Genomic DNA, 55,052 nt, shown 5'->3' with positions numbered 1-55,052 from the left:
GGCCCGCGCCGGCGTCGCGGGCGGGCGTGGCGCCCCGGGCGGGCTTGCCGTCGGCGGGGCCGCCGCGCCCGGGCTTGTCGTCAGCGGACACGGGTCACACTCCCCTCTGCGACGTCGAATCGGGCGCCGGCCAGCTCGGACGGCACGTCGTCGGGCACGGCGGCGGTGATCAGCACCTGCTCCGCGGGCGCGACGATCTCGGCCAGGCGGCGCCGGCGCTGGCCGTCGAGCTCGGCGAACACGTCGTCGAGGATCAGCACCGGGTCGCCGCCGTCGGCGCGCAGCAGGTCGTAGGCGGCCAGGCGCAGCGCCAGCGCGAACGACCACGACTCGCCGTGGCTGGCGTAGCCGCGGGCGGGCAGGTCGCCGAGGCCCAGGACGAGGTCGTCGCGGTGGGGACCGACGAGCGTCACGCCGCGTTCGAGCTCGGCCGCGCGGACCTCCAATAGCCGTTCGCGCATGCGCTCTTCAAGGGTTTTCCCCAAGTCTGTGGATAACGTCTGTGCATCGGAAGATCCCCGCTCACCGGCGACTTCGTCCTCCGCGTCGTCCCCACCTGTGGACAACGTGCCGCGATAGGCGAGGGTCGCGGGGGCGCTCGTGGGGGCGAGCGCGGCGTACGCTCCGGCCACCAGCGGGCGCAGCGCCTCCACCAGATCGAGCCGGGCCTGGAGGAGCTCAGCCCCGTGCCGCGCGAGATGGGCGTCCCAGACCTCCAGAGTGGCCGTCACGTCGCCGGCGCCCGCCGCCGCGAACCCGGAGTCGCTTTCGGTCCTCCGGGCGCTCCTGGAGCCTCTACGGGCCTGCGCGGCCGTACGCAGCAGCGCGCCCCGCTGCTTCAGCACCCGTTCGTAGTCGGCGCGCACCCCCGCGAACCGTGGGGCCCGCGCCACCAGCAGGTCGTCGAGGAAGCGGCGGCGCTCCGAGGGGTCGCCCTTGGCCAGCGCGAGGTCCTCGGGGGCGAACAGCACACTGCGCAGCAGCCCGATGACGTCGCGCGGCCGGACGGGCGAGCGGTTGAGCCGGGCGCGGTTGGCCTTGCCGGGGTTGATCTCCAGCTCGATCAACGCCCGCCGGTCGTCCCTGTGGACGGCGCAGCGCACGATCGCCCGGCTCGCCCCCTGCCGCACGAGGGGCGCGTCGGTGGCCACCCGGTGGCTGGAGTGCGTCGCGACGTAGCCGAGGGCCTCGACCAGGTTGGTCTTGCCCTGGCCGTTGGGCCCCACGAACGCCGTGACGCCCGGCTCGAGGCCGAGCTCCACGGACGCGTAGGACCGGAAGTCGGTCAGCGACAGGTGGGCGACATGCACCCCACGAAGGGTAGTGGGCCACGCCGGTCACATGGGCAACCGGCTTGCCCGCCTGTGGAAAACCCTGTGGGGAGTCCCGCGGCGTCGCCGCGCCTCACGACGACGCCGTGCCTGGGGACGTGACCGGGTCTCGGGACGTCACTGGGCCTCGCGTGGCGGGGTCACATCGGCGCCGGGCGCGTCGGCGCCCTTGCCGGTGGAGCCCTCGGCCGAGGTCACCGCGTGGCCGCCGAACTGGTTGCGCAGCGCCGCGACGACCTTCATCGCGGGGGAGTCCTCCTGCCGCGAGGCGAACCGCGCGAACAGCGCCGCGGTGATCACCGGCAGCGGCACGGCGTGGTCCACGGCCGCCTGGACCGTCCACCGGCCCTCGCCGGAGTCCTGGGCGTAGCCGCGCAGGTTCGCCAGGTTCTCGTCGTCGTCCAGGGCGCGTACCAGCAGGTCGAGCAGCCACGAGCGGATGACCGTGCCGTCGCGCCAGCTCGCGAACGAGCCGCGCACGTCCGTGACGACGTCGGACGCCTCCAGCAGCTCCCAGCCCTCGGCGAAGGCCTGCATCATGCCGTACTCGATGCCGTTGTGGACCATCTTCGCGAAGTGGCCCGCGCCGACGTCGCCCGCGTGGACGAAACCGTTCTCGCCCTCCGGCTTCAGCGTCTCGAACACGGGCATCAGGTGCTCGACGGTGGCCTTGTCGCCGCCGCACATGAGCGCGTAGCCGTTCTCCAGGCCCCAGACGCCGCCGCTGACGCCGCAGTCGACGAACCCGATGCCCTTCTCGGCCAGCTCCGCCGCGTGCTTCTGGTCGTCGACGTAGTGGGAGTTGCCGCCGTCGACGACGATGTCGCCCTCGCTGAGCAGGCGTCCGAGCTCGTCGATGGTCTGCTGGGTGGGTTTGCCCGCCGGGACCATCACCCAGACCGCGCGCGGCGCCTCGAGCCGTTCGACCAGCTCCTTCAGGCTGCCCACATCGCTGACCTCGCGGTGGTGGTCGTAACCGACGACGTCATGGCCGCCGCGCCGGAGGCGCTCGGCCATGTTGCCGCCCATCTTGCCGAGCCCGATCATGCCGATCTGCATCTTCTCTACCCCCTTGTCAGGCTTCCATCATCCCTGATGTCAGCTTCAGCCTGACAGGCGGATCGGCATGATCAGGTAACGGTAGTCCGGAGCGCCGTCGCCGTCCACAGGCTTGCCCCCGGTGAGGATGGCGGGCTTGGTGGACGTGGTCATCTGCAGCCGGGCCACGTCGGAGTCGATCGCGCCCAGCCCTTCCAGCAGGAACTGGTGGTTGAAGGCGATGTTCATCTCCTCGCCCTCGTAGTCCACGGGGAGCACCTCGACGGCCTGCGCCTCGTCGCCGCTGCCGGCCTCCAGCACGACCTCGCCGCTCCGGAACGCGAGCCGTACGGGGGTGTTGCGCTCGGCGACCAGCGCCACGCGCTTGACCGCCTCGACGAACGGGCCTGTGGACAGGTCGGCGCGCGCGGAGAACTCGGTGGGCAGCAGCGAGCGGTACTTGGGGAACTCGGGGTCGAGCAGGCGCGTGGTGGTGCGCCGGCCGCCGCTGGAGAAGCCGATCATGCCCTCGCCGGTGCCGCCGGCGGAGCTGAGCGCGATCTCCACCTCGGCGCCGGACGAGCCGAGCGCCTTGGCCGTGTCGGCGAGCGTCTTGCCGGGGATCATCGCGACGGCCGAGAAGTCGGGCTGGCCGGGCTGCCACTTCAGCTCGCGCACGGCGAGGCGGTAGCGGTCGGTCGCGGCGAGGGTGACCATGTCGCCCTCGATCTCCATGCGCACGCCGGTGAGCATGGGCAGCGTGTCGTCGCGACCGGCGGCGACGGCGACCTGCGCGACGGCCGAGGCGAACACGTCGCTGCCCACCCGCCCGGCGGCCGGCGGCATGGCCGGGAGCGACGGGTAGTCCTCCACAGGCATGGTGAGGAGTGTGAATCGCGCGCTGCCGCACGTGACGACCGCCTTGGCCCCGTCCACGACGAAGTCCACAGGCTGTGCGGGAAGCGCCCGGGTGATCTCGGCGAGGAGCTTGCCGGAGACGAGGACGACGCCCGGCTCACCGGTCTGGAGCTCGAGGGTCACCTGGGCGGAGACCTCGTAGTCGAAGCCGGAGAGTTTGAGGCGCTGCTCGTCGGTCACCTCCATGCGCATGCCGGCGAGCACGGGCACCGACGGGCGGGCGGGAAGGCTGCGCGCCGTCCACGCCACCGCCTCAGCGAGAACGTCTCGCTCGATTCGGAACATCACCGTGATCAGCCTCCTGGGTCCGTCGTTGATTTCAAGTGTCCCGCCTCCCGCACCTCCGGTCCGGGAGAACCCTTCTATGGGTCTTGAGTTCTTTGTAGGAGAGATAAGTGGTCATCACACTAGGGGGTGTGGATACTGTGGACAACCTGCGTTTCCGCTGCTCAGCCCGGCTGTTTTCATCCACTGCCCCTGTGGGTGAAGCCTGGGGGTAACTTCGCCGCCTGGGGATGACGAAACGTTGCCCACACGCTGTCCCCAGGTCATGGGGTCTTCATCCACCGGTTATCCACAAGGTTTCCACCGGTTATCCACGGGGTAAGCGACCTGTTTTGGGAGCCCCAGATTGGCTGTGCACAGGGCGTCCACAAGTCATCCCCAGGTTGTCCCCAGGTTTTCCGCAGGATGTCCCCACCTTTATCCCCAGCCCTTATGGGCGAAATTTCCGGGCATTGTGGGGCGGTTGACGGCCGTCCGCGCGCGTTTCCCCTGGTCCACAGTGTTATCCACAGGGTGTGCATAACCGCTCAGGGCCCACTGGTGGTCTGTTTGATGCGCATTGTCAGCTCGTTGACCTGGTTGTACATCGACCTGCGCTCCGCGATGAGCGAGCGGATCTTGCGCTCCGCGTGCATCACGGTCGTGTGGTCACGGCCGCCGAACTGCTGGCCGATCTTCGGCAGTGACAGCTCCGTCAGCTCGCGGGCGAGGTACATCGCGATCTGCCGGGCGTTGACCAGAGCCCGGCTGCGCGAGCTGCCGCACAGGTCGTCGATGCTGATGCCGAAGTACTCCGCGGTCTTGGCCATGATCGTCGCGATCGTGATCTCCGGGCCGGACTCCGAGGTGATCAGATCCTTCAGGACCACCTCGGCGAGCTGCAGGTCGACGCCCTGCCGGTTGAGGCTGGCGAACGCGGTCACCCTGATGAGGGCGCCCTCCAGCTCACGGATGTTGGTGGAGATGCGGCTCGCGATGTACTCGAGGACCTCGGGTGGCGCGGCCAGACCCTCCTGGATCGCCTTCTTGCGCAGGATCGCGATGCGGGTCTCCAGCTCGGGCGGCTGGACGTCGGTGATCAAACCCCACTCGAACCGGTTGCGCAGCCGGTCCTCCAGCGTGATGAGCTGCTTGGGCGCCCGGTCGCTGGAGATGACGATCTGCTTGTTGGCGTTGTGGAGGGTGTTGAAGGTGTGGAAGAACTCCTCCTGCGTCTGCTCCTTGCCCTCCAGGAACTGGATGTCGTCCACGAGCAGGATGTCGATCGCGCGGTAGCGGCCGCGGAAGCCGTCGGCCTTGTGGTCGCGGATGCTGTTGATGAAGTCGTTGGTGAACTCCTCCGAGCTCACGTACCTCACCCGCGCGCCGTCGTACAGGCTCTGCGCGTAATGACCGATCGCGTGCAGGAGATGCGTCTTGCCGAGACCCGAGTCGCCGTAAATGAAGAGTGGGTTGTACGCCTTCGCGGGGGATTCGGCCACGGCCACGGCCGCGGCGTGCGCGAACCGGTTGCTGGCACCGATGACGAATGTCTCGAATGTGTACTTCTGGTTAAGTCGTGCGGGTTCGCTCGGTTTCGTGCTCTTCGCTTCCCACCGGTTCGGCGCCGGCTCCGGCGCCTTTTCCACAGGGGATGTGTACGGCTGGGCCTGTTCAAAAGTGAAGCCCTGCTGTGGATATTCGGTGGACGACTGAGCCGGCTCGGCCTGTGGAGAATAGAACTGCGGAGGCTCGGAAGCCGGGTAGAGCTGCGGTGACGGGGGTTGTGCGAAACGCAGCTGGGGATCCACACCCTGGGGATAACCACCGCCCACAGGCTGTTGATGAGACTCGGCCGCAGGCTGCTCCGGGGCCGTCGTGTCGATCATCACGGCCAGCCGCATGGCCTTGCCGAGCTCCTGGGACAGCGCCGTCGTCACCGGCTGGCGCAGCTTGCCCTCGATGAGGTCCTTGAGGAAGTCGTTGGGGACACCGAGCACGATCGTGTCGCCGGCCAGGGCGATCGGACGGACCATGGACAGCCACGTGCGCTGCTGGATGGGGACGTTCTCGTTGAGGAAGTTGCCCAGAGCCCTGGACCAGACAGCGGCGAGCTCGGCAGCGTTCATCGCGCGGCTCCCCCTCCTTCCTTCCGCGGCCCCCCGCGATTGTTCTCCACACCCGGGTGCCGGCTGTGCGACGATCGACCCCGTCCGTCCACAGCCCTTGATCCGGGCGCCGTACCCAGGATCTCCACAGGTGATCCACAGGATATCCACAGCCTCACATGGCCCCGGAGTGGCCGACAGTATCTTTGTGCACAGCCGTGTTCAAGACGTTGTCCACAGCCTAGTGGCACCTGGGTGCACATACTGTGGACGCGGCCGGGGCGGTGGAAAACCCGCATGTGGATACGTGGATAACTTCGCGGCGACGCTCTCGCGGGGACACGGGCCGGTCGTCCGGACGCCCGTCAGTTTGACCTCGGGCGCACTTGGCCCGTAACGTACGACGGTCGGCTTGCCACGCGACGGCTATTTCGCGTGCCCTCGCTTCCTCGGCAGGCCATCCATGTGTGTAAAGCGCCCCTGGGCGCACCATCAAGCCTGGAGCCCACCCGTGAGCAAGCGTACTTTCCAGCCGAACAACCGTCGTCGCGCGAAGACCCACGGCTTCCGGCTGCGGATGCGCACCCGGGCCGGCCGCGCCATCCTCGCCGCCCGCCGTCGCAAGGGTCGCGAGAAGCTGTCGGCCTGATCGCCCCGCGCCTGATAGTCCGCCCGCCGGCGATCTACGCCGGCGGGCGATAGGCGTATCCGGTCCTTTCACGTGCTGTCCCGAGAATCCCGCATGCGGCGCGGGGAGGAGTTCCAGGCGGCGATCAAGCGCGGCAAACGCGCCGGTCGCCCTGCTTTGGTGATGCATCTCGCCATTTCGGGGGATGAGACACCTCGGGTGGGATTCGTGGTGAGCAAGGCGGTCGGTGGCGCCGTCATCCGCAACAAGGTCAAGCGTCGGCTTCGACACCTGATGCGGGACCGTCTCGAGCGGCTGCCGAGAGGTAGCCTGCTTGTGGTACGCGCCAATCCACCGGCCGCGTCAGCGCGATCCGAGCAGCTAGCCGCCGAGCTCGACCTCGCGTTGGATCGACTCCTGAGGCGGCGCGAGTCCTCGATGGATGGACAGAGATGACGGAGCAGCCGCAGGAGACGCCGAGCCTCGCCGCTCGGGCACTGATCCTGCCCATCCGGTTCTATCGGGCGTTCATCGGCCCGATGCTCGGTCCGCGCTGCCGGTTCCATCCGTCGTGCAGCGCCTACGGGCTCGAGGCGATCGCCGTACACGGAGCATTGCGCGGTACCTGGCTCACTGTCCGGCGCATCGGGCGGTGCCACCCGTTTCACCCCGGAGGTATAGACCCGGTGCCCCCACGCCCGGTCCGGTCCCACGAATTGCAAGGGAGATAGCTCGGTGGAGCTGTCCTGGCTGAGCTGGCTCTATGAAGCCGTAGCCCACGTCATCATCTGGATCCATACGGGATACAGCACGTTCCTCAACCCGGACGGCGGGCTGACATGGGCGCTGACCATCATCACGCTGACCGTGTTCATGAGGATCCTGATCTTCCCCCTGTTCCTCAAGCAGATGCGCTCGTCGCGGAAGATGCAGGAGCTGGCTCCCAAGGTCGCGGAGCTTCGTAAGCGGTACAAGAACGACAAGCAGCGCATGAACCAGGAGGTCATGGCGCTGTACCAAGGGCAGGGCGCCAACCCCCTCGGCGGCTGCCTGCCCGTCGTCGCGCAGTTCCCGATCTTCATCTCGATGTTCACCGTGCTGCGGGCGATGGCCGACGGCCGTCCGGTCTACGGCATGACCCAGGAGCTCGTCGACAGCGCCCGGTCCGCGCACATCTTCGGCGCGCCGCTGCCGGCGAGCTTCTTCATGTCCAGCGCGCAGATCGAGAGCTTCGACGCGACGGTCGTCCAGACCAAGATCGTGCTCGCCATCTTCGTGGCGATCAGCTCGCTGACCACGTTCCTCACCGTCCGGCAGAGCGTCACCCGCTCCATGGCCCAGATGCCGGACAACCCCATGGCGCAGCAGCAGAAGATCCTGATGTACATCTCGCCGCTGTTCGCCTTCTTCAGCCTGAACTTCCCGCTCGGTCTGATCCTCTACTGGGTCACCACCAACCTGTGGACGCTCGGCCAGCAGCACTGGTTCTACAGCCGCCACCCCATGCCGGAGTACGACGCCAAGGGCAACGTCATCCCCGTCGAGCCCAAGCAGGGGCTGATCTCGAAGATGCGTGGCACCACTCCCGAGGAGCAGGCGCCCCCCGCACCGCCCGAGCCTAAGATCATCAGGCAGCAGCCCACCCGGCAGCCCCGCAGCAAGCGCACCGGCAGCAAGAAGTCGTGAACATGAAGGAGAGGGCGGCCATGACCGAGGCCGAGCAGGAGAAGGCTCCTGATATCAGCGCGCTCGAGCAAGAGGGCGAGATCGCGGCCGACTACGTCGAAGGCCTTCTCGACATCGCCGACATCGACGGCGACATCGACATGGACGTTGAAGGTGACCGCGCCCTCGTCTCCGTCGTCGGCGTCAAGGGCACCGAGCTCGTCGGGCCCGAGGGTGAGGTGCTGGAGGCGCTCCAGGAGCTCACCCGCCTGGCCGTCCACCGGCAGACGGGGGAGCGGTCGCGGCTCATGCTCGACATCGCCGGCTACCGCGAGCGCCGCCGCGCTGAGCTGACCAAGCTGGGCAGCGAGGTGGCCAGCCAGGTCAAGGACAAGGGCGAGCCCAAGTCGCTGCGTCCCATGACCCCGTTCGAGCGCAAGATCGTCCACGACGCTGTGGCCGCCGCGGGGCTCCGCAGCGAGTCCGAGGGCGAGGAGCCTCAGCGGTACGTGGTGGTCTTCCCCGCCTGACGCGGCCCGTGTGCATCTGTCCGGCCGCCAGCCCCGACAAGCGCGGGCTGGCGGCCGTTCGCATGTCCGCCCTTGTCGCGGTCCGCGCCCGCGAAGGTGGTTAGCCTTGACTCGACACGGATCGCGACGCGTCCGGTGCGCCATCCAGTCGGTCACCCATCCCGAGAAAGGTCCACCCACCAGTGAGCGATGAGCTGCCCGCTCCGCCCGGCATGGCACGGGACGTCTTCACCGGCGAGGCATGGGATCGGGCGAACATGTTCGCCGAGCTCCTGGCCGGGCCGGGGGTCGTGCGCGGCCTGCTCGGGCCGCGTGAGGTGCCGCGCATCTGGGACCGCCACCTGCTCAACTGCGCCGTCGTGGCCGAGGCCGTGCCTGCGGACGTCAGCCTGGTGGACATCGGCTCCGGCGCCGGACTGCCCGGGCTGGTGCTCGCGATCGTCCGCCAGGACATCCAGGTCACGCTCCTGGAGCCGTTGCTGCGCCGCACGGTCTTCCTCGAGGAGTGCGTCGAGGCGCTGAAGCTGCGCAACGTCGAGGTCCTGCGCGGCAGGGCGGAGGAGCTGGCGGGCAAGCGGGTGTTCGACGTGGCCAGCGCCCGCGCCGTCGCGCCGCTGGACCGGCTGCTCAAGTGGGCCATGCCTCTCCTGCGCGAGGGAGGCGAGCTCATCGCCATGAAGGGGGAGCGCGCCGCCGAGGAACTCGCCGAGGCCGAGCCGCAACTGCGCGCCATCGGAGCGAGGACGGCTGAGCTTGTCACGGTCGGGCGCGGTAAGGTCGAGCCGCCTGCGACACTGGTCCGGGTGGTAGCGGGTCGCGCGCCGGAAAGCGCCAGGCGGCGACGGAGGAGGTGACGCTGGTGCCAGTCGCGCCAAGTGGTCTTGGCTGGCCCGACGGTCCTCTGGCCGGAAGTCCCACAGGAGTGGGATGGCCCGAATTGGGCGTGTCGCCGCAGCGAATTCCCGACACCGGCCTACCACGGGTTGAAAGGATGGCCAACGTGACCCAGACCCCACTGAACCCCGGCGATTCCCCATTGGTACGAGAGGCGCTCAGCTCTGTGGTTTCACGTGAAACATCTGCGACTCAGGCGGCCACCCAGGCCGGGGACACCCCCGGCGGCGTTGAGAGCGCCTGGCCCCGGCCGCCCAAGTGCAGGGTGATCGCGGTTGCCAACCAGAAGGGCGGCGTGGGCAAGACGACCACGTCCGTCAACATCGCGGCGGCGCTCTCCATGAACGGCCAGCGCGTCCTGGTCGTCGACCTTGACCCTCAGGGCAACGCCTCCACGGCGCTGGCCACGGAGCACCGCGGCGACGTCCCCGACGTCTACCAGGTGCTGGTGGACGACCTGCCGATGGCCGACATCGTGAAGCAGGTGCCCGACATGCCGGGCCTCTACTGCGCCCCCGCCACCATCGACCTGGCCGGCGCGGAGATCGAGCTGGTCTCGCTGGTGGCCCGCGAGGCGCGGCTGCGCCGCGCGCTGAGCGCGTACGAGGCCGAGCTGGACTACATCATCATCGACTGCCCGCCGTCGCTCGGCCTGCTCACGGTCAACGCCCTGGTGGCCGCGGAAGAGGTCATGATCCCCATCCAGTGCGAGTACTACGCGCTGGAGGGACTCGGCCAGCTCCTGCGCAACGTCGACCTGATCAAGGCGCATCTCAACCCCACGCTGCGGCTGTCCACAATCGTCCTCACCATGTACGACGGGCGTACGCGGCTGGCCTCGCAGGTGGCGGAGGAGGTCCGGGCGCACTTCGGCGACACGGTCCTCAGCACGGTGATCCCGCGCAGCGTGCGTCTCTCCGAGGCGCCCAGCTACGGCCAGTCGGTCATGACGTACGACCCGGGTTCGAGCGGCGCGATGGCGTACATGGACGCCGCCAGAGAGATCGCGTACCGCGCCGTCGTGTAGCAGGGCTGTCCCGGCGTGGACGGGAGGCGTGCGGTGGGACGGGGGGACGGGGGGACACGCGTCGGGGGGACGCGCTCCGAGGGCGCGTCGCCGTGAGGGCGCACCATGACGCCTTGCCGTGGCGCCTTGCCATGACGCTTTCCCGGGCGCCTTGCCGTGATGTCTCGCATGACTGCTTACCAGGACGCCGCAGCGCTGGGGCGGGCTCGGCGAACACGTGTGGACGACGCGCGCACAGAAGAGGCCCGCGGAGGAAGGCGTACGCAGAGGCGACGCACACGAGGCCCCTGCGCGGAGACGACTCGCGCGGAGACGACTCGCGCGGAGACGACTCGCGCGGAGAAGACTCGGGCGCGAACAACGGACGTGGAGAACGTCTGCTGGCTGTGAGCGCGAACGGCATGAGGGAGGTCATCGTGGGCCGTGGCCGGCGCCCATCAGGTCTTCGACCTGCCATGTGCGGTGGTCGGCATGCCCGGGAGCCGGGCTGGCGGGTGTAAATCAGGCGCAACGGCGTGTGGCGAGGACACACCGGGTCGCGTCGGCACCGGTAACCTCTCCTGGAGTGACCGGATTCGGCCGGGTGGAGGAGACGCAGTGAGTCAGCAGCGGCGGGGATTGGGCAAGGGGCTCGGGGCGCTCATCCCGACCGGTCCCATCGTTGACGGTACGGGGACGGCGCCGGCCCCCGCCAACGGCGCACCCCCCGAGACCGGACCCTTGCCGATCGCCGGCGCGTACTTCAAGGAGATCCCCCTCGCGGCCATCGAGCCGAACCCGCGTCAGCCCCGTGACGTCTTCGACGAGGAGCGGCTGAAGGAGCTGGCGGACTCCATCCGGGAGGTGGGCCTGCTCCAGCCGATCGTGGTCCGCTCCGTCGGCGGGGGCGCGTACGAGCTGATCATGGGGGAGCGGCGCTGGCGTGCCAGCAAGCTCGCGGGGCTGGACCCGGTCCCGGCGATCGTACGCAACACCCAGGACGATGAGCTCCTCCGCGAGGCCCTCATCGAGAACCTCCAGCGCGAGCAGCTCAATCCGCTGGAAGAGGCGGCCGCCTACCGGCAGCTCCTGGACGACTTCCGGGCGACCCACGATCAGCTCGCCCAGAAGGTCGGCCGCTCCCGCTCCCACATCACCAACACCCTGCGCCTGCTCAACCTCCCGCCCCAAGTGCAGATCCGGGTGGCGGCGGGCACGGTGAGCGCCGGGCACGCGAAGGCCCTGCTGAGCCTCGACAGCGCGGAGGAGCAGATCCGGCTGGCCGACCGGATCGTGGCCGAGGTGCTGTCGGTACGGGCGGTCGAGGAGATCGTGGCGTTCGGTGGCGCGACGGCGGCTCCCGCCGCCAAGACGACCCGCGAGCGCCGTCCCGTCAACCGGCCCACCGCCCCCGGCCTCACCCATCTCGCCGATCGCCTCTCCGACCACTTCGAGACGAAGGTGAAGGTGGACCTCGGACGGCGCAAGGGGCGGATCGTGGTGGAGTTCGCGACGATCGACGACCTGGAGCGCATCATCGGCACCATGGCTCCGGAGGCGGTCCGAGGCATGCGGGAAGCCGAAGCCTGATCGCTGTTCCACGTGAAACCACGAGCGGTCGCTCCCGATGTTCCACGTGAAACAGTGGGCTGCGCGGCACCCTATGTTCCACGTGAAACAAGCAGGGGGATAAGCGGGTGGCGGCCTGTGTTCCACGTGAACCGGGCCCGGTCGCGTCTGGCCGGCTCTCCACGCAAGGCCGTGCTCGACCGTCCTCCAATGCCCGCCTGCACCACGGCCGGTGATACTTGTGTTCTTCCGGGGCGGCATGAGGCTCTAGGATTCACCTGAAACCGAGGCGCGACGGCCGCCATGTTCCACGTGAAACAGTCACGGGCCTCAAGGAGAGGCTCGCAAGCTCAACGGTTTCACGTGAAACATCGCCTCGCATTGAGGGCGGCGATGCTCACGATCGACGGACGGTTCCACGTGAAACATCGAGCGCCTCAGGCGCCGACCGCCTTCCGGATGTCGTCCAGGAAGTCGTCCACCTGTTCCGGGGTGGTGTCGAAGGCGGTCATCCAGCGGACGATGCCCGCGTCCTCGTCCCAGTAGTGGAAGAGGTAGCGGCTCTGCAGCGCGACGGACGCGTTCTTAGGCAGTACGACGAAGGCGGCATTCCCCTGCGCCGGGTAGGCCAGCGATACCCCAGGCAGCCCTTCGAGGCCGTCGACGAGACGGGCGGTCATCGCGTTGGCGTGTGAGGCGTTGCGCCGCCACAGCTCGTCCGTCAGGAGTGCCGAGAGCTGCGCCGAGACGAACCGCATCTTGGAGGCGAGCTGGAGCGACTGCTGCCGCAGGAACGGTACGGCGTGCGCGAGGGACGGATCCAGGACCACCACCGCCTCGGCCGCCAGTGCGCCGTTCTTGGTGCCGCCGAAACTCAGGACGTCCACGCCGGCGTCCGTCGCGATCGTCCGGAGGTCGCACTCCAGGTACGCGGCGGCGTTCGCCAGCCGGGCGCCGTCCAGGTGCAGGCGCATCCCCGAATCGTGCGCGGTCCGCGCGAGCGCGGCCAGCTCGTCGGGGGAGTAGCAGGTGCCGAGCTCGGTCACCTGTGAGACGGAGACGACGCGGGGCTGAGGCTTGTAGGTGGTGCCCAGGGCGCCGAGGTGGCTCGTGATGTGGTGCGGGCGCAGCTTGCCGTCCTCGGTGGGGACGGTGATGAGCTTGACGCCGAGGAGCCGCTCGGAGGCGCCGGTCTCGTGGGTGGCGATGTGGGCTCTCTCCGCGCAGATGACCGCGTCGTACCGGCCCAGCATGAGCGACAGTCCGACGATGTTGGCGCCGGTGCCGTTGAGCACGGCGAAGCCCTCGGCTTCGGCGCCGAACACCTCCTTGATCTGGCGTTCGAAGGCGGCGGTCCACCGGTCGCCTCCGTACGCGGGGGCGTCACCGTGGTTGGCGGCCGTCATGGCGTCGAGGACGGCCGGGTGCACGCCCGCGTGGTTGTCGCTGGCGAAGCTCTTGGGATAGATGGAATCGATCAGCACACGATCCAGGCTACTGAGGTGGGCGGAGCGCCCCCGGTCGCGGATCGAACCGCGCCACGGGGAAGGGGGCCGGCTTGGGGAAGGGCGCGAGAGATCGGGAGCGCCCTAGGCTGGGCGGCTTGGGGATGTGGAGATTCAAGGGCGACCCAGCGATCCGCTCCAGGATCAGCGCCGGACCATGGCCTAAGGGATCGGCGCAAGACCAGAGCGCGGCCCGAGGGGCCGGCTCCAGGACCGGAGTGCCGGAGCGCGGCCCGGGAGGTCGGCTTCAGGAGCGGGGCGGCAGGGCGCGGCCTGAGGAGTTCGCCTCAAGACCGGAGTGTCGGAGCGCGGCCCGGTGGGGCGGCTCCAGGACCGGGGTGCCGGAGCGCGCCTTGAGAGACTCGCTCCAAGAGCGGGAGTGCCGGAGCGCGGCCCGGTGGGCCGGCTCCAGGAACAGGCGCCAGAGCGTGACCTGAGCGATCGACGGCCAGGCGCGGGTGCCCGGGTGTGATCTCGGAGGGGCGGGTCAGCTCTGGGCGCGGGAGGCTGCCTGGCTGAGGAGGATGCGGCAGAGGTCGCCCAGATCCTGGCCCGCCGCCTCGGCCGCCATCGGCAGGAGGCTCGTCTCCGTCATGCCGGGCGCGACGTTGACCTCCAGGAAATACGGCTGTCCCGAGGCGTCCACGATGAGGTCCGTACGGGAGACGTCGCGCAGCCCGAGAGCGGTGTGGGCCGTCACGGCGGTCTCGGCGCACGCCGCCGCGATCTCGGGCGCGAGCCTGGCCGGGGCGAAGAACTCGGTGTGCCCGGCCGTGTAGCGGGCGGCGTAGTCGTAGACCCCCTCGTCCGGGACGATCTCGACCGGTGGCAGCGCCACCGGGCCGTGCCCGAGGTCGACGACCGAGACCGCCACCTCCACGCCCTCCACGTACCGCTCGATCAGCGCCGTGTCGCCGTAGGCGAAGCATCCCACCATCGCGGCGGGCAACTCCTCGGCGGTGCGTACGAACGACGCGCCGAGAGCGGAGCCGCCCTGCGCCGGCTTGACGAACAAGGGCAGACCGAGCCGCTCCACGATGCGGCCGAGCACGACCGTGGCGCCCAGGTCGTGGAACGTCTCCTTCGGCAACGTGACCGATTGCGGCGTGTGCAGCCCGACCGATCGGACGACCGCCTTGGCGGTGGGCTTGTCGAAGGCGACCCGGCACGCGTCGGGGTCGGCGCCGACGTACGGCACGCCGAGCAGCTCCAGCACCGAGCGGATCGCGCCGTCCTCACCGGCGCCACCGTGCAGGGTGACGAAGACGGCGTCCGGCGGGTCGGCGAGGATGGACGGCACGAGCGACGCGTCGGTGTCGCGGGTCTCCACGTCGATGCCCGCCGCGCGCAGCACCTCGCTCACGCGGCGGCCCGAGCGCAGGGACACCTCACGCTCGTACGAGAGGCCTCCGGCCAGCACGAGCACGTGGCCCAGATCGCTCATCACATCTCCTCCGCTGACGGCACGCTGTCCCACCGTACCGGCGCACGACGCCCCTGGTGTACGGCGGGGCGCTGGGCGAGCGCCGGGTGTCGGGCACCTCGTCCTGACGGACCCGGACATCGGGTGAGCGCCGGGTGTCGGGCACCGGTCCTGTGGACCTGGGTACGTGGCGAAGCGCCTCATGTCGGGCATCTCGTCCTGACGGGTTTGGGCATTGGGTGAGGGCCGGGTGTCGGGGGACCGCGTCCCCACGCATCGGGCGAGCGTGTGGACTCGCCGCTCCCCGTGCGTGGTGGCCGTCCATGGCCGCGGGAGGTGCAGGTGGCGGAGCGGCCAGCGGCCAGCCGCATGCGACTGCGGCGAGCGGCCGTCAGCGTGCGACTGCGGGGAGCGGCCGTCAGCACCCGTCAGCACTCGTCAGTGAGGCACGCCGGCGCGGGCACCGCCGGCAGACATGGCCGACATAGATGGCCGGCAGACACGGCCGGCCGGTGTCGTGGGACCAGTGCGGCCGGCGTCCACAGCCATGGGACGCCGGCCGCACGAGACGAGCCGCGTACGGACGCGAGAACTCAGGCCAGGTCAGGCCCAGGCGTGTCGACGCCCGCGTGACCCCGGGTGGAGCCCGTGCCGAACGTGTCGCGCAACTGGATCTCCTGCTCGATCACCCCGGCCAGCCGTCGCACGCCCTCGCGGATGCGGTCCGGCTCCGGGTAGCAGTACGACAGCCGCATGTTGCGTGCCCCGCTCCCGTCGGTGAAGAAGCCGGTGCCGGGCACGAACGCCACTCGCTCCGCCACCGCGCGCGGCAGGATCGCCTTGGAGTCGAGCCCCTCGGGCAGCGACGCCCACACGAAGAAGCCGCCGGCGGGCCGTGTCCAGGTCACCTCCGGCGGCATGAGGGCCCCCAGCGCGTCGAGCAGCGCGTCGCGTCGCTCGCGGTAGAGCTCCCTGAACGACTTGATCTGCTCGTGCCACGGCTGCGTGGCGAGGTACTGGCCCACGGCGAGCTGGGTGAACGACGAGTGCGACAGCACGGCCGACTCCATGGCCAGGACGAGCTTGTCGCGGATGGCGTGCGGCGCGAGCGCCCAGCCGACGCGGAACCCGGGAGCGAGCGTCTTGGAGAACGACCCGAGATAGACCACCCCGTCGGGGTTGTCGGCGCGCAGCGCGCGCATCGGCTCGCCGTCGAAGCCGAGCAGCCCGTACGGGTTGTCCTCGACGATGAGCACGCCGGCCCGCTGGCAGATGTCGAGCACCTGCTGGCGGCGGGCCACGTTGAGCGTGACGCCGCCGGGGTTGTGGAACGTCGGGATCGTGTAGAGGAACTTGATCGGCGCCCCGGCGGTCTCCAGGGCGTAGATGGTCTGCGCCAGCGACTCGGGCACGATGCCCTGGTCGTCCACGGCGATGTGTACGACCTTGGCCTCGTACGCGGCGAACGTCCCGAGGGCGCCCACGTAGGACGGGCCCTCGGCGAGCACCACGTCGCCCGGGTCGATGAAGATGCGGGTGATCAGGTCGAGCGCCTGCTGCGACCCCACGGTGACGACGACGTCGTCCGCCCCGGCGTTGATCCCCTCCAGCCGCATGACCTCGCAGATCTGCTCGCGCAGGTGCGGGTCGCCCTGGCCGGAGCCGTACTGCAGGGCCACCGGGCCACGCCTGGTGACCAGGTCGGAGACGAGCTCGCCGACCATGTCGAGGGGAAGGGCCGTGACGTACGGCATGCCGCCGGCGAGCGAGACCACCTCGGGCCTCGACGCGACGGCGAAAAGAGCTCGGATCTCGGAGGCGACCATCCCGGTAGCTCGCGCGGCGTACCGATCGACGTAGGCGTCGATGCGCGATCCATGGATCGCGGGTGTCTGACCGTGATTGAGCTCTTCTGTCACGGTCCACCTCCTCGGTGTCAGATAGACCTGGAACAACAGGTTACGCCAAACGGGCATGTCGCCCGTGACCGGGCTGGACGCCGTGGTACCCGCCGACGGCGTCCCACTGAGCTACGATGCCAGCTGGGGACGCGGTTTTCGCGGGCTTTTCCGGGTCAACGATTGGGGCCGTAGTTGTCGCGCCGGCTGGTCAATATCACCCTGGACAATCTGGACGATCTGCCGCGCCGTTGCAGGCGGTGCGTGTTCTGGGAGCTCGACCCCCTGAATGGAGAGCGCGCGATCGACTCGGGCGATCCAGGGCTGGAGAAGGAGGCGTGGATCTCCGCCACCCTGCTCGAATGGGGCAGCTGCGGAAAGATCGCCTACGTCGACGGGGTGCCCGCCGGCTTCGTCCTGTACAGCCCGCCGCTCTACACCCCGCGCTCCGTCGCGTTCCCGACCTCGCCGGTCAGCGCTGACGCGGTGCTGCTGATGACGGCGCACATCATCCCCGAGTTCTCGGGCGGTGGCCTGGGCCGGATGCTCATCCAGGGCATGGCCAAGGATCTCACCCGGCGGGGCGTCAAGGCCATCGAGGCGTTCGGCGACCTGAAGTGGGAGGAGCCGAGCTGCGTGGTGCCGGCCGACTACCTGCTCTCGGTCGGGTTCAAGACGGTACGGCCGCATCTGCGGTTCCCCCGGCTGCGGCTGGAACTGAAGACGGCCGTGTCGTGGCGCGAGGACGTCGAGGTGGCCCTGGAACGTCTCCTTGGCTCCATGAGCCCGGAACGAGCCCTTCGCCCCGTCTGAGCCCCTTGTGGGCCCGCGTGAGTCTTATAGGCGCCTGCGGCCGCAAAGACGCCCGTACGCCTGCGGCCCGCACGAGCCCCGTACGCCTCCGGCCGAGCGAGTCCCTGCGCTTCGGGGCCGTGGACGGCGAAAGGCCCCCCGCGCGAGCGGAGGGCCTTCCGGATGACGAGCCGGAGAAGCCACAGAGGCGGAGAAAGCCTGAGGCGCGAAGGACGCCTCAGATGATGCCGTCGAGCTCCCGCAGCAGCATCGCCTTCGGCTTGGCGCCGATGATCTGCTTGACCACCTCGCCGTTCTTGAAGACGTTCATGGTCGGGATCTGCAGCACGCCGTAGTCGCGCGGCACGTTGGGGTTCTCGTCGATGTTGAGCTTGACGATCTCCAGCTTGTCGCCGTGCTCCTTGGCGATCTCCTCGAGGATGGGCGCGACCTGACGGCACGGGCCGCACCACTCGGCCCAGAAGTCGACCAGAACGGGCTTGTCGCTCTTGAGGACCTCGGCCGCGAACGTGGCGTCGGTAACTGCCTTCACGATGGCGCTCCTTAACTCTCGTGTGCGGCCAGCCAGCGCTCGGAGTCGAGAGACGCCGAGCAGCCGGTGCCGGCCGCGGTGATGGCCTGACGGTAGGTGTGGTCGACGACGTCGCCGGCGGCGAACACGCCGTCGATGTTCGTCGCGGTGCTGGGGGAGGCGACCTTGACGTAGCCGTCTTCGTCGAGGTCGATCTGGCCCTTGACCAGCTCGGTGCGCGGGTCGTGGCCGATCGCGAGGAAGAGCGCGTCGGTCGCGAGCTCGCACTCCTCGCCGGTCTTGACGTTGCGCAGCTTCACGGCCTCGACCCGGGAGTCACCGAGGACGTCGACGACCTCGCTGTCCCAGACGAAGCGGATCTTGTCGTTGGCGAACGCCCGCTCCTGCATGATCTTGCTGGCGCGGAGCTGGTCGCGGCGGTGGACGACCGTGACCATGCGGCCGAACCGGGTCAGGAACGTGGCCTCCTCCATCGCAGTGTCACCACCGCCGACGACCACGATGTCCTTGTTGCGGAAGAAGAACCCGTCACAGGTGGCGCACCAGGAGACGCCGCGGCCGGACAGTCGCTTCTCGTTCTCCAGACCCAGCTCGCGGTAGCCGGAGCCCATCGCCAGGATGACCGACTTCGCGTAGTAGGTGTCGCTGTAGGTCTTGACCACCTTGGGGTTGGCTTCCAGGTCGACCTCGACCACGTCGTCGGCCACCAGCTCGGCGCCGAACCGCTCGGCCTGCTTGCGCAGGTTGTCCATCAGGTCGGGACCCATGATGCCGTCGGGGAACCCGGGGAAGTTCTCCACGTCGGTGGTGTTCATCAGGGCGCCACCGGCGGTGACGGAGCCCTCGAAGACCAGCGGGTTGAGCTCGGCGCGCGCGGAGTAGACGGCCGCGGTGTAGCCAGCGGGCCCGGACCCGATGATGATCACGTTACGAACGTCGCTCAACGCTCCCACGCCTTCCTCGTCTGCTTTTTGCCAGTGGCGTCAACAGATCCTAGGCCGCGGAGATTCCCGCCCCTACCCGCGACGCCCGGTTCAAACGAAAGAGCCCGCCGAAGCGGGCTCTGACGCGTTGTCACGATCGTGAGGTCACCAGCGGCCGAGTCTCGGCTTGCGCAGGTTCTTGCAGTGGTACGGGTCCACGACGTCGAGGCGGACCCGCTTGGCGGCCTCGTCCTTCCAGGACGCCACGATCACGGCCTCCTGGCCGTTGTACTGCCCCTGGTCGACGGCGAAGACCTTCAGCCTGGTCCGGTCGGCGACCCGGTCGACGCAGGTGGCGACCGTGTTGGTCTCGGGCCCGGCCACGATCGGCGCCGGCCCGAGGAAGCGCTCCAGGGGCTGCCGCAGCTCCTCGTCGCTGTAGTTGTGGTCGCTGTTGGTCAGCGCGTACGGCCTGGGAGGCTTCGCCGTCGCCCTGGCCGACGAGGGCTGCGGCTGGGCCACGACCTGGGCGCTGCCGCCCGTTCCGCCGTCTCCATCCGCGAGGAGGAGGTTGCCGGAGACCACGACGCCGCCCACGACGGCCGCTGCCGCCGCGGCGACCGCGGGCAGGGCCCACCGGCGCCGTCGCGCGACGCGGCGCCCGGCCGGGACGATGGTCCCGTCGTCGGCGACCACACCGAGCCGCACGGGCTCCTCGACCGAGACAGGCTCGGCCGGGATGTGCTGCGGCACCAGCCGGGCGGCGGGCACCAGGCGGGCGGGCTCGCTCACCTCGGCCGGTCGCTGCCACGGGGCGTCCCGCATGAGCTCGTCCCAGTCGGGGGCCTCGGCGAGGTCCACCCCTCCTCGTCTCTGCTCGGCCTCGGCGGCGAGCGCCTTGTCGATGCGTAGTGCGACACCCATCGGCATGGCCGGTGTGGGGGTCGCCGCGAGCACCTCGCGAACCGCCGCCAGGTCGGCCAGGAGCTCCCCACAGGGGTCGCATACCGCGAGATGGTCGCGGACCTGGCAGGCCATGCCGACGTCCAGGAGACCCTCTGCCAACTCGGCGAGGACCTCCAGATCGTAGTGCGTATCACCCGTCACGAAGTTCTGCTCCCTTCGCGGATGAGACGCGACTGAGGTTCGATCGGTTCCGCAGATGCGAAAGAATCGGGGCAAGTTTCGCCCGGCCGCGCGCGCACCGGCTCTTGACCGTGCCGCTGGGCACACCAAGCACCTGAGCTGCGTCTTCGACCGAATACCCCATCATGTCGACGAGCACGAGGGCCGCCCGCTGGTCGGGCGGCAGCAGTTTCAACGCGGCCGAAACCTCCATGGACACCTCCCGCTCGACCGTCTGGTCAGGCATGGGCGTCTCACGCTCGGCGGCCTCGATGAGCTCGTCGTCGGCCACCGGCCGGATCGACTTGCGGCGCATCCGGTCGAGGCAGGCGTTGACGACGATGCGGTGGAGCCAGGTGGTGACGGCCGCCTCGCCGCGGAACGAGCCCGCCTTGCGATAGGCGGACACGAACGCGTCCTGCACGGCGTCGGCCGCCTCGTCGGGGTCGCCCAGTGTGCGCAGGGCGACGGCCCACATGCGGTCACGGTGCCTCTTGACGATCTCGCTGAACGCGTGTGGATCCCCGTCGATGTGCGCGGTCAGCAGCTCGGCGTCGCTGATCGCCGGCCGCTCCGCTGATGAAGGTGTCTCGGGTGGGGAGTTCACAAGAGGGATTCCTGGTTATGCCGATCCGGGGGAATGGACCACTACCTCATAGATGGTGCCATGAAAGCCGCCCGCATCTGCCGGAAGACGAGTAAACCAGATCAAAACGTACTGACCGGTGGTCGCTTGATCGGGTTTGAGGGTGACCTTCCCGGAGGCGCCCTTCTGCTTGGTGACCGTCTTGAGCGCCGAGAGCTCCGGCGCGTCGCCCACCTTGAGCTCCACGGTCGAGCCGCTCGCGCTGGACAGCGTGGCCACCACGTCGCTGATCTGCACCGGCTTGCCCATGTCGAGCAGCAGGCCGACGCCGTCCTTGAGATTGCCCAGCTCAGCGGTGTTGTAGTTGTCGGTCTTCCAGAACGTGCTCGGCTTGCCGTCGAGCGTCAGCTCGGCGCCGGTGTTCTCCTCCTTGTCGCCCAAGGGGTCGAACGCGATCGCCTTCTTCGGCTTGACCGCCTGCGGCGCCGCCGTGGCGGACGGCGAGGCCGCCGTCGGGGTGCCCTGCGCCTCCTGGCCGCCGTTGCCGGCGCCCAGGCTGCGGCCGATCGTCCACGCGCCGACGCCCACCGCGGCGATGACGAGCAGCACCACGACCGTCATGAGCGCCCGGTTGACCGCGCCGCCGCCCTGCCGGCCGCCGCGCTGCGGGACGGTCAGGTGCTGGATCGCCGGCTGGGGACGCGGGGGCCGCACGTCGGTGTCGAGACCCTCGGACGGCGAGGTGACCGTCACCGAGGGCGGGGAGGACGGGTAGTCGATCGGGATCGGCATCGGCCGCGCGACGCCGGCCAGCGCCTCGGCCACCGCGGCCGGGCTGGTCAGCGCCCCGTGGCCCTTGCGCGACTCGGGCAGGCACGCCTTGACCGTGACCGTGTCGAGGTAGCTCGGCACCCCCGCGGTCACCTGGCGGGGCGTGCAGAAGTGGCCGTCGGTCATGGGGGCGGGCGGCAGGCCGCCCTCCTCCTCGTCGCCCGGCCAGTGGCCGGTCAGACCGGCGTAGAGCAGCCGGCCGAGGCCCTCGGCGTCGTCGAGGGCGGGCTGGTCGGTGGTGAGCCCGGACAGGGCCGCGTCGACCGCGACGCCGAGCACCTTGACGGTGTTGCCGGTCGTCCACACCAGGTGGGACGGGCGCAGGCACAGGTGGTACAGGTCGGCCTCGTGGGCGTGCGCGAGGGCCTCGGCCGCCTCGGCCACCAGCCCGGCCGCACGCTCCGGGTCGAGCGGGCCGCCCGCCACCAGGTCGGTCAGGGTCTCGCCGGTGACCCACTCGCTGACGACGTAGGAGTAGTCCTCCTCCTCGGCGGCGTCGAACACCTGCGTCAGCCGCGGGTCGGTGAGCCGGCTGGCGGCCCGGGCGGCGGTGACGACCTCGTGGACGCGCGGGAAGTCGGGGGAGAAGGTGTGGACGGCGACGGGGCGGGCGAGGATCTCGTCGATCGCCTTCCACAGGGTGGCGCCGTCGGCTTCGCTCACCCGGTCCTCGAGCCGGAAGCGCTCGGCGAGACGGGTGCCGGGTTCGACCGCCGACGTGCTCACTGACTCACTCCGCTCGGCTGATCGTGCGCGTTCATGACTCGACTGGCCCGCGTGGTCGTGTCCCACGTAGGCACGCTATGCCGGGTGGATCCGCCCACGCCCCTCCTGCTTCCATTCGCGCGTGTGGGCACCATGGTAGTGCCGCGCCGGTTCCGCCCGTGTTCCTTACCGTCCCAGCCGTCCGGCAACCATACCGACGATCGAGTTGACCTCGGGGATGCGCATCCGGTGGGCCACGGCGAGGTACAGCAGCATGCCCACGCCGCCTCCGACCACCAGGATGATCACCGAGGTCAGGAAGGTCAACCCGCCGAACGCGATCTGGACCAGCCACACCACGGCCAGCGCCAGCACGGCCGTGGGCAGGGCGGCGAGGTACATCCGGGTCATGGCCATGCCGATCTGCCAGCCGCCGAGCCCCTGGACCCGCCGGGAGGCCAGCCACCAGGCGACGACCGCCCCGAGAGCGTACGCGACGGCGTAGGCGAAGGCCAGTCCCATCACCGTGTAGGCATAGGGCAGCACCTGGTAGAGAATCCACATGAACAGCGCGTTGAGCATGGTCGTGGCCGCGCCGACGTACACCGGGGTGCGGGTGTCGCCGAAGCTGTAGAAGACGCGCAGCAGGAGCTGGAAGACGGCGAACGGAACCAGGCCCAGGCCGTACACCTGGAGGACGTTGCCGATGTAGACGGCGTCCTGCACCGGCGTGGCGCCGTGGGCGTAGATCGGCACGGTGATCGCCGGGCCGAGCACCATCAGCAGCAGCGACACCGGCACCATGATCGAGCCGATGAGCCGCACGCTGGAGCCGAACTCGCTGCGCACGTCGGCGAAGCGGCCCTCGCTCACCGCGCGGCTCATCCGCGGCAGCGCCGCGGTGATCACCGACACGCCGATGACGCCGTACGGGAGCTGGAAGAGCTGGAAGGCGTACGTGTAGGGAGACAGGCCGTGGCCGTCCACGGCGTCTCCGGCCCGGTTGGCCAGGTTGGCGGTCAGCATGAAGCCGAGCTGGGTGACCACCACGTAGCCGATGGTCCAGATGCCCGCCTTGCCCATCTCGCCGAGCCGGGCGTTGCGCAGGCCGAAGCGCGGCGTGAACGTGAACCCGGCCCGGCGCAGCGCCAGCACCAGCACGACCGCCTGGGCCACGATGCCCGCGGTGGTGCCGAGGCCGAGCAGGGCGAGCTGCCCGTCGGTGACGCGCGCGAGGTCCTTGCCCGCGTCGCCGAACACCACGAGATAGGCGATCAGCACGCCGATGACGACGACGTTGTTGAGGACCGGGGCCCACATGGGGGCGGCGAACCGGTCGCGGGTGTTGAGGATGGCGCCCGCCACCGCGCCGATGCCGAAGAAGGCGAGCTGCGGCAGGATGAACCGGGCCAGGGTCACCGCGACGTCGAGCTTCCGGCCGCTCCAGCCCGTCGTGTAGAGGTCGATGAGCAGCGGCGCGGCCACCACGGCCAGTAAGGCGACGACGGCCAGCGCGACCGTGGCGATGGTCAGCAGACGCTGCTCGTAGGCCCGCCCGCCGTCGGGGTCCTCCTTGTGCGCCCGGACGATCATCGGCACCACGACGCTGCTCAGCACACCGAGCAGCAGCAGGTCCAGGATGCTGTACGGGATGGCGTAGGCCGTGTTGTAGGCGTCGCCCATGCCGGCGGTGCCGATGGCCGTGGCCAGCGCCATGGTGCGCACGAAGCCGGTGACCCTCGACACCATGGTGCCCGCGGCCATGACGGCGCTGGCCCGCAGCATGCGGCTCATACGCTCTCACTCTCCCGACTCCTGGCGGCCCGTTCGAGCCGTCGCTGCGATCTGCGCCTGAGGACCCGGGTCACGACCGCGGCGAGCATGACCGTCAGCGCCGCGCCGACGATCACCAGGGCGATGCCGGTGTAGCCGGTGGTCCGGATGATCAGCTTCACCGGCTTGCCGTACGGCTGCCCGTCGGAGGTGCGCAGCTGGACGGTCACGGCCGAGTCGCCGCTGACGCCCGCCGCCGCCTGCATCGGGACCTGGAGGGTGCCGCTCTGGCCGTTGCCGCCGATCACCAGCCTGCGGGACGCCTGGGGCCTGATCTTCAGCAGCTTGGGGGTGTTGGAGGTGACGTCGACGTCGACGGTGATCTCGGCCGGCAGCGAGTTCTTGACGCTGATGGGCACGACGCCGTCGGAGCCGGCCAGGGTGCGTGGCCGGTCGGGGTCGGCGCCGGTGATCGTGATCATGTCCATCCGGGCGTTCACGGCGTCCCTGACCAGTTCGGCCGCGGCGCGTCCGGCCCGGGTCTGGTTGCGCCAGGCGGAGGACGTCAGCCGCAGCACGGCCGCGTCGAAGGCGGACGGCGGCTTGCTCGTGGTGATGAGCGAGGTGAGCTCGGCCTTCTGTGCGATCTCCTTGACCGGGGTCAGGTACTTGCGGCCGAGCTCCTCCTTGCGGTCCTGGTCGGTGTAGGTGAGGCCGGCGCGCTGGGTCTGCGCCGTGCGGACGGCCGTGGTCTTCGGGGCCTTGACGGAGTCGAGCCGGGTGAGCGACAGCCACGGCAGCTCGTTCGCGGTCTTGAGCAGGGCGGAGACGAGCGTGGGATTGGGGTCCCACCGGCGGGAGGGGGCGACGACGATCGACCTCGGGGTGGTCTGCCCCGGCTCGGCCGCGATCATCGCGGTCTCGGCGATGAAGCGCTGGCGGCTCAGCAAGGTCGAGCCGGCGCCGCCACCGGGCTCGAAGAGCCGGCTGAGCGCGGGGTCGGCGACGAGCGCCGTGACCGGGCCGGCGACGCTGTAGAGCGTGGCGGTCGCGTCCGGCGTGACCGCGCCGGGGGCGAAGGCGGTCTGCTGCGTCGTCTGACCGGTCTGGGTGGTCTGCTGGCCCTGCTGCGGCAGGTTGGTGGAGTTGAGCAGGACCTTGCGGACCGGGGCGACGCCCGGCTTGCCGACGGCCAGCAGGTCGAGCGCGTCGGCGTCGAGCAGCCCGGACGCCGGCCAGTTGATCGAGGTCGAGACCTCGGGCCGCAGGAGCTGGGTGGCCCTCTGCCCGCCCAGCTCGATCGCCCGGCCGACCTGCGTGTCGAACCCCTGGTGGGCCAGCGCGGCCACGTCGGGGTCGGCGTACGGGGTGGCGACGACGGGGGAGTCGGCCAGGGCGGTGCGCAGGTCGTTCAGCCACTGGGCCGCCGCGCCGTCGGCCGGCTTCCTGGCCGGGCCGTCCTTACCGGCGACGGTGTACGGCTTGGACATGGCGGTGAGGTCGTCGAGCAGGGCGGCGTCGACGAACCAGGTGACGTCCGGGGGCGCCGTCTTGGCGATCTGGAGCAGGTCGGCGAGCCGGCCCTTGCCGGCCAGGGATGCGCTCAGCTTGTCGTCGGCGAAGGTCGGGTCGTCGGAGTGACGCGGCTGGTCGACGACGCGGTGCGGCTGGTCGATCAACGGCAGGGCGACGGCCAGCTTGTTGCGCACCGGCTTGGGCTGCTGGGGCGCGTACGTGACGAACGTGCGCTGCGTGGCGAGGCGGCGCCATCCGGCCTGCTGGACCTCGATCGCGATCGGGTAGACGCCGAAGCGCGGCGTGCCCGGGGAGGCGAGCTGCGCCGGGGTCAGCGTGAACTCCCACGGCGCCGAGGCGCCCGCCGCCACCGGCGGCACGGTCACCTGGGAGGTGGGGGACACGCTGCCGGGAAGCGTCTGGTCGGTCTGGTCGGCCTGGTAGGTCTCCAGGGCCGCCCGGTCGGGGAGCGGCTGCGTCTGGTAGCGCAGCCGGACGAGCAGGCCCGCCAGATCGCTGCCCGTGTCGTTGCGCAGCGTGCCGGAAACCTTGATCACGTCGGCCGCGCCCTTGGCCCACTCGGGTGTGACGGAGGTCACGGTCAGGACAAGCCCCTGCCTGCCGGCCTGGGCGACGGTCGTCTTCGCGGCAGCCGTGCCCGGCGTCGCCGCGCCCACGGGGGCGAGCAACGCTGCGGAGACGACGGCGAGCAGCGTGGCCTTACGGATCACGCGTCCGCCCGGGCTGGAGTACGGCGCACGCCCGCAATGGTACGGGCTCAGTGCCGCAGCGCGATCGCCTCACGTGATCCCCTGGGTCGGGGAATCCTCAGGTCCACGGTCTTGCCGGAAAGGAGAGACAGCAGGTCGAGGGCCCGCATGCCGACCGCGGTGTGTCGCTCGCCGCTGGCCATGAAGATCGGCTCGGCGTCGCCGGCGAGCCGGTCGTCGACCAGCACCGGGAGCCGGCGTGGCAGCAGCAGCGGGCCCACGAGCCCGGCGGCGTAGTCGGTGGCGGAGTTGACCAGGAACGCGGGGGCGGGCCGCACGTCGCGGGCCCCCAGCAGGGCGCCGACGGCCCCCGGACGCGGTGGCGTGGCGACCGAGGAGACGACGGCGACGACCTCGCGTCCGAGCCTCGTGGTGACCTCGAACACCGTGACCATGACGCACCTCTCGGGCGCGGCGGAGATCGTCGCGGGCAGCTCGTCCACGCGAGTGATGGGACGAGGAAGGCGTACGATCTCATGGTGGACCTGGTGCGCGAGGAGCCAGCGGTGGATCGCGAGGGCGTCCTTCATGAACACGCTCCTTCGTTCCTTGGCCCCCGACGGTCCTCTTGACCGACGGTAACCCGGACCTCATGTGGCCCGGGGGATATGTTCCGGAATCGAAGGACCTACCCAGCTTGTCCGACTCAAATCTGACCGACAACCAGCAGCGGGCCATGACCGACCTGTTCCGTAAGATCGCCCCCGTGGCCGACGAGCTCGGCCGCCTGTTCGCCGACCAGGGCCACGAACTGGCCCTCGTGGGCGGCCCTGTGCGCGACATGCTGCTCGGCCGCCCCGGCAACGACCTCGACCTCACCACCGACGCCCACCCCGAGCGCGTGCTGTCCCTCGTGCGCGACTGGGCCGACTCGGTGTGGACCATCGGCATCGACTTCGGCACGGTCGGCGTGCGCAAGGGCGGCTGGCTGATCGAGATCACGACGTACCGGAGCGAGTCCTACGACCCCAAGTCGCGCAAGCCGGAGGTCATGTACGGCGAGACGTTGGAGGCCGACCTGGAGCGGCGCGACTTCGCGGTCAACGCGATGGCCGTGCGCCTGCCCGGTCACGAGTTCGTGGACCCGTACGGCGGCCTCGGTGACCTGGCGGCGCGGCGGCTGCGCACGCCGGGCCCGGCCGAGCGGTCCTTCGGCGACGACCCGCTGCGCATGCTGCGCGCCGCGCGCTTCGCCTCCCAGCTCGGTTTCACCGTGGACGACGCCGCCGTCGAGGCGATGACGTCGATGGCCGAGCGCATCGAGATCGTCTCGGCCGAGCGCATCCGCGACGAGCTGAACAAGCTGGTCTCCGGCGCCTACCCCCGCGAGGGCCTGCGGCTGCTGGTCGACACCGGCCTGGCCCAGCACGTGCTGCCCGAGCTGCCCAGGCTGCGCCTGGAGATCGACGAGCACCACCGGCACAAGGACGTCTACGAGCACACGCTGACCGTGCTCGACCAGGCGATCGCCCAGGAGGAGGACGGCCGGGCCGACCCCATCCTGCGCTGGGCGGCGCTCATGCACGACATCGGCAAGCCGAAGACGCGCCGCCACGAGCCGGGCGGCCGGGTCTCCTTCCACCACCACGAGGTGGTCGGCGCCCAGCTGACCAAGAAGCGCATGGCCGAGCTGAGGTTCCCCAAGGACGTCGTGGCCGACGTGTCCCGGCTGGTGGAGCTGCACCTGCGCTTCCACGGCTACGGCACGGGCGAGTGGACCGACAGCGCCGTGCGCCGCTACGTGCGCGACGCGGGCCACCTGCTCACCCGCCTGCACAAGCTCACCCGGGCCGACTGCACGACCCGCAACAAGCGCAAGGCGGCGGCCCTGTCGCGCACCTACGACCAGCTAGAGGAGCGCATCGCCCGGCTGGCCGACGAGGAGGAGCTGGCCAAGATCCGCCCGGAGCTCGACGGCAACGACATCCAGCGCATCCTCGGCGTCGGGCCCGGCCCGGTCGTGGGCCAGGCCTACAAGTTCCTGCTGGAGCTGCGTCTGGACAAGGGCGTCATCGGCACCGAGGCGGCCACCGAGGCGCTGCTGGAGTGGGCCAGGGACAACGGCCTGACCTCCTCCTGAAAGGGACCGAAGGACGGTCAGGAGGACGAGGGCGTGGGCACCGGGGGCCGCACGATCAGGCGGTAGACCAGCGCGGCCACCGGGTAGCCCAGCGTGATGATCGCCACGGCGAGGTAGGACTTGCCGTCGGGCGGCAGGATGGCCGCGGACAGCGCCGCCGCGAGCACGTACATGCCGTTGAACAGCATGTCGTAGATCGAGAAGGCCCGGCCCAGGTAGGCGTCCTCGACGTCGCGCTGCACGGCCGTGTCGGCGCAGATCTTGACGCTCTGACCGGCGAGGCCCAGCACGAAGCCGGCCACCGGCAGCCCCCACTCCTGGAACGGTGTGATCAGCGCCCCCGCGAGCACGCCCGCCGCGGTCAGCGCCATCGGCACCCACCGCTCCAGCGTGAACCGCTCGGTGGCCCACGGCGTGAGGACGACGGCGAGGGTGTAGCCCACACCGGAGGTGGCGACCACCACGCCGATGCCGCGCAGGGCCGCCTCGGCGTCGCCGTCGGTGAAGTGGTAGCGGTACAGGATGATGCCGAGCGCGGTCGCCATGCCGTACAGGAAGCGGTGGGCGGCCATCGCGCCCATCGTGGCGGCTGCCCTGCGGTGCCCCGCCAGGTGCCGGGCGCCGTCCACGAGGCCCCCGAGGACGTGCCGGACCGCCTCGCGCGCCTGCGGCCGGTCCGGGTCGTAGGAGGGGCCGAGCAGCGAGCGCTCCATCGTGCGCGCGATCAGCGCGCTCAGCCCGAACACCACGCCCGAGACGACGAGCAGCAGCGCCGTGCCGTACGCGCCGCCGCCGAACACCTCGCGCAGCAGGAAGCCCAGCCCGGCGCCCACGAACGTCAGGGCGGTGCCGGAGGTGGGGGTGACGGCGTTGGCCGCCATCAGCCGCTCGGGCGGCACGACGTGCGGCAGGGAGGCGCCGAGCGCCGCCAGGAAGAACCGGTTGACCCCGAGCACGCCGAGCGCCGCGGCGTAGAACAGCGGCTCGGGCGCGCCGGCCGCGAGCAGGCCCGCGGCGGCGAGGAGCAGCGTGCCGCGCACCAGCGGCGCGATCACCAGGATCTGCCGTCGTGACCAGCGGTCGATGAAGACGCCCACGAAGGGGCCGAGCACGCTGTACGGGAGGAACAGCACGGCGAGGCCCGCGGCCACGGCCAGCGCGGTGGTCTGCTTCTCGGGGCTGAAGAAGGCGAATCCCGTCACGCCGAACTGGAAGATCCCGTCGGAGAACTGGGAGACCAGCCGGGTGCCGAACAGCCGGCGGAAGTCCCGGCCCTTCAGGACTATCCGGAGATCGGCGACGAACGACACGCAGTCAGCCTAGTCCCGTGCCGGACCTTCCCGGGCGCGGGGAGTTGGCGCCGCAGGTGGCCGAACCCGGTCCTGACCACGGACATGATCACGTACGCTTCGTAGCGTGACGACTGATGAACTGGTGGTGCTGGTCGACGACGAGGGCCGGGCCATCGGCACCGCGCCCAAGACGTCGGTGCACGGCCGGGAGACCCCGCTCCACCTGGCCTTCTCCAGCTACGTCTTCGACGGCGACGGCCGCGTGCTGCTGACCAGGCGCGCCGACCACAAGCTGACCTGGCCCGGCGTGTGGACCAACAGCTGCTGCGGCCATCCGCTGCCGGGCGAGCCGCTCGACCGCGCCGTCACCCGCCGGCTCTCCTACGAGCTGGGCCTGAGCGTCGAGCACGCCGACCTGGTGCTGCCCACGTTCGCCTACCGGGCCGTCATGGGCAACGGCGTCGTGGAGCACGAGCTGTGCCCCGTCTACCGCGTCACGGCCGAGGCCCCGGCGGTGTCCAACCCGGAGGAGGTGGGGGACACGCGGTGGATGCCGTGGCAGGAGTTCGCCGCGCGCGTGCTGGAGGGAGAGCTGGCCATCTCGCCGTGGTGCGCCGAACAGGTGCCGCTCCTGGTCGGGCTCGGCCCCGACCCGATGGCCTGGCCCACGGCCGCCGAGGCCGAGCTGCCGCCCGCGGCCCGGGTCGCCACCGGCTGACGCCTTGGGGCGCCACCGGCGCACGTCCTTGGGGGCGCCACCGGTTGACGCCCTGACCCCGGCGACGGCCCGCCGGACGCCGTGACGGCGGCCGGCCCCGTGCGGGGCCGGCCGCCGTCTCCCTGGAATTCCTCAGCCACGTGCGGCGACTGGGGCCTCCTCGGCTGTGCCGTGACAGGGATTTACCTGTCGACCTCGCCGCGGATGAACTTCTCGACGTAGTCGCGCGCCTCCTCGTCGGAGTACTGCTCGGGCGGCGACTTCATGAAGTACGACGACGCGCTGAGGATCGGGCCGGCGATGCCCCGGTCGAGGGCGATCTTGGCCGCGCGCACCGCGTCGATGATGATGCCGGCCGAGTTGGGCGAGTCCCACACCTCGAGCTTGTACTCCAGGTTGAGCGGGGTGTCGCCGAACGAGCGGCCCTCCAGGCGGATGTAGGCCCACTTGCGGTCGTCGAGCCACGGCACGTGGTCCGACGGGCCGATGTGCACGTCGGCCTTGCGCATCTCGTGCGGGATCTGCGAGGTGACCGACTGGGTCTTGGAGATCTTCTTCGACTGGAGCCGCTTGCGCTCCAGCATGTTCATGAAGTCCATGTTGCCGCCGAAGTTGAGCTGGTACGTGCGCAGCAGCTCGACCCCGCGGTCCTCGAACAGCTTGGCCAGGACGCGGTGCGTGATGGTGGCGCCGACCTGCGACTTGATGTCGTCGCCGACGATCGGCACACCGGCCTGCGTGAACTTCTCGGCCCACTCGGGGTCGGAGGCGATGAAGACCGGCAGCGCGTTGACGAAGGCGACCTTGGCGTCGATCGCGCACTGCGCGTAGAAGCGGTCGGCCTCCTCGGAGCCCACGGGCAGGTAGGAGACCAGGACGTCGACCTGGTTGTCGCGGAGCACCTGGACGACGTCCACGGGCTCCTCGTCCGACTCCTCGATGATCTCGCGGTAGTACTCGCCCAGACCGTCGAAGGTGTGGCCGCGCTGGACGACCACTCCCGTCGGAGGCACGTCCGTGATCTTTATGGTGTTGTTCTCGCTGGCGACGATCGCCTCGGAGAGGTCACGGCCGACCTTCTTGGCGTCCACGTCGAAGGCGGCGACGAACTCGACGTCGCCCACGTGGTAGTCGCCGAACTTCACGTGCATCAGGCCAGGCACCCGGACGGCCGGGTCGGCGTCCTTGTAGTAGTGAACGCCCTGGACCAGTGACGCAGCGCAGTTGCCGACACCGACAATGGCCACGCGAACCGAACCCATCGCACTCGCTCCCTTACTCATCAGTTGACGTGGTATCTCTCTCGGGCTCTTGCGACGCCCGTCTCTCTGTCGCGATCAGCTCGTTCAGCCAACGCACCTCGCGTTCGACCGATTCGAGTCCGTGACGCTGCAACTCCAGCGTGTAGCTGTCCAGGCGCTCCCTGGTGCGGGCCAGGGCGGTGCGCACGCTGTCCAGGCGCTCCTCCAGGCGGCTGCGGCGGCCTTCGAGGATGCGCAGGCGCACCTCGGCCTCCGTGTGCCTGAAGAAGGCGAAGTGGACGCCGAAGCTCTCGTCCTCCCACGCCGACGGACCGGCCTGGGTGAGCAGCTCGTGCAGCCGCTCCTTCCCCTCCGCCGTCAGCTTGTAGACGATCTTCGATCGGCCGCCCACGATCGTGGCCGGAGCCGGCTGCTCCTCGGCGATGAGGCCCTGGGCGAGCAGCGACCGCAGGCAGGGGTAGAGCGACCCGTAGGAGAACGCGCGGAACATCCCCAGCAGAGCGTTGAGCCGTTTGCGCAGCTCATAGCCGTGGAGCGGGGTTTCGTGCAACGACCCGAGCACGGCCAGCTCCAGCACTCTGCCTTGTCCGCCGGCCACCGGAACCGCCTCCTCTCGCGTCGATGTATCGAGTCGATACATCCTGAGGATACGTCGGTTCGCTATATCGCGGCAACGAGCGACTTTGCCAAGTCGTTGGGAGCAATCACCAAAAAGCCGTAGTCTGGCGCTCATGTGGTCACAGAGAAGGGTGGTGGATTGCGGCCTCGCGGAGAGAGGAGTGGTCCACGACCCGCGGTCCGGGCATCGCTCGCCCGGCGAGGTGTGTGACGCACAGCCGTATCTCCTTCGCGCCGCCCGGCAGTTCGGCGAACCGACCGAACGCCTATGCCCGGTGTGCGAAAGGCGGAACGTCACCAACGTGACCTATGTCTACGGGGATTCCCTGGGACGGCATGCGGGTCAGGCAAAGGCGACGTCAGATCTCGTCGAAATGGACCATGATGACGACGAGTTCCGCGTGTACGTCGTCGAGGTCTGTCAAGGTTGCTCTTGGAACCACATGACGGTCTCGTTCGTCCTCGGCAACGGACCGCCGGATCTCGTCGGCCGAGAGTAGAGACCGAAGGCGGACAAGGCGCCCACGCCCATCCGCCGTGCTATCCGACGACGATGCGAGGACGCGTTGAGTTACAGCCATGACGAGGGGACGGCCCGCCAGGGGAGACGCCGTCGCGCCAGCTCATCCCGTTCCGTTCCCCAGTCCCAGACGCCGCAAACCGGCGACCCCGGCTGGGAGTCCGCACAGCCTCAGCGTCGTCCGGAGGCCGCCTACGAGGACACCGGCGCCATGGCCGCGCAGTCGTACGAGCAGCCGTACGAACCCGTCAGGCGTGCGCCCGCCCGGCGCGGTCCCGCCGGGCCCCCGCCCGCGACCGCTGCCACCGGGATGCCCCCCGAGCCCGGCACGCGCGTGTCCGGGCGCCGTGAGGGACGGCGGCGCAGCGAGCAGGAGACGATGATCAGCCAGGCGCCGCGCCGTGCCCGCGGCCGTGGCTCAGGCGGCGACGGCGGTCCCAGCGGTCCCGGCGGTCCCGGCGAGCCCCCGGGCAAGAGCGGCGGCGACAAGCCGGCCTGGCGCAGGTTCCTGCCGAGCTGGAAGATCGTGCTGGCCGGCTTCGCGGTCGTCACCGCCGGCGTCTTCGGCATGATCGCCGTGGCCTACGCCAACATGCCCATGCCGAGCGAGGACCAGGTCCAGGACTCGGTCGACGACATGGGCAGTGTCATCTACTACGCCAACGGCAAAGACGTCCTCGCCAAGCTGGGCACCAAGCGCGTCCCCGTGGAGATCAACCAGATCCCGCGGCATGTCCAGGACGCGGTCATCGCCGCCGAGAACAGCTCGTTCCGCGAGGACTCCGGGATCTCCTTCTCCGGCATGGTCCGCTCCGTGTTCAGCACGGTCTCCGGCGCGCAGGTGCAGGGCGCCTCCACCATCACCCAGCAGATGGCCCGCAACTACTACGACGGCCTCTCCCAGGAGCGCACCGTCGAGCGCAAGATCAAGGAGATCTTCGTCGCGGTCAAGCTGAACAAGCAGCTCAGCAAGGACCAGATCCTCAGGCAGTACCTCAACACCATCTACTTCGGGCGCGGCGCGTACGGCATCGGCGCGGCGGCCAAGGAGTTCTTCGGCAGCAAGACGTCCGTCGCGAAGCTGACCCCCGAGCAGGGCGCCTACCTGGCCGGCCGCATCCAGAACCCCGACGCGTTCGACCGGGCCGAGATCGCGGGCAACATGAAGCCCACCGAGGGCCGCTACGCCTACGTGATCGGGCAGATGGCCAAGCTCGACCCCAAGGCGTACGGGAGCCTGCCGTCCAAGTCGCCGACGTCGCCCAAGCGCGTCAAGGTCAACAACAGGGACTACTACAAGGGCCTGACCGGCTACATGGTCGAGGCTGTCACGAACGAGCTGAAGAACAAGTACGGGATCACCGAAGAGGACGTCAAGACCGGTGGCTACCGGATCACCTCGACGTTCGACAAGAACCTCATGCTGGCCGCCAAAGAGGCCGTCAACAAGCACACCGCCGGCCTGACCGGCGAGATCAACGCCACCCTGGCCGCCGTCGACCCGCGTAACGGCCGGATCATCGCCTTCTACGGCGGCGACGACTACGAGAAGGACTCCTGGGACGACGCCTTCCTGTCGCAGAAGCAGGCCGCCTCGGCGTTCAAGCCCTACGTGCTCGCGGCGTGGCTCGACTCCGGCTACAGCCTCAGGAGCTACCTGCCGGCCAAGGGGCCGATCAAGCTTGAGGGCACCACCCCGATCGACAACGACCACGCCTCCAGCTCGTCCTCGATCGACGTCGTCAACGCCACGGCCAACTCGGTCAACACGGCCTTCGCCAAGATGGGGGAGAAGGTCAGCCTCGACAAGGTCATCGAGATCGCCAGCCGCGCCGGCATCAGCAAGGAGCGGCTGGAGGACGCCAGGAACCGCCACCACTACCTGATCACGATCGGCTCCGGCCAGGTGACCGCGGTGGAGCAGGCCGGTGGCTACTCGATCTTCGCCAACGCCGGCAGGCACTACGACAACCACGTCATCATCGAGGTCAAGGACCGCAACAACCGGGTGAAGTACCGGGAGAAGAAGACCTACACCCAGGTAATCGCCCCGGACGCCGCCGCCGACGCCACCGTCGCCCTCCAGGCCGTCGTCAAGCAGGGCACCGGCCGCAACGCCGCCCTCTACGACCGGCCCGTCGCCGGCAAGACCGGCACCAACAACCAGAACAAGGAAGCCTGGTTCGTCGGCTTCACCCCGCAGCTGTCCACCGCGGTCGGCATGTTCCGCCAGGAGTGCCGGACCAAGCCCACGGGCGGCAAGGTCGTCCAGCCGGTCAACGACACCTGCCCGTGGTGGCGGGGGAAGAACCCGGCCAAGGAGAAGAAGTACACGCCGCAGAAGCCGTACACCAGCCCGTACGAGGTGCCCCTGGGCAACGCGTTCCAGGGCGCCACCTACCCCGCGGCCATCTGGAAGTCGTTCATGACCGAGGCCATGAAGGGCCAGAAGGTCGAGCAGTTCCCGGCCCGCGTCGACACCGGCGTCTCCGAGAACCTCGCGCCCAAGCCCGTGCCCACGCCCACGGCCACCAAGGGCCCGGACGAGGAGCAGCCGGACGACGTGAGCTGCGTCATGGACCCGTGCGACGACGACAGCGGCCGCATCATCACCATCGACCCGAACGAGAACGACGGCTTCGAAGAGGACAACGGCCTGCTCGGCGGTGGGCAGGATCCTGGTATGCCGCCGTACGAGTACGAGCAGCCCGAGACGATGCCCACGGGGCGCGAGCAGTGGTGAAGACGGACCCGGTAGGGGACGACGCGGTGGACGAGCCGGTCCATCGTCCGCCGCTCTTCGCGCGCGCCGTGCCGTACCTGCCCCTGGCGCTGTTCGCGGCGCTGGGGGCGAGCCTGGCGTACGTCTTCAGGCTGCCGTGCCGTACCGGTGGGTGGAACGACCAGGTCAGCACGTACACCAACTTCTGCTACACCGACATCTACCCCCTGTACTTCGACCGGCAGCTCGCCACGCAGAGCCCGTACTTCGCCGACGTGCCGTTCGACAAGCAGGTCGAGTACCCCGTCGTGCTCGGCGAGGTCATGCAGGTCTTCAGCCGGATCGCCCGCTGGCTGGAGCTCGACCCCGTCCAGCAGGCCGTCCGCTTCTACGACGGCACGGTCTTCTTCCTCGGCCTCTGCCTGGTCGCCGGGGTGGTGCTGATGGCCGCCGTCGCCGGGCCCACCCGGCGCTGGGACGCCCTGTGGTACGCGCTCGCGCCCTCGGTGATCCTGGCCGCGTACATCAACTGGGACCTCGTCGCCGGCGCGCTGTCGATGGGCATGCTGCTGGCCTGGGCGCGGCACCGGCAGGTTGCGGCCGGCGTGCTGCTCGGGCTGGCGATCGCGACGAAGTTCTACCCGCTGATGTTCGCCGGCGCGCTGTTCCTGCTCACGCTGCGCACCGGGCGCTGGCGGCCGTTCCTGGTCACGATGGGGTCCGCCGTGGCCGCGTGGCTGGTCGTCAACGTGCCGTTCATGGTGCTCGCCTGGGACGGCTGGCGGCGCTTCTACGTCTTCTCGCAGGAACGCGGCGTGGACTGGGGCTCGCCCTGGCTGTTCTTCCAGAGCAAGGGCTGGCCGATCCTCGGCGAGGCCGACGTCAGCACGCTGGGCATGGCGTCGCTCGCCCTGCTCTGCCTGGGCATCGCGGTGCTCACCCTGGCCGCGCCGCGGCGGCCCCGGCTGGCGCAGATCTGCTTCCTCGCCCTGGCCGCCTTCATGATGACGAACAAGGTGTGGTCGCCGCAGTTCGTGCTCTGGCTGGTGCCGTTCGCGGTGCTGGCCCGGCCCAACTGGAAGCCGCTCGTCCTCTGGCAGCTCGCGGAGATGTGGTACTTCTTCGCCATCTGGCTCTACCTGCTCTCCCAGTCGCCGCTCAGCCGTGACGACCTGGGCATCGGCGACGACACGTACTTCACCGCCGTCTGGGGCCGGGTGATCACCATCGTGGTGATGATGGCGTTCGTGGTGCGCGACATCCTGCGCCCGCACAAGGACGTCGTCCGGCGGGCGGGCGTCGACGACCAGGGCGGCGGCGTGTTCGACGACGCCCCCGACCGGTTCACGCTCGTCCCGTCGTACCGGTGATCACCCGCTCGGCGGCGCGCGACGCGCTGCTGGTCTGGTTCGGCTCGCGGGCCGGTCTGCTGGTCGCGACACTGCTCGGGTCGGCGCTGAACGCCTACGTGGCCCGCTGGAAGCAGTGGGACGCGGGACTGTTCGTCGTCATCGCCCAGTACGGCTACGACGGCGACCCCGCCAAGCCGCCGGACGCGGGGCTGCCCGCGTTCTTCCCCGGGCTGCCCGCGGTGTTACGCCTGGTCCACCTGGTGGTGCCCGACTGGACGGCGTGCGGGCTGATCGTGTCGCTGGTCGCCGGGGCGGTGGCCATGGTGGCGCTGGCGCGGCTGGCCGAGCTGGAGGGCGCGCCGGGCTGGATGGCGGTGCTCGCGCTGCTGCTGTTCCCCACGGCCGTGTTCCTGGCCGCGGGCTACAGCGAGTCGCTGTTCCTCGCGTTCGCGATCCCGGCATGGCTGGCCGCCCGGCGCGGGCAGTGGACGGGGGCCGTCGTGCTCGCCGCCGGCGCGTCGTGCGTGCGCATCACCGGGCTGTTCCTGGCGGTCGCCCTGGTCGTCGAGTACGTCCTCCACCGGCGTACCCGGGAGCTGCCGTCACCGCCGGCCCCGTGGCCGCTGCTGGCCGTGCCGTTCCTGCCGCTGGCGTTCTACTCGTACTTCCACTACAGCCGCTCCGGCGACTGGCTGGCCTGGAAGCACGCGCAGGAGGCCGGCTGGGGCAGGGAGACGGTCTGGCCGTGGGAGTCGTGGATCACGACCTGGCACGCGGCGCTCGGGCGCGACGACTTCGCGGTGGCGTTCCGCATGGAGCTCGCCGGAGCCGTGCTGGCGGTGGCCGCGCTGGTGTGGCTGGCCGCGCGGCGCCGGTGGAGCGAGGTCGTCTACACCGGGTTCCAGGCCGCGGCCCTCATGACGTCGGCGTACTACCTGTCGATCCCGCGCTCGCTCCTGCTGTGGTTCCCCCTGTGGACGGCCGTCGCGGCGCTGGGGGCGCGGCGGCCGTGGACTCTCGTGGTGTACGGCCTGGTCGCGGGGCCGCTCATGGTGCTGAACGCGGTCCGCTTCCTCACCGGCGCGTGGGCCGGCTGACTGCGCGGCGGTGCCCCATACCCACTTTCGTGGCCCGGTAATCCAGGGAAGTTATCCACAGGCTGTGTATTTCCGATCTCCGGGGCTCCCTATGGCGGCTTCCTAGAGGTTCTCGCGCAGGAACGCGATGTCGGCCGCCTGGCCCTCGGCCGGGGTCTCCACCACGATCGGCGCGCCCGCCGCCCGGCACACCGCGAGGATCAGCTCCGGGTCGATCTGCCCCTGGCCGAGGTTGGCGTGCCGGTCGGCGCCCGAGTCGAACGCGTCGCGCGAGTCGTTGCAGTGGACCAGGTCGATCCGGCCGGTGATGGCCTTGACCCGGTCCACCAGGTCCACCAGCTCCTCGCCGCCCGCGTGCGCGTGGCACGTGTCGAGGCAGAAGCCCACGTCGAACCCGTCGAGCGCGTCCCACAGCCGCGCGATGCGCTCCAGCTTGCGCGCCATCGCGTTGCCGCCGCCCGCGGTGTTCTCGATGAGCACCGGGATCGGGCACTCCAGCCGCTCGAACACCTTGCGCCAGTTGTCGAAGCCCGCCTGTGGATCGTCGCTCTTGTTCACGTGGCCGCCGTGGACGATCAGGCCCTTGGCGCCCAGGCCGGCCGCCGCCTCCAGGTGCTGGGCGAGCAGCTTGCGGCTCGGGATCCGGATCCGGTTGTTGGTCGTCGCCACGTTGACGAGGTACGGGGCGTGGATGAAGACGTCGACGCCCTCCACCGGCTTGTCCGGCAGCACCGGCTTGGCGTAGCCCTGGGGGTCGCCGAGGAAGAACTGCACCACCTCGGCCCCGACCGCGGCGGCGTGAGCGGCGGGATCGTCCTGGCCGACGTGAGCTCCGATGCGCACCATGTCACCGAGCCTATCCGTTTGCCGTACCCCGGCCAGGGAAGTCGCCAGGCACCCCCTACCCGAGGAGAACGCATATGAGCCGGTGGCGATTGCGCTCGTTGATCGTCCTCATCTACGTCGTGATAGGCATCTACGTCGCCTGGGTGTACGACTACATCACCCCGGCGATCCTCAAGGACATCGCCGAGGCGTTGCTCGCGGTCTTCCTCTGGTTCCTCGTCCTGCTGGGCGTGGACCTGCACATCGGAGGATGACCCCATATCGAAAGGACGGTCCCGGTGGCTCCCGGGACCGTCCTCACGCGTTCGGATCCGGTCGGGGGCTCAGGGAAGGAAACCGCCGCGGGCGATGCCGAGGGCCACGCCCACGAACGACGCCACGATCCCGACGATGTTGAGGGCTCGCTGGGGGGTCGTGACGGAGACGTACTGGGAGTAGAGGCCCGTCCCGAAGCCGAGGGTGCCCGCCCACGAGGCGACGACGTGACCGCCGGGGAGGAACGCCGCGACGAAGGCCGTCAGGCCGCAGACCACCGTGACGACCGCCAGGGCGTTCTCCACCGGATGGGCCCGTCCGTCACTGTTGAGCGAGAGCCTGAACCGCTGGTTGTCGGAAGGTTGGAGGATGTGTGGCACAACTATCACCCCCTGGTTTCCTACAGGCCTTCCCACATGGACTCGGCTGGTAACCTGGTCAGGCTGCGTTGTGATGGGTGACCCGTCACCCCCGGGTGCCGAAAGGGGCACCGGGGCCCGTACGTCAGCGTCCTCCTGTCACGGCAGAGTGTCGTGACCGCAAGAGTCCAGAGGAGGTTGGAGTCCCGCATGCGTCGTTACGAAGTAATGGTCATTCTGGACCCTTCGCTCGATGAGCGCACTGTCGCGCCGTCCCTCGACCAGTTCCTCACCGTGGTCCGCAACGACGGCGGCACCGTGGAGAAGGTCGACGTCTGGGGCCGTCGCCGTCTCGCCTACGACATCGACAAGAAGTCGGAAGGCATCTACGCCGTCATCGACCTGTCCGCGGAGCCCGCGACGGTCAAGGAGCTCGACCGCCAGATGAACCTCAACGAGGGCATCCTGCGCACCAAGGTTCTCCGCCCCGACGTGCACTAAGCAGCTCGTCGCCCGGCTTTTTGTCGGGCGTCGGCCGTACTCTGAGCCGTAACCCAAAGCGAAGGCGTGCAGGAAGGCGAGCGCTGGCCATGGCAGCAGGCGACACCGTAATCACCATCGTCGGCAATCTTGTCGACGACCCCGAGCTGCGCTTCACCCCGACGGGGCAAGCGGTGGCCCGGTTCCGCATCGCGTCCACTCCGCGGTTCATGGATCGTCAGACCAACGAGTGGAAGGACGGCGAAAGCCTCTTCCTGACCTGCAACGTGTGGCGGCAGGCGGCGGAGAACGCCGCCGAGAGCCTCCAGCGCGGCATGCGGGTCATCGTTCAGGGGCGGCTCAAGCAGCGGTCCTACGAGACCAAGGAAGGCGAGAAGCGCACCGTCTACGAGGTCGAGGTCGACGAGGTCGGCCCGTCTCTGCGCAACGCCACCGCCAAGGTCAACCGCACCACCCGTCAGGGCGGCGGCGGTGGCGGCGGCTTCGGTGGCGGCCCGGCCGACGACCCGTGGGCCTCCGCGTCGCCCGCCCCGCCCCAGGGCGGCGGCGGCTTCGGCGGTGGCGGCGGTGGCGGCGGCTACCAGGGCGGCGGCCAGCAGAGCGGCGGCTTCGGCGGCGGCGGCGACTTCAGCGACGAACCGCCTTTCTAATCCCAGTCCACAAGCCCGAGACCATTCCCGCTTCAACGGCGGGGCTCTGAAAGGAGCACCACGATGGCCAAGCCGGCACTGCGCAAGCCCAAGAAGAAGGTTTGCCTGTTCTGCCACGACAAGATCTCCTACGTCGACTACAAGGACACGGCGCTGCTGCGGAAGTTCATCTCCGACCGCGGCAAGATCCGTGCGCGCCGGGTGACGGGCAACTGCACCCAGCACCAGCGCGACGTGGCGACCGCGATCAAGAACGCCCGTGAGGTGGCTCTGCTGCCTTACACGAGCACCGCGCGCTAAGGAGGTCTGACGACATGAAGCTCATCCTCACCAACGAGGTCTCCGGCCTCGGCGCCCCCGGCGACGTCGTCGAGGTCAAGGACGGCTACGGCCGTAACTACCTCATCCCGCGCGGCTACGCCATGCGCTGGACGCGTGGCGCGGAGAAGCAGATCGAGTCCATCAAGAAGGCTCGTGACGCGCGCGAGATCCGCGACCTGGGCACCGCCAAGGAGGTCGCCGGCCAGCTCCGCGCCCTGCGCGTGCGCCTGACCACCCGCGCGGGCGACTCCGGCCGCCTGTTCGGCTCGATCACCACGGGCGACGTCGCCGATGCCGTCAAGGCAGCCGGCGGCCCGCTGCTCGACCGCCGCCGCATCGAGATCGTCAACCCGATCAAGAGCGTCGGCAGCCACAAGGTCAGCGTCAAGCTGCACCCTGAGGTGTCGGCCTCGCTCGACGTCGAGGTCGTCGCCGGCTGACGCCGGGCACGCCTGTCGTACGGCCCCCACTCCCTTGGCGGAGCGGGGGCCGTACGCGTCTCCGGCACCGGCTCGCCCGCTGTCGGGCGTCAGCCCTCCTCCGCGCTCACCCCGCGAGCTTCACGGGCGGCCCCCTTCTTCCCGGGGACCCCGGACCACCGCGTTCCGGCCTCAGGGGTGCCGACGGCGGCCCTCGCCCTCCCTGCCCTGGCCTCGCCCTGGCCGCTCTGGCCCCGCCCTGCCTTCATCCGCCCGGGCGGCCCTGCACCTGGTACGGGAAGAGAGGCCGGGAACGGGAGAGAGCCCGGTATGGACGGTATGAGCCCAGGTGGCGGCGTATTTCCTAGCGGGGCAGCGTACAATCGGCTCGTTCTTCCCCGCGTTCCCCTGGAGGCACCACCCATGGTCCGTCCCTCGACGCTGCTCGCGCTGGGCGCCCTCGCCGCGGCCGTCGCGTGCGCACCCGTCGACAACACGGCGACCAGCACCGGCCCGAGCGCCGCCACGGCGGCCACGGCGTGCACCAAGGACCAGCTCAAGCTCGTCAACGCGGGCAAGCTGACCATCGGCACCGACAAGCCCGCCTACGAGCCGTGGTTCAAGGACGACGATCCCGCCAACGGCCAGGGGTTCGAGAGCGCGGTGGCGTTCGCCGTCGCCGGTGAGCTCGGCTTCGACCGCGACGAGGTGCAGTGGAGCACGGTCAAGTTCGACTCGGCCTTCGCCCCGGGCGCCAAGCAGTTCGACTTCGACGTCAACCAGGTGTCGATCACCCCCGACCGGGCCAAGGCGGTGGACTTCAGCCACGGCTACTACACGGTCAAGCAGGCCGTGGTGGCGCTGGGCGACGGCAAGTACGCGGGGGCCAAGACGCTGGCCGACCTCAAGAACGCCAAGATCGGCGTGCAGGTCGGCACCACCTCGCTCGACGCGGTCAAGAACGTCGTGAAGCCCGCCGACGACCCCAACGTCTACAACGACCAGGTCGACGCCATCAACGCGCTGAAGAACAAGCAGGTCGACGCCATCGTCGTGGACCTGCCGACGGCTTTCTACGTCACGGCCGCGCAGGTGGAGGGCTCCAAGATCGTCGGCCAGTTCGGTGCGACGGGCGGCACGCCCGAGGAGTTCGGCCTGGTCATGGAGAAGGACAGCCGGCTCAAGACGTGCGTGGACAAGGCCGTGGACGCGCTGAAGTCCAAGGGCGAGCTGGCCAAGATCGAGCAGCAGTGGCTCGGCTCGGCCGCCGGCGCGCCCGAGCTGGGCTGACGAGCGCCGCGTACGTCCATGACTGACATGCCAGCGGGCCCGGTCTGGGTCAAGAGCGAGCGGCAGGTGGAGCGGGAGCGGGTCCGCAGGGCGCGGGCCCGCCGCTCCGCGTCCATCGCCACGGCCTCCACGGTCGTCTTCGTCGTCCTCGCCGTGTGGGTGGTCACGCAGTCGCCGGGCTGGCCGCGCGTCCAGGACACGTTCTTCAACCCGGAGCACTTCGCCCGGGCGCTGCCCGACGTGGTCAGCGGCTTCTGGCTGAACGTCAAGATCTTCCTGTTCGCCGAGCCGCTCATCCTGCTCGTGGGCCTGCTGGTGGCCCTGGTCAGGTCGACCAGGACGGCCGCCCTGTTCCCGGTGCGGGCCCTCGCCACGCTGTACGTCGACACCTTCCGCGGCGTGCCGACGCTCCTCGTCATCTACATGGTCGGCTTCGGCCTGCCCGCGCTGCGCCTGCAGGGCATCCCGACCGACCTGACCACGCTCGGCGTCATCGCGCTGACGCTCTCGTACGGCGCGTACGTGGCCGAGGTGTTCCGCTCGGGCATCGAGTCGGTCCACCCGAGCCAGGTGGCCGCCGCCCGCTCGCTCGGGCTCAGCCACGGCAAGACCATGCGCTTCGTGGTGCTGCCGCAGGCCACCCGCCGGGTTGTGCCGCCCCTGCTGAACGACTTCATCTCGCTGCAGAAGGACACCGCGCTCGTGTCCACGCTGGGCGTGCTGGAGGCGCTGCGGCAGGCGCAGATCTACGCCTCCGGCAAGTTCAACTACACGGCCTACCTGGTGGCCGCGCTGCTGTTCATCCTGCTGACGATCCCGATGGCCCGGTTCACCGACTACCTGGCCGAGCGCACGCGGAGGAGGCGCGGGGCATGAACCTGCTGACCATCGAGGGCGTGTGGAAGAACTTCCACGGCCACAGCGTGCTGCGCGGCATCGACCTGGAGGTGCGCCCGCACGAGGTGGTCAGCCTGATCGGCGCGTCCGGCTCGGGCAAGTCCACGCTGCTGCGCTGCGTCAACCTGCTGGAGACCGTGGACGACGGCACGATCCTGCTGGAGGGCCGGGACGTCACCGACCCGCGGGTGAACGTGGACGAGGTGCGCCAGCGGCTCGGCATCGTCTTCCAGGCGTTCAACCTGTTCCCGCACATGACCGTGCTCGACAACATCACGCTGGCGCCGCGTCAGGTGCACAAGGTGCCGAGGGAACGGGCCGAGGAGGAGGCCCACGCGCTGCTCACCCGGTTCGGGCTGGCGCACAAGGCCACGTCGTACCCCGATCAGCTCTCCGGCGGCCAGCAGCAGCGGGTGGCCATCATCCGGGCGCTGGCGACCCAGCCGCGGCTGATGCTGCTGGACGAGGTGACCTCCGCCCTCGACCCGATGCTGGTCGTGGAGGTGCTGGAGATCATCCGTGAGCTCAAGCAGTCGGGGATGACGATGATCCTCACCACGCACGAGATGGGGTTCTGCCGCGACATCTCCGACACCGTGTGCTTCCTCGACGGGGGCGTGCTGCTGGAGAAGGGGCCGCCGGAGAAGATCTTCAGCGATCCGGACGAGCCGCGCACCCGCGACTTCCTGCGCAGCGTCCTGGAGGCCCGCCGGTTGTGACGGACCGGCTCAGCGGCGGTGGCGGCCCCGGCCGGCGGCCGGCGGCTCGTCCCGGGGTGGCGCCAGCAGGCTGTGCCGCCGGCCGTACACGAGGTAGACGAGCATCCCGAACGCCATCCACAGCCCGAACCAGGCCCACGTCAGCACCTGCAGGTTGACCATCAGCCAGAGCGTCGCCGCCAGCGACAGGGCGGGCAGCAGCGGCGACAGCGGCACCCGGAACCCCCGGTCGAGGTGCGGCATCCGGCGGCGCATCACGATCACGCCCGCCGACACGAACAGGAACGCGAACAGCGCGCCCGTCACGACGAGCTGCTGCAACGTGAACACGGGCGCGAACGTGGCCAGCAGGATCGCCACGGCGCCGATCACCAGCGTCACTCGCGACGGCGTGTGGTATTTCCGGCTGATCGCCGACAGGCCGCGCGGGATGAGACCGTCGCGGGCCATCGAGAACAGCACCCGCGTCTGCCCCACGATCAGCACCAGGATCACGGTCGTCAGGCCGAGCACCGCGCCGATGTCGATGACGTGCACCATCCAGTCCACGCCGACGCCGCGGAACGCGCTGGACAGCGGCGCGTCGGCGGAGATGCGCGTGTACGGGATCATGCCCACCATGACCACGGCCACGGCGATGTAGATGACGGTGGCCACGACCACGCCGCGGATCATGCCCTTCGGCACGGCGCGGGAGGCGTTGGCGGTCTCCTCGGCGGCGGTCGCGACGATGTCGAAGCCGACGTAGGCGAACGCGATCGCGGGCGCCGCCGCGAAGATGCCGGCCCAGCCGAAGGCGTGGCTCTGGCCGATGACGAGGTCCAGCACGGTCGAGGGCGGCACGTCGAGCGGCTTGGGCGGGGCGTACAGGTCGCCGAAGTTGCTCGTCCTGACGTACAGGGCGCCCACCACGATGACGGCGCCGATCGCCAGCAGCTTGGCCGCCACCATGATCCACAGTGCCCGGAGGCCGATCCGCGCGTTGACCGCGACGACGCTCGCCAGGACCACCAGGATGAACACCGTGAGCGCGCCGCTGACCAGGTCGTGCCGGGGGAAGGTGATCCCGAAGTCGGCGAAGGCGCGCACCGTCAGCTCCGCCCACGCCTTGGCGACCACGGCGGCGGCGAGCTGCAGCTCCAGGATCAGCGCCCAGCCGATGATCCACGCCCACACCTCACCGAAGATCACATACGTGAAGGTGTAGGCGCTGCCCGAGGCCGGGATCGTGGACGACAGCTCGGCGTAGCACAGGCAGGCGAGCAGGCAGGAGATGCCCGCGATCATGAAGGACAGGATCACCCCCGGGCCCGCCATGGTCGCGGCCTGCTGGCCGGCGATGCTGAAGATGCCGGCGCCGATCATCACTCCGAGCCCGAGCACGACCAGGTCGGCCGGACGGTAGAGCTCGGCAAGGCTGTGCCGGGCGCCTGTGCGCAGACCGGTCGCCTCGGATGGCGGCAGGCGTCGGAGAATCGTGGACAAGGCACACCCCGCTCATGGAACTCGCCCACAGTGCCTCACCACAGGTGCAACAGCAAGCACAGGACGATTACGCCCCGGTCACCAGCCAGGCAGCGCCCGCGGCCCGGCGGCCGAGTGTGATCAAACGTGCCACCATCCACACCCCGAGCGCGCACCAAAGAGCAACGATGCCGAAATCTGTCGCGACGAGGGCCGCCGGGAGATACGCGAGCGTCGTCCACACCCCCGCCCACGCGAGGTAGCGCTGGTCGCCCGCGCCGATCAGCACCCCGTCGAGCACGAACACCACCCCGCAGATGGGCTGGAAGAGCGCCACGGGCCACAGCACGGCCAGGAGCTGCTCGGTGACCTGTGGATCGGCGTCGAACAGGCCGGGCAGCAGCGGCCGGGCCGCGATCACCAGCACGCCGAGCAGCACTCCCGACCACACGCCCCAGCGCACCATGCGTCCGGTCGCCTCCCTGGTCGCGGCCGCGTCGCCGGCCCCGAGGGTGCGGCCGGTGATCGCCTGACCGGCGATGGCGATCGCGTCGAGCGCGAAGGCCAGCAGCGTCCACAGCTGGGTGGCGATGGCGTACGCGGCGAGCTGCGCCTCGCCCATCCTCGTGGCGATCACCGTGCCCACGACGAGCACGATCCGCAGGCAGACCGTACGGATGAGCAGCGCGAACCCGGCCGTGCCCGCCCGCCTCACCCCCGCCACGTCGGGGACCAGCGGCGTGCCGAGCCGCCGGGCGCCCCTGACGACCACGGCCACGTACACGACGGCGCCGAGCGTCTGCGCCAGCACGGTGCCCCAGGCCGAGCCGGCGATGCCCCACCCCAGCACGAGCACGAACCACGCGTTCAGCGCCGCGTTGAGCGCGAACGAGCCCACCGCGACGACGAGCGGGGTCACCGTGTCCTGCAGCCCCCTCAGCACGCCGGTGCCGGCCAGCACGACCAGCATGCCGGGGGCGCCGATCAGGCTGATCCGCAGGTAGGTGACGGCCTCGCCGGCCTGCTCGGGACTCGCGCCGAACAGGCTCACGACGGCCGGCGCGAGCGGCCAGCAGAGCGCGATGAGGGCGAGGCCGATGGCGAGTGCCAGCCAGATGCCGTCCACGCCGTCGCGCATGGCCCGCGCGTGGTCGCCGGCCCCGGTGCGCCGCGCCACCGACGCGGTGGTGCCGTACGCGAGGAAGACGCACAGGTTCACCATCGTCGCGAGGACGGTGCCGGCCACACCGAGCGCGCCCACGGCGACGGTCCCGAGGCCGTGGCCCACGATCGCGTAGTCGGCCAGCAGGAACAGGGGCTCGGCCACCAGCGCGCCGAACGCCGGCACGGCAAGGCGGAGAATCTCCTTGTCCTGGCGTGTAATGGGCATTTGCCTATTATGGCCCTTACCTGGTATGTCGGGCCAACTTTCTTTTCTCCACAGCCGGTGGACAGTGTTTCCACTGGTCGGCGACATGGTCGGGGAGAAGTGAACAAGTTATCCCCAGGCTCGTCCACAGAGCTTTCACATGTTGGGCGTGGTCATGCACAGGTTGTCCCCAGGGTTATCCACAGGCTGTCCACAGCCCGCGTTGCTCCTTGCCCGGGAACCGGCCAAACTGTCAGACCGGTCGGCTACAAGTGGGGGTGGTGCGACCAAGGCGAGGCTGTTGAGGGGGCGCCGTGAGCATCGACGAGGAAACCGGCGCAGGGCCGGGTTTCGAGCGCACGCCGCCCAGCAACATCGAGGCCGAGCAGTCCGTCCTCGGCGGCATGCTGCTGTCCAAGGACGCGATCGCCGACGTCGTCGAGATCATCCGCTCCGACGACTTCTACCGGCCCGCCCACCAGATGATCTACGACGTCATCACCGACCTGTACGGCAGGGGCGAGCCCGCCGACGCGGTCACCGTCTTCGACGAGCTGCAGAAGCGCGGCGAGATGGCCAGGGTCGGCGGCGCCGCCTACCTCCACACGCTGACGGCGGTCGTGCCCACGGCGGCCAACGCCGGCTACTACGCCAAGATCGTCCGCGAGCAGGCCATCCTGCGCCGCCTCATCGAGGCCGGCACCCGCATCGTCTCCTTCGGCTACGGCGGCAACAACGAGGAGGTCGACGACCTCGTCGACCGCGCCCAGGCCGAGATCTACAAGGTCACGGAGCGCCGCACCTCCGAGGACTACGCCCCGCTGGCCGACATCATGCCGGGCGCCCTGGACGAGCTGGAGGCCATCGGCAGCCGCGGCGGCCAGATGGTCGGCGTCCCCACCGGCTTCCAGGACCTCGACCAGCTCACCAACGGCCTCCACCCGGGCCAGATGATCGTCGTCGCCGCCCGTCCGGCCATCGGGAAGGCGCTGGCGCTCGACACGCCTCTACCCACTCCCGATGGCTGGACCACGATGGGCGAGGTTCAGGTCGGCGATCATCTCATCGGCGCCGACGGCAAGCCCACTCGCGTGGTGGCGGCCACCGACATCATGCACAACCGGTCGTGCTACGAGGTGGAGTTCAGCGACGGCACGGTGATCGTGGCCGACGCCCAGCATCAGTGGCTCACCGACACGCGCGCATCCCGCCGATCTGCGCAGCAGGCCGCGACTAACTACGACAGGTACCGCAATCAGCGGACGTTCGCCGAGGTGCGTACGACCGAGGAGATCGCCGCCACGCTACGGTGCAACACCGCGGACAAGCGGCTCAACCACACCGTCGTCAACGCCCGGCCGCTGGAACTGCCCGACCGCGACCTGCCGATCCCCCCGTACGCGCTGGGCATCTGGCTGGGTGACGGCCACTCCGGCGGCGCACGGTTCACCACCGGAGATCCGGAGATCGCCGAGCACGTGGCCGCCGAAGGTCTTCGAGTGGAGCATCGTGGCGGGTTGCTGTACGCGATGCTGCTGCCCGAGCCGGAGCCGGTCGCCGAGCGGCCGTGCATCGTGTGCGGCAAGCCGTTCACGCCCCAGACATCCCAGGTGCGCACCTGTGGCAGGGTGTGCGGTTGCAAGTCGAGAGGCTCCGCACACGGACCTTCCGGGCCACCCGAGTGTCCTGACTGTGGTGGCCCGTCCAGCGGGCACCGCCAATGCCAGGAGTGTCGAAATGATCACGGCACCATGGCCGCGCTGCTGAGAAAGCTGGGCGTGCTGGGCAGCAAGCACATTCCGGGCGAGTATCTACGTGCGTCCGAGGAACAGCGCAGGGCGCTTCTGGCTGGACTTCTGGACACTGACGGCTACGTCAACGCCGACGGGTCAGTCCAGTTCGCCGTCACGAACCGCCGCCTGGCAGAGGACACCTGGGAGCTGATCCTGAGCCTGGGATACAAGGCGACCTGGACGTCCAAGCGGGTACGGGGGCGCACCGAGGACAGCTCGACGAGCTATGCGATCACGTTCACGCCTTCCGACAAGGTCTTCCGGCTTGACCGGAAGAACGCCCGGATCAAGACCGACGTCCACCCCAAGGCGACCTACCGGAACATCACCGACGTCCGGCCGACGGCGTCCGTGCCGGTGCGGTGTGTGGAGGTGGAGAATGCCGATCACATGTACCTGGCGGGGCGGACGTGGATTCCCACCCACAACTCCACCCTCGGACTGGATTTCGCCCGCTCTGCCGCGATCAAGCACGGCATGACGACCGTCATCTTCTCCCTGGAGATGTCGCGCAACGAGATCACCATGCGTCTGCTCTCGGCGGAGGCGCGGGTGGCGCTGCACGCGATGCGCTCCGGCATGATGAGCGACGACGACTGGACCCGGCTGGCGCGCCGCATGAGCGAGGTGGCCGAGGCGCCGCTGTTCATCGACGACTCGCCCAACATGTCGATGATGGAGATCCGGGCCAAGTGCCGCCGCCTCAAGCAGCGCAACGACCTGCGGTTCGTGGTCATCGACTACCTCCAGCTGATGAGCTCGCCCAAGAAGACCGAGAGCCGCCAGAACGAGGTCTCCGAGATCTCCCGTGCCATCAAGCTGCTGGCCAAGGAGCTGGAGGTCCCGGTCATCGCGATCTCCCAGCTCAACCGAGGCCCCGAGCAACGCACCGACAAGCGCCCAGCCGTGAGCGACCTTCGCGAATCGGGATCGATCGAGCAGGACGCCGACATGGTGATCCTGCTGCACCGGGAGGACGCCTACGAGCGCGAGTCTCCGCGGGCGGGCGAGGCGGACCTCATAGTCGCCAAGCACCGTAACGGCCCGACGGCGACCGTGACCGTGGCCTTCCAGGGCCACTACAGCCGGTTCGTCGACATGGCCCAGCACTGACCCGCCACCTGGAGGGTCCGCGATTCCGTGAGCGAGTGCGGCGGATCACGACCTTTGATAACGCTCCGCGATGTCGGACTGGGCCTTCTCGTCGGGGAAGACCCACTTGCGGAGCGCCCAGAAGCGGAAGACCATGGCGATCAGCGTGCCGATGATCTGAGCGCTCATGAAGTCGGCGATCTCCTGGGTCACCAGGCTCACATCCGGGGTCTCCAGGCGGAACACGTACCGGGAGATCCACAGCGGAGCGGAGCTGAGCACCAGACCGATGCCACTGACCAGGAAGAACAGCGCCGCCTCGTGACGGCGCTCGCGGCCGCCCCTGGTCCGGAAGGACCATTCGCGGTTCAACACGTAGGACACGATCGTCGCCACGAGCACCGCGATGATCTTCGCGGTCACCGGCTTCGGCTCCAGAACAGTCAGCTTCAGCCCATAGAACACCGTGTTGTCCACGAAGAACGCTGTTCCGCCCACCACCGCGAACTTCAGCAGTTCGCGGTGCTTCAGCACAAGTGCGTGCAGCGGTTCCGGTAATTTCGCGAGTACCGCGTTCGCCATTCGGAGCACCCTCGATCTTCTCACCGGTCGAACACCCTGGGGTCAGGCGTGCCGCAGATCGCCCGTTGAGCTCGGTGGCCGATACGTTCTCCGCGGGCAGCCTCCCTGTGCCTCAGGCCGCCGTGGGTCTGATGTCCTTCGACAGTGCCGCCGGGATCACCGCAGCCAGCACCGCCAGCACCGCGCACCCGCCCGTCACCCCCGCGATCGTGCCCCACGGCATCGTGACCCCCGGCAGCGTCCCCGGGATCAGCCCCGTGAGCTGGACCAGCGCCGTCCACAGGCCGACCAGGCTGAGCGCCGTGGCCAGCGCGGCGAGGACCGTGCCGACCGCCACCACCAGCAGCGCCTCGCCCATCACGTACCTCAGGACCTGGCTCCGCGTCGCCCCCAGCAGGCGCAGCGCCCCGCGCTCGGCCGAGCGGTCCGAGGCGGCCATCAACAGGGTGTTGACCAGGGCGATCGCCGTGTACGCCAGCATGATGCCGAGCACCACCAGCAGGCCCAGCCGGCTGGCCGAGGCGCGGCCCGCGCCGAGCCGGCGCTCCCACGCGGCCTTGGTGAGCGCGGTGGCGTTGTGTCCCTGGGTGGCCCGCTGGAGCGCCGCCCCGACCTGGTCCGCCGTGGCGCCCGGCCGCAGTTTGACGTACGCCCGGTACGGCAGGGCCGAGAAGGCGTGGGCCGGGGTGACGTAGGAGTCGGCGGTGGAGCGGGGGCCGAGCACGGCGGTGACCGTGAAGGACGCCTCGCTGCCGTCGGCGCGCCACATGGTGACGCTCTGGCCGACGCCCAGGTCCCACGTCTCGGACACCGCGATCGTGTCGTCGCGGAGCCCGGCCAGCGACCCGGCGACGACCGGCACGTCCACGCTCTGGCGCAGGGCGCCGGGGTCGACGGCCTCGGCCGGCCGCCGGATCAGCGCGGTCCTGCCTTCGAGGGTGTAGACGCTGGTCGGCGTCACCGTGGTGACGTCCGCCCCGGGCACGGCACGCAGGCGCTGCACGAGCTGCCGGTCGAGCCCGGCCGAACCGGTGGGCAGCACCACGTAGTCGGCGCGGATCGGCCCGGCCTCCATCGCGGTCTTGGCGGCGTCACTCATGGCGGCGGCGCCCAGCAGCGAGGCGGCGAGGCCGACCGTGACGAGGACCGGCGCGGCGGTCGCGGCGGTCTGCCGGGCGGAGGCCACCGCGCCGGCCGCGACGACGGTGCCGCCCGCGCCGCGCAGCCGCTCGACGGGCCAGGTGAGCAGCCGGGTGACGGGCCGCACCACGATGGGCGCGAGCAGGCCGACGGCGGCGATGAGCAGCATCAGGACCGGCATGGACGACTTGTTGCCGGTCGCGGTCGACGGGTCGCCCACGGCCGTCATCGTCATGCTGACCAGGGCGGTGGCCAGGGTGGCGAGGCCGGCGACCCATCGGCCGGTCGTCATGGCACTCTGTTCCACTGCCGCCTCGCGCAGGGCCTCGGCCGGGGGCACCCGGCCGGCCCGCCGGGCCGACAGGACCACCCCGAGCGCCGCGACGAGGACCCCGGTGCCGAAGGCGATCCACGAGGGCACCGAGGAGGTGCTGGGGATCAGCCAGGCGGGCGCCATCCCGAGGCTGACCAGCCAGTCCTGGACGGGGCGGGCGCCGAGTGGGCCGAGCAGGGCGCCGGCCGCGGAGGCGGTGACGGCGACCAGCAGGGCCTCGCCGTACACCATGTGCCTGACCTGCCGGGTGGTGGCGCCGATGGTGCGCAGCAGAGCGAACTCGCGTCGGCGCTGTCCCACCGCGAACGCGAACGTGGACGAGACCACGAAGACGGCGATGAAGCCGGCGAACCCGGCGGCGATGCCGACGATGGTGTTGGCGTTGTCGCGCGCGTTCTCGTCGGCCGCGCGTGAGGGGTCCGCGAGCGCCCTGTCCTGGCCGGTCAGGACCCGCGCCTTCCCGCCGGCCGCCGCCTCGACCTCCGCGGAGCCCTTCCACACGGCGAGCGCGGTGATGCGCGGCGAGAGGCGCGCGGCCTGCGCGTCGGAGAAGAAGACGGTGGCCTCGGGGCCGGGCGAGGTGATGCCCACGACGGTGTACGGCCGGGCGCCGGCGGCGGTGACGACCGGCACCTGGTCGCCGATCCGCGGACCGGGTACGGAGGCGGCCGATACGCGCTCGCCGGCGGGGGCGCCGCCGGTCACCGCGATCTCGCGTGCCGTCGCGGGGGCGCGGCCGGCCACCAGCCGGTGCGGGGCGGTCCGGGCGGCGGCCCAGGGGCGGCCCACGGCGGGCGGTCCTCCGGCGAGCTGGGCGGGGAAGGCCCGGTCCACGACCGCTCCCGGGAGGCGGTCGGCCAGGCCGGCGGGGACGCCGCGGGGCTCGGCGAGCGGTGCGCTGCTGCCGCCCTGCCAGGTGGGCACGGTGAGCCGGTCGTCCGGCACGACGACGACGGGCGCGGCGGCGTAGCGCTGCGGGCCCCGGTCGGGGGAGCCGGTGGTGGTGGCGAGCACCTGGCCGAGCGCGGCGATCAGCGCCGCGCCGAGCGCGAGGGCGGCGAAGGTCCCGACGAACGAGATCCATCGGGTGCGCAGGGTGGCGAGGGCGATTCTCAGCACGACGCCGCCTCCAACTGGAGCATGCGGGTGGCGACGAGTTCGGCCGTGGGGTCGGCCAGCTCGCCGTACACGCGCCCGTCGGCCAGGAAGACCACCCGGTCGGCGTACGAGGCGGCGACCGGGTCGTGCGTGACCATCACGATGGTCTGCGCGTGCCTGTCCACCAGCGTGCGCAGGAGATGGAGCACCTCCCGGCTGGTGTTGGCGTCGAGCGCGCCGGTCGGCTCGTCGGCGAACAGCACCGCGGGCCGCGTGACCAGGGCCCGCGCTATCGCCACGCGCTGCTGCTGCCCGCCGGACATCTCGGCGGGCCGGTGCCCGGCGCGGCCGGCCAGCCCCACGGCGGCCAGGCTCTGCCGTACCAGCTCCGGGTCAGGACGGCGGCCGGCCAGGCGCAGCGGCAGGCCGACGTTCTGGGTGGCGGTGAGCGACGGCAGCAGGTTGAACGCCTGGAAGACGAACCCGATCCGGTCGCGGCGCAGCAGCGTGAGCTGCTTGTCGGTGAGCCCCGACAGGTCGCGGCCGTCGACCGTCACCTGTCCGGACGTGGGCCGGTCCAGCCCGGCGGCGCACTGCAGCAGCGTCGACTTGCCCGAACCGGACGGCCCCATGACGGCCGTGAACGTGCCGGTCCTGAAGGCGATCGTCACGTCGTCGAGCGCGGTGACGCCATGCGCGTACTGCTTGGTGACGGAGGTCAGCTCGACCCCTTGCATGAGATCCACGGGAAGAACGCTAGGGACGCCGGATTCGGCCGGGTACCGGACGAGTGACTAGGATTCCCCGGTGCTCACGGGACGCGCTGACGACCAGGCGGTACTGGACGCCCTGCTGGGCGGGGCCCGCGACGGGCGCAGCGCCGCGCTGGTCGTCCGCGGCGAGCCCGGCATCGGCAAGACCTCGCTGCTGGCCTACGCGGGGGAGCGGGCCGAGGGCATGACCGTGCTGCGCGGCACCGGCATCGAGACCGAGGCGGAGATCCCGTTCTCCTCGCTGCACCTGCTGCTGCGCCCGGCGCTCGCCCGCGCGGACGCCCTGCCCGAGCGGCAGGCGGCGGCGCTCAAGGGCGCGCTCGGCGTCGGGCCGGCGAGCCGGGACGACGAGTTCCTCGTGGGCCTGGCCGTCCTGTCGCTGCTGTCGGACCTGGCCGAGGAACGGCCCCTGCTGTGTCTGGTGGACGACGCGCACTGGCTGGACAGGGCGTCGGCGGTGGCGCTGCGGTTCGCGGCTCACCGCCTCCACGCCGAGGGTGTCGTGCTGCTGTTCGGCGCCCGGGACGGCTTCGACGCCGCCGGTCTGCCGGAGCACGTGCTGGCCGGGCTCGACCGGGAGAGCGCCGCGCGGCTGCTGACGGAACGCGCGCCCGGCCTCGACGGGGCGTTGCGCGAGCGGGTCATCGAGGAGAGCGGCGGCAACCCGCTCGCGCTGCTCGAACTGCCCGGCAGCACGCCCGTCCAGGGCCCGCTGCCGCTGCCGCGCCGCATCCAGGAGGCGTACGCCGCGCGCATCGCCGCCCTGCCGGAGCCGGTGCGGACCGTGCTGGTGCTGGCCGCGGTCGAGGACGGCGGCGAACTGCCCGTGATCATGCGGGCCGCCGAGGAGCTCGGCGTCCCGCCCATGGCCCTGGGCACGGCGGAGCGTTCCGGGCTGATCCGGGTCGAGGGGGCTCGGGTGACGTTCGCGCACCCGCTCATGCGCGCCGCCGCGTTCCGGCACGGCACGTTCGCCGAGCGGCTGGCGATGCACCGCGTGCTCGCGCGGCTGCTCGACGGGCGGCCGGACCGGCGGGCGTGGCACCTGGCCGCGGCGGCGACGGGCCCGGACGAGACGGCCGCGCTGGCGCTGGAGCAGGCCGCGGAGCGGGCCAGGGAGCGCGGCGGCGACGCGGGCG

49 protein-coding genes and 1 pseudogene are annotated in these 55,052 nt (G+C 70.2%); 25 read left to right on the top strand and 25 right to left on the bottom strand.

The features are described 5' to 3' along the window. Positions 1 to 80: 80 nt before the first annotated feature. From recF to dnaA, 4 genes and pseudogenes are all read right to left on the bottom strand, one after another. Positions 81 to 1,310 (bottom strand): DNA replication/repair protein RecF, encoded by a 1,230-nt coding sequence (gene recF, locus AB0H81_RS16510; RefSeq protein ID WP_358375004.1) that lies wholly within the window; start codon positions 1,308 to 1,310, stop codon positions 81 to 83. Positions 1,311 to 1,448: 138 nt separating this feature from the next. After that, positions 1,449 to 2,393 (bottom strand): annotated as a pseudogene (gnd, locus tag AB0H81_RS16505) (phosphogluconate dehydrogenase (NAD(+)-dependent, decarboxylating)); the annotation flags it as partial. A gap of 42 nt (positions 2,394 to 2,435) precedes the next feature. Next, positions 2,436 to 3,575: a DNA polymerase III subunit beta gene (gene dnaN / locus AB0H81_RS16500; protein ID WP_358375001.1), complete on the bottom strand. Its 1,140-nt coding sequence runs from the start codon at positions 3,573 to 3,575 to the stop codon at positions 2,436 to 2,438. Positions 3,576 to 4,099: 524 nt separating this feature from the next. After that, positions 4,100 to 5,680, bottom strand: coding sequence for a chromosomal replication initiator protein DnaA (dnaA, locus tag AB0H81_RS16495; protein WP_358374998.1), 1,581 nt, complete (start codon positions 5,678 to 5,680; stop codon positions 4,100 to 4,102). A 490-nt stretch (positions 5,681 to 6,170) separates the two neighbouring features. On the opposite strand from dnaA, the gene rpmH reads away from it, so the two are divergent. The 8 genes from rpmH to AB0H81_RS16455 all read left to right on the top strand — a co-directional run bounded on the left by rpmH (position 6,171) and on the right by AB0H81_RS16455 (position 11,972). Further along, positions 6,171 to 6,308, top strand: a complete 138-nt coding sequence (gene rpmH / locus AB0H81_RS16490) for a 50S ribosomal protein L34 (protein ID WP_043614899.1) — start codon at positions 6,171 to 6,173, stop codon at positions 6,306 to 6,308. A gap of 72 nt (positions 6,309 to 6,380) precedes the next feature. Beyond that, entirely contained in the window at positions 6,381 to 6,743 is a 363-nt protein-coding gene (gene rnpA / locus AB0H81_RS16485; RefSeq protein ID WP_358374995.1) for a ribonuclease P protein component, read from the top strand. Further along, entirely contained in the window at positions 6,740 to 7,018 is a 279-nt protein-coding gene (gene yidD, locus AB0H81_RS16480) for a membrane protein insertion efficiency factor YidD (RefSeq protein ID WP_358374993.1), read from the top strand. The genes rnpA and yidD overlap by 4 nt, the downstream gene beginning before the upstream one ends. A 4-nt stretch (positions 7,019 to 7,022) precedes the next feature. Then, a complete protein-coding gene (gene yidC / locus AB0H81_RS16475) occupies positions 7,023 to 7,973 on the top strand; it encodes a membrane protein insertase YidC (RefSeq protein ID WP_358374990.1) in 951 nt (316 codons plus the stop codon). Positions 7,974 to 7,993: 20 nt separating this feature from the next. Further along, positions 7,994 to 8,482, top strand: a complete 489-nt coding sequence (locus AB0H81_RS16470; RefSeq protein WP_358375019.1) for a R3H domain-containing nucleic acid-binding protein — start codon at positions 7,994 to 7,996, stop codon at positions 8,480 to 8,482. Positions 8,483 to 8,694: 212 nt separating this feature from the next. Further along, positions 8,695 to 9,336, top strand: coding sequence for a 16S rRNA (guanine(527)-N(7))-methyltransferase RsmG (gene rsmG / locus AB0H81_RS16465; protein ID WP_358375016.1), 642 nt, complete (start codon positions 8,695 to 8,697; stop codon positions 9,334 to 9,336). Positions 9,337 to 9,473: 137 nt separating this feature from the next. Beyond that, positions 9,474 to 10,403: a ParA family protein gene (locus AB0H81_RS16460; protein ID WP_358374987.1), complete on the top strand. Its 930-nt coding sequence runs from the start codon at positions 9,474 to 9,476 to the stop codon at positions 10,401 to 10,403. Between the two features lie 597 nt (positions 10,404 to 11,000). Continuing rightward, positions 11,001 to 11,972, top strand: a complete 972-nt coding sequence (locus AB0H81_RS16455) for a ParB/RepB/Spo0J family partition protein (protein WP_358374984.1) — start codon at positions 11,001 to 11,003, stop codon at positions 11,970 to 11,972. Between the two features lie 416 nt (positions 11,973 to 12,388). Here the strand turns inward: AB0H81_RS16455 and AB0H81_RS16450 are convergent, their stop codons facing one another. The 3 genes from AB0H81_RS16450 to AB0H81_RS16440 all read right to left on the bottom strand — a co-directional run bounded on the left by AB0H81_RS16450 (position 12,389) and on the right by AB0H81_RS16440 (position 16,705). After that, the gene (locus tag AB0H81_RS16450; protein ID WP_358374981.1) at positions 12,389 to 13,435 is read right to left on the bottom strand and encodes a low specificity L-threonine aldolase; all 1,047 of its coding nucleotides are present in this window, start codon (positions 13,433 to 13,435) and stop codon (positions 12,389 to 12,391) included. A gap of 508 nt (positions 13,436 to 13,943) precedes the next feature. Continuing rightward, a complete protein-coding gene (locus AB0H81_RS16445) occupies positions 13,944 to 14,900 on the bottom strand; it encodes a D-alanine--D-alanine ligase (RefSeq protein ID WP_358374979.1) in 957 nt (318 codons plus the stop codon). Positions 14,901 to 15,472: 572 nt separating this feature from the next. Further along, on the bottom strand, positions 15,473 to 16,705 hold the full coding sequence (locus AB0H81_RS16440) for a PLP-dependent aminotransferase family protein (protein WP_358375013.1): 1,233 nt from the start codon (positions 16,703 to 16,705) through the stop codon (positions 15,473 to 15,475). Between the two features lie 267 nt (positions 16,706 to 16,972). On the opposite strand from AB0H81_RS16440, the gene AB0H81_RS16435 reads away from it, so the two are divergent. Continuing rightward, the gene (locus tag AB0H81_RS16435) at positions 16,973 to 17,590 is read left to right on the top strand and encodes a GNAT family N-acetyltransferase (RefSeq protein ID WP_358374976.1); all 618 of its coding nucleotides are present in this window, start codon (positions 16,973 to 16,975) and stop codon (positions 17,588 to 17,590) included. Positions 17,591 to 17,807: 217 nt separating this feature from the next. Here the strand turns inward: AB0H81_RS16435 and trxA are convergent, their stop codons facing one another. From trxA to AB0H81_RS16395, 8 genes are all read right to left on the bottom strand, one after another. Then, positions 17,808 to 18,122, bottom strand: coding sequence for a thioredoxin (gene trxA, locus AB0H81_RS16430; RefSeq protein ID WP_358374974.1), 315 nt, complete (start codon positions 18,120 to 18,122; stop codon positions 17,808 to 17,810). Positions 18,123 to 18,133: 11 nt separating this feature from the next. Continuing rightward, a complete protein-coding gene (trxB, locus tag AB0H81_RS16425) occupies positions 18,134 to 19,066 on the bottom strand; it encodes a thioredoxin-disulfide reductase (RefSeq protein WP_358374971.1) in 933 nt (310 codons plus the stop codon). 144 nt (positions 19,067 to 19,210) lie between these two features. Then, the gene (locus AB0H81_RS16420) at positions 19,211 to 20,152 is read right to left on the bottom strand and encodes a hypothetical protein (RefSeq protein ID WP_358374968.1); all 942 of its coding nucleotides are present in this window, start codon (positions 20,150 to 20,152) and stop codon (positions 19,211 to 19,213) included. Further along, the gene (gene sigM, locus AB0H81_RS16415; RefSeq protein WP_175590210.1) at positions 20,142 to 20,777 is read right to left on the bottom strand and encodes an RNA polymerase sigma factor SigM; all 636 of its coding nucleotides are present in this window, start codon (positions 20,775 to 20,777) and stop codon (positions 20,142 to 20,144) included. Before sigM ends, AB0H81_RS16420 begins: the two co-directional genes overlap by 11 nt. 15 nt (positions 20,778 to 20,792) lie before the next feature. Further along, positions 20,793 to 22,313 (bottom strand): protein kinase family protein, encoded by a 1,521-nt coding sequence (locus tag AB0H81_RS16410; RefSeq protein ID WP_358374965.1) that lies wholly within the window; start codon positions 22,311 to 22,313, stop codon positions 20,793 to 20,795. 165 nt (positions 22,314 to 22,478) lie between these two features. Continuing rightward, entirely contained in the window at positions 22,479 to 24,086 is a 1,608-nt protein-coding gene (gene murJ / locus AB0H81_RS16405) for a murein biosynthesis integral membrane protein MurJ (protein ID WP_358374962.1), read from the bottom strand. After that, positions 24,083 to 26,311, bottom strand: coding sequence for a DUF6049 family protein (locus AB0H81_RS16400; RefSeq protein ID WP_358374960.1), 2,229 nt, complete (start codon positions 26,309 to 26,311; stop codon positions 24,083 to 24,085). The genes murJ and AB0H81_RS16400 overlap by 4 nt, the downstream gene beginning before the upstream one ends. Positions 26,312 to 26,358: 47 nt before the next feature. Then, positions 26,359 to 26,880, bottom strand: a complete 522-nt coding sequence (locus tag AB0H81_RS16395; protein WP_358374958.1) for a YbaK/EbsC family protein — start codon at positions 26,878 to 26,880, stop codon at positions 26,359 to 26,361. Positions 26,881 to 27,026: 146 nt separating this feature from the next. On the opposite strand from AB0H81_RS16395, the gene AB0H81_RS16390 reads away from it, so the two are divergent. Next, on the top strand, positions 27,027 to 28,430 hold the full coding sequence (locus AB0H81_RS16390; protein WP_358375010.1) for a CCA tRNA nucleotidyltransferase: 1,404 nt from the start codon (positions 27,027 to 27,029) through the stop codon (positions 28,428 to 28,430). 17 nt (positions 28,431 to 28,447) lie between these two features. Here the strand turns inward: AB0H81_RS16390 and AB0H81_RS16385 are convergent, their stop codons facing one another. Then, positions 28,448 to 29,740: an MFS transporter gene (locus tag AB0H81_RS16385; RefSeq protein WP_358374956.1), complete on the bottom strand. Its 1,293-nt coding sequence runs from the start codon at positions 29,738 to 29,740 to the stop codon at positions 28,448 to 28,450. Positions 29,741 to 29,846: 106 nt separating this feature from the next. Between AB0H81_RS16385 and idi the strand changes: the two genes are divergently transcribed. Beyond that, positions 29,847 to 30,440 carry an isopentenyl-diphosphate Delta-isomerase gene (idi, locus tag AB0H81_RS16380; protein ID WP_358374953.1) on the top strand — a complete coding sequence of 198 codons (594 nt, stop codon included), beginning with the start codon at positions 29,847 to 29,849 and terminating at the stop codon, positions 30,438 to 30,440. Positions 30,441 to 30,622: 182 nt separating this feature from the next. Here the strand turns inward: idi and AB0H81_RS16375 are convergent, their stop codons facing one another. Continuing rightward, positions 30,623 to 31,702, bottom strand: a complete 1,080-nt coding sequence (locus tag AB0H81_RS16375; protein ID WP_358374950.1) for an inositol-3-phosphate synthase — start codon at positions 31,700 to 31,702, stop codon at positions 30,623 to 30,625. Between the two features lie 13 nt (positions 31,703 to 31,715). Next, positions 31,716 to 32,300, bottom strand: a complete 585-nt coding sequence (locus AB0H81_RS16370; RefSeq protein WP_175604061.1) for a PadR family transcriptional regulator — start codon at positions 32,298 to 32,300, stop codon at positions 31,716 to 31,718. A gap of 133 nt (positions 32,301 to 32,433) precedes the next feature. Between AB0H81_RS16370 and AB0H81_RS16365 the strand changes: the two genes are divergently transcribed. From AB0H81_RS16365 to AB0H81_RS16350, 4 genes are all read left to right on the top strand, one after another. Next, positions 32,434 to 32,820 carry a DUF5318 family protein gene (locus tag AB0H81_RS16365; protein WP_358374947.1) on the top strand — a complete coding sequence of 129 codons (387 nt, stop codon included), beginning with the start codon at positions 32,434 to 32,436 and terminating at the stop codon, positions 32,818 to 32,820. 231 nt (positions 32,821 to 33,051) lie between these two features. After that, positions 33,052 to 35,583 carry a transglycosylase domain-containing protein gene (locus AB0H81_RS16360; RefSeq protein WP_358374945.1) on the top strand — a complete coding sequence of 844 codons (2,532 nt, stop codon included), beginning with the start codon at positions 33,052 to 33,054 and terminating at the stop codon, positions 35,581 to 35,583. Beyond that, a complete protein-coding gene (locus AB0H81_RS16355) occupies positions 35,577 to 36,932 on the top strand; it encodes a glycosyltransferase 87 family protein (protein ID WP_358374943.1) in 1,356 nt (451 codons plus the stop codon). The genes AB0H81_RS16360 and AB0H81_RS16355 overlap by 7 nt, the downstream gene beginning before the upstream one ends. Further along, positions 36,929 to 38,011 carry a mannosyltransferase family protein gene (locus tag AB0H81_RS16350; protein WP_358374940.1) on the top strand — a complete coding sequence of 361 codons (1,083 nt, stop codon included), beginning with the start codon at positions 36,929 to 36,931 and terminating at the stop codon, positions 38,009 to 38,011. Before AB0H81_RS16355 ends, AB0H81_RS16350 begins: the two co-directional genes overlap by 4 nt. A 102-nt stretch (positions 38,012 to 38,113) precedes the next feature. Here AB0H81_RS16350 and AB0H81_RS16345 read toward each other — a convergent pair whose 3' ends face one another. Then, positions 38,114 to 38,857 carry a deoxyribonuclease IV gene (locus AB0H81_RS16345; protein ID WP_358374937.1) on the bottom strand — a complete coding sequence of 248 codons (744 nt, stop codon included), beginning with the start codon at positions 38,855 to 38,857 and terminating at the stop codon, positions 38,114 to 38,116. Between the two features lie 74 nt (positions 38,858 to 38,931). Here AB0H81_RS16345 and AB0H81_RS16340 point away from each other — a divergent pair, with 74 nt between their 5' ends. Further along, positions 38,932 to 39,111 (top strand): hypothetical protein, encoded by a 180-nt coding sequence (locus AB0H81_RS16340; RefSeq protein WP_358374935.1) that lies wholly within the window; start codon positions 38,932 to 38,934, stop codon positions 39,109 to 39,111. A gap of 69 nt (positions 39,112 to 39,180) precedes the next feature. Here the strand turns inward: AB0H81_RS16340 and AB0H81_RS16335 are convergent, their stop codons facing one another. After that, a complete protein-coding gene (locus tag AB0H81_RS16335; RefSeq protein ID WP_358374932.1) occupies positions 39,181 to 39,492 on the bottom strand; it encodes a hypothetical protein in 312 nt (103 codons plus the stop codon). A gap of 189 nt (positions 39,493 to 39,681) precedes the next feature. Between AB0H81_RS16335 and rpsF the strand changes: the two genes are divergently transcribed. The 7 genes from rpsF to AB0H81_RS16300 all read left to right on the top strand — a co-directional run bounded on the left by rpsF (position 39,682) and on the right by AB0H81_RS16300 (position 44,268). Next, the gene (gene rpsF / locus AB0H81_RS16330; RefSeq protein WP_026214314.1) at positions 39,682 to 39,972 is read left to right on the top strand and encodes a 30S ribosomal protein S6; all 291 of its coding nucleotides are present in this window, start codon (positions 39,682 to 39,684) and stop codon (positions 39,970 to 39,972) included. Between the two features lie 89 nt (positions 39,973 to 40,061). Further along, positions 40,062 to 40,622 carry a single-stranded DNA-binding protein gene (locus tag AB0H81_RS16325; protein ID WP_358374929.1) on the top strand — a complete coding sequence of 187 codons (561 nt, stop codon included), beginning with the start codon at positions 40,062 to 40,064 and terminating at the stop codon, positions 40,620 to 40,622. A gap of 63 nt (positions 40,623 to 40,685) precedes the next feature. Beyond that, positions 40,686 to 40,922: a 30S ribosomal protein S18 gene (gene rpsR / locus AB0H81_RS16320; RefSeq protein ID WP_020543048.1), complete on the top strand. Its 237-nt coding sequence runs from the start codon at positions 40,686 to 40,688 to the stop codon at positions 40,920 to 40,922. Between the two features lie 14 nt (positions 40,923 to 40,936). After that, on the top strand, positions 40,937 to 41,383 hold the full coding sequence (gene rplI, locus AB0H81_RS16315; RefSeq protein ID WP_358374928.1) for a 50S ribosomal protein L9: 447 nt from the start codon (positions 40,937 to 40,939) through the stop codon (positions 41,381 to 41,383). 402 nt (positions 41,384 to 41,785) lie between these two features. After that, the gene (locus tag AB0H81_RS16310; RefSeq protein ID WP_358374925.1) at positions 41,786 to 42,652 is read left to right on the top strand and encodes an ABC transporter substrate-binding protein; all 867 of its coding nucleotides are present in this window, start codon (positions 41,786 to 41,788) and stop codon (positions 42,650 to 42,652) included. Between the two features lie 18 nt (positions 42,653 to 42,670). Further along, complete coding sequence (locus AB0H81_RS16305; protein ID WP_358374923.1) at positions 42,671 to 43,528, top strand: amino acid ABC transporter permease; 858 nt, start codon at positions 42,671 to 42,673, stop codon at positions 43,526 to 43,528. Then, positions 43,525 to 44,268 (top strand): amino acid ABC transporter ATP-binding protein, encoded by a 744-nt coding sequence (locus tag AB0H81_RS16300; protein ID WP_358374920.1) that lies wholly within the window; start codon positions 43,525 to 43,527, stop codon positions 44,266 to 44,268. The genes AB0H81_RS16305 and AB0H81_RS16300 overlap by 4 nt, the downstream gene beginning before the upstream one ends. A 9-nt stretch (positions 44,269 to 44,277) precedes the next feature. Here the strand turns inward: AB0H81_RS16300 and AB0H81_RS16295 are convergent, their stop codons facing one another. Together AB0H81_RS16295 and AB0H81_RS16290 are read right to left on the bottom strand one after the other, a co-directional pair. After that, on the bottom strand, positions 44,278 to 45,753 hold the full coding sequence (locus AB0H81_RS16295) for an amino acid permease (RefSeq protein ID WP_358374917.1): 1,476 nt from the start codon (positions 45,751 to 45,753) through the stop codon (positions 44,278 to 44,280). Positions 45,754 to 45,820: 67 nt separating this feature from the next. Beyond that, positions 45,821 to 47,122, bottom strand: coding sequence for an MATE family efflux transporter (locus AB0H81_RS16290; RefSeq protein ID WP_358374916.1), 1,302 nt, complete (start codon positions 47,120 to 47,122; stop codon positions 45,821 to 45,823). A 293-nt stretch (positions 47,123 to 47,415) separates the two neighbouring features. Between AB0H81_RS16290 and dnaB the strand changes: the two genes are divergently transcribed. Continuing rightward, a complete protein-coding gene (gene dnaB, locus AB0H81_RS16285; RefSeq protein ID WP_358374913.1) occupies positions 47,416 to 50,007 on the top strand; it encodes a replicative DNA helicase in 2,592 nt (863 codons plus the stop codon). A 45-nt stretch (positions 50,008 to 50,052) separates the two neighbouring features. Here dnaB and AB0H81_RS16280 read toward each other — a convergent pair whose 3' ends face one another. From AB0H81_RS16280 to AB0H81_RS16270, 3 genes are all read right to left on the bottom strand, one after another. Beyond that, positions 50,053 to 50,568 carry a GtrA family protein gene (locus tag AB0H81_RS16280; protein ID WP_358374910.1) on the bottom strand — a complete coding sequence of 172 codons (516 nt, stop codon included), beginning with the start codon at positions 50,566 to 50,568 and terminating at the stop codon, positions 50,053 to 50,055. Positions 50,569 to 50,680: 112 nt separating this feature from the next. After that, on the bottom strand, positions 50,681 to 53,161 hold the full coding sequence (locus AB0H81_RS16275; protein WP_358374909.1) for an FtsX-like permease family protein: 2,481 nt from the start codon (positions 53,159 to 53,161) through the stop codon (positions 50,681 to 50,683). Then, positions 53,155 to 53,877: an ABC transporter ATP-binding protein gene (locus tag AB0H81_RS16270; protein ID WP_358375007.1), complete on the bottom strand. Its 723-nt coding sequence runs from the start codon at positions 53,875 to 53,877 to the stop codon at positions 53,155 to 53,157. The genes AB0H81_RS16275 and AB0H81_RS16270 overlap by 7 nt, the downstream gene beginning before the upstream one ends. 70 nt (positions 53,878 to 53,947) lie before the next feature. On the opposite strand from AB0H81_RS16270, the gene AB0H81_RS16265 reads away from it, so the two are divergent. Further along, positions 53,948 to 55,052 (top strand): AAA family ATPase (locus tag AB0H81_RS16265; protein ID WP_358374907.1); only part of this gene is annotated, 1,105 nt, incomplete at its 3' end.

This window comes from Nonomuraea sp. NPDC050691 (assembly GCF_040654455.1).
GTDB lineage: Bacteria > Actinomycetota > Actinomycetes > Streptosporangiales > Streptosporangiaceae > Nonomuraea.
This window is presented reverse-complemented; position numbering and strand designations above follow the sequence as displayed.

Bases quoted from the DNA above. Each gene is read 5' to 3' on its own strand.
- rplI (WP_358374928.1), top strand. From the start codon at position 40,937: ATGAAGCTCATCCTCACCAACGAGGTCTCCGGCCTCGGCGCCCCCGGC.
- yidD (WP_358374993.1), top strand. From the start codon at position 6,740: ATGACGGAGCAGCCGCAGGAGACGCCGAGCCTCGCCGCTCGGGCACTG.
- AB0H81_RS16270 (WP_358375007.1), bottom strand. From the start codon at position 53,877: ATGCAAGGGGTCGAGCTGACCTCCGTCACCAAGCAGTACGCGCATGGC.
- rpsR (WP_020543048.1), top strand. From the start codon at position 40,686: ATGGCCAAGCCGGCACTGCGCAAGCCCAAGAAGAAGGTTTGCCTGTTC.
- rpsF (WP_026214314.1), top strand. From the start codon at position 39,682: ATGCGTCGTTACGAAGTAATGGTCATTCTGGACCCTTCGCTCGATGAG.
- AB0H81_RS16460 (WP_358374987.1), top strand. From the start codon at position 9,474: ATGGCCAACGTGACCCAGACCCCACTGAACCCCGGCGATTCCCCATTG.
- AB0H81_RS16365 (WP_358374947.1), top strand. From the start codon at position 32,434: ATGTGGTCACAGAGAAGGGTGGTGGATTGCGGCCTCGCGGAGAGAGGA.
- AB0H81_RS16325 (WP_358374929.1), top strand. From the start codon at position 40,062: ATGGCAGCAGGCGACACCGTAATCACCATCGTCGGCAATCTTGTCGAC.
- AB0H81_RS16470 (WP_358375019.1), top strand. From the start codon at position 7,994: ATGACCGAGGCCGAGCAGGAGAAGGCTCCTGATATCAGCGCGCTCGAG.
- rsmG (WP_358375016.1), top strand. From the start codon at position 8,695: ATGGCACGGGACGTCTTCACCGGCGAGGCATGGGATCGGGCGAACATG.
- AB0H81_RS16300 (WP_358374920.1), top strand. From the start codon at position 43,525: ATGAACCTGCTGACCATCGAGGGCGTGTGGAAGAACTTCCACGGCCAC.
- AB0H81_RS16310 (WP_358374925.1), top strand. From the start codon at position 41,786: ATGGTCCGTCCCTCGACGCTGCTCGCGCTGGGCGCCCTCGCCGCGGCC.
- AB0H81_RS16445 (WP_358374979.1), bottom strand. From the start codon at position 14,900: ATGAGCGATCTGGGCCACGTGCTCGTGCTGGCCGGAGGCCTCTCGTAC.
- AB0H81_RS16440 (WP_358375013.1), bottom strand. From the start codon at position 16,705: ATGGTCGCCTCCGAGATCCGAGCTCTTTTCGCCGTCGCGTCGAGGCCC.
- AB0H81_RS16305 (WP_358374923.1), top strand. From the start codon at position 42,671: ATGACTGACATGCCAGCGGGCCCGGTCTGGGTCAAGAGCGAGCGGCAG.
- AB0H81_RS16345 (WP_358374937.1), bottom strand. From the start codon at position 38,857: ATGGTGCGCATCGGAGCTCACGTCGGCCAGGACGATCCCGCCGCTCAC.
- AB0H81_RS16390 (WP_358375010.1), top strand. From the start codon at position 27,027: ATGACCGACCTGTTCCGTAAGATCGCCCCCGTGGCCGACGAGCTCGGC.
- dnaA (WP_358374998.1), bottom strand. From the start codon at position 5,680: ATGAACGCTGCCGAGCTCGCCGCTGTCTGGTCCAGGGCTCTGGGCAAC.
- AB0H81_RS16280 (WP_358374910.1), bottom strand. From the start codon at position 50,568: ATGGCGAACGCGGTACTCGCGAAATTACCGGAACCGCTGCACGCACTT.
- AB0H81_RS16290 (WP_358374916.1), bottom strand. From the start codon at position 47,122: ATGCCCATTACACGCCAGGACAAGGAGATTCTCCGCCTTGCCGTGCCG.
- AB0H81_RS16340 (WP_358374935.1), top strand. From the start codon at position 38,932: ATGAGCCGGTGGCGATTGCGCTCGTTGATCGTCCTCATCTACGTCGTG.
- murJ (WP_358374962.1), bottom strand. From the start codon at position 24,086: ATGAGCCGCATGCTGCGGGCCAGCGCCGTCATGGCCGCGGGCACCATG.
- AB0H81_RS16395 (WP_358374958.1), bottom strand. From the start codon at position 26,880: ATGAAGGACGCCCTCGCGATCCACCGCTGGCTCCTCGCGCACCAGGTC.
- AB0H81_RS16375 (WP_358374950.1), bottom strand. From the start codon at position 31,702: ATGGGTTCGGTTCGCGTGGCCATTGTCGGTGTCGGCAACTGCGCTGCG.
- AB0H81_RS16360 (WP_358374945.1), top strand. From the start codon at position 33,052: ATGGCCGCGCAGTCGTACGAGCAGCCGTACGAACCCGTCAGGCGTGCG.